General features: G+C 73.3%; 50 protein-coding genes (2 of these 50 only partly in view). 32 read left to right on the forward strand and 18 right to left on the reverse strand.

Features of this window, described 5'->3' with window-relative positions; translation table 11 throughout:
- Positions 1 to 12, forward strand: the 3' portion of a protein-coding gene (locus ABTZ17_RS02110) for a saccharopine dehydrogenase family protein (protein WP_352193576.1). It extends 1,188 nt beyond the left edge of the window; the window shows 12 of its 1,200 coding nt (coding positions 1,189-1,200); its start codon lies beyond the left edge, outside the window; it ends in the stop codon at positions 10 to 12.
- Between the two features lie 147 nt (positions 13 to 159).
- On the opposite strand, the gene ABTZ17_RS02105 is transcribed toward ABTZ17_RS02110, so the two are convergent.
- On the reverse strand, positions 160 to 840 hold the full coding sequence (locus ABTZ17_RS02105) for an endonuclease V (RefSeq protein WP_352193577.1): 681 nt from the start codon (positions 838 to 840) through the stop codon (positions 160 to 162).
- A 26-nt stretch (positions 841 to 866) separates the two neighbouring features.
- Here ABTZ17_RS02105 and ABTZ17_RS02100 point away from each other — a divergent pair, with 26 nt between their 5' ends.
- Entirely contained in the window at positions 867 to 1,166 is a 300-nt protein-coding gene (locus tag ABTZ17_RS02100; protein WP_352193578.1) for a YciI family protein, read from the forward strand.
- A 218-nt stretch (positions 1,167 to 1,384) separates the two neighbouring features.
- Here ABTZ17_RS02100 and ABTZ17_RS02095 read toward each other — a convergent pair whose 3' ends face one another.
- Positions 1,385 to 2,578 (reverse strand): WD40/YVTN/BNR-like repeat-containing protein, encoded by a 1,194-nt coding sequence (locus tag ABTZ17_RS02095; RefSeq protein ID WP_352193579.1) that lies wholly within the window; start codon positions 2,576 to 2,578, stop codon positions 1,385 to 1,387.
- Positions 2,579 to 3,204: 626 nt separating this feature from the next.
- On the opposite strand from ABTZ17_RS02095, the gene ssgD (ABTZ17_RS02090) reads away from it, so the two are divergent.
- On the forward strand, positions 3,205 to 3,621 hold the full coding sequence (gene ssgD / locus ABTZ17_RS02090; RefSeq protein WP_352193580.1) for a spore wall synthesis regulator SsgD: 417 nt from the start codon (positions 3,205 to 3,207) through the stop codon (positions 3,619 to 3,621).
- 251 nt (positions 3,622 to 3,872) lie between these two features.
- A complete protein-coding gene (locus ABTZ17_RS02085; protein WP_352193581.1) occupies positions 3,873 to 5,525 on the forward strand; it encodes an ABC-F family ATP-binding cassette domain-containing protein in 1,653 nt (550 codons plus the stop codon).
- A gap of 86 nt (positions 5,526 to 5,611) precedes the next feature.
- Here ABTZ17_RS02085 and ABTZ17_RS02080 read toward each other — a convergent pair whose 3' ends face one another.
- Both ABTZ17_RS02080 and ssgD (ABTZ17_RS02075) read right to left on the reverse strand, forming a co-directional pair.
- On the reverse strand, positions 5,612 to 7,264 hold the full coding sequence (locus ABTZ17_RS02080) for an ABC-F family ATP-binding cassette domain-containing protein (RefSeq protein ID WP_352193581.1): 1,653 nt from the start codon (positions 7,262 to 7,264) through the stop codon (positions 5,612 to 5,614).
- 251 nt (positions 7,265 to 7,515) lie between these two features.
- Entirely contained in the window at positions 7,516 to 7,932 is a 417-nt protein-coding gene (gene ssgD, locus ABTZ17_RS02075; RefSeq protein ID WP_352193580.1) for a spore wall synthesis regulator SsgD, read from the reverse strand.
- Between the two features lie 626 nt (positions 7,933 to 8,558).
- Here ssgD (ABTZ17_RS02075) and ABTZ17_RS02070 point away from each other — a divergent pair.
- Positions 8,559 to 9,752 carry a WD40/YVTN/BNR-like repeat-containing protein gene (locus tag ABTZ17_RS02070; RefSeq protein ID WP_352193579.1) on the forward strand — a complete coding sequence of 398 codons (1,194 nt, stop codon included), beginning with the start codon at positions 8,559 to 8,561 and terminating at the stop codon, positions 9,750 to 9,752.
- Between the two features lie 218 nt (positions 9,753 to 9,970).
- Here ABTZ17_RS02070 and ABTZ17_RS02065 read toward each other — a convergent pair whose 3' ends face one another.
- Positions 9,971 to 10,270, reverse strand: a complete 300-nt coding sequence (locus ABTZ17_RS02065; protein WP_352193578.1) for a YciI family protein — start codon at positions 10,268 to 10,270, stop codon at positions 9,971 to 9,973.
- Between the two features lie 26 nt (positions 10,271 to 10,296).
- On the opposite strand from ABTZ17_RS02065, the gene ABTZ17_RS02060 reads away from it, so the two are divergent.
- Positions 10,297 to 10,977: an endonuclease V gene (locus ABTZ17_RS02060; protein ID WP_352193577.1), complete on the forward strand. Its 681-nt coding sequence runs from the start codon at positions 10,297 to 10,299 to the stop codon at positions 10,975 to 10,977.
- A gap of 147 nt (positions 10,978 to 11,124) precedes the next feature.
- Here the strand turns inward: ABTZ17_RS02060 and ABTZ17_RS02055 are convergent, their stop codons facing one another.
- Positions 11,125 to 12,324: a saccharopine dehydrogenase family protein gene (locus tag ABTZ17_RS02055; protein ID WP_352193576.1), complete on the reverse strand. Its 1,200-nt coding sequence runs from the start codon at positions 12,322 to 12,324 to the stop codon at positions 11,125 to 11,127.
- Positions 12,325 to 12,413: 89 nt separating this feature from the next.
- Here ABTZ17_RS02055 and ABTZ17_RS02050 point away from each other — a divergent pair, with 89 nt between their 5' ends.
- From ABTZ17_RS02050 to ABTZ17_RS02030, 5 genes are all read left to right on the forward strand, one after another.
- A complete protein-coding gene (locus ABTZ17_RS02050) occupies positions 12,414 to 12,797 on the forward strand; it encodes an MmcQ/YjbR family DNA-binding protein (RefSeq protein WP_352193575.1) in 384 nt (127 codons plus the stop codon).
- A gap of 187 nt (positions 12,798 to 12,984) precedes the next feature.
- Entirely contained in the window at positions 12,985 to 14,250 is a 1,266-nt protein-coding gene (locus tag ABTZ17_RS02045) for a CaiB/BaiF CoA transferase family protein (RefSeq protein WP_352193574.1), read from the forward strand.
- On the forward strand, positions 14,247 to 15,389 hold the full coding sequence (locus tag ABTZ17_RS02040) for an acyl-CoA dehydrogenase family protein (RefSeq protein WP_352193573.1): 1,143 nt from the start codon (positions 14,247 to 14,249) through the stop codon (positions 15,387 to 15,389). Before ABTZ17_RS02045 ends, ABTZ17_RS02040 begins: the two co-directional genes overlap by 4 nt.
- A gap of 98 nt (positions 15,390 to 15,487) precedes the next feature.
- Positions 15,488 to 16,702 carry an acetyl-CoA C-acetyltransferase gene (locus tag ABTZ17_RS02035; protein WP_352193572.1) on the forward strand — a complete coding sequence of 405 codons (1,215 nt, stop codon included), beginning with the start codon at positions 15,488 to 15,490 and terminating at the stop codon, positions 16,700 to 16,702.
- Positions 16,703 to 16,750: 48 nt separating this feature from the next.
- Positions 16,751 to 18,919 carry a 3-hydroxyacyl-CoA dehydrogenase NAD-binding domain-containing protein gene (locus tag ABTZ17_RS02030; protein ID WP_352193571.1) on the forward strand — a complete coding sequence of 723 codons (2,169 nt, stop codon included), beginning with the start codon at positions 16,751 to 16,753 and terminating at the stop codon, positions 18,917 to 18,919.
- A 119-nt stretch (positions 18,920 to 19,038) separates the two neighbouring features.
- On the opposite strand, the gene ABTZ17_RS02025 is transcribed toward ABTZ17_RS02030, so the two are convergent.
- Entirely contained in the window at positions 19,039 to 19,779 is a 741-nt protein-coding gene (locus ABTZ17_RS02025) for a MerR family transcriptional regulator (RefSeq protein WP_352193570.1), read from the reverse strand.
- An 87-nt stretch (positions 19,780 to 19,866) separates the two neighbouring features.
- Between ABTZ17_RS02025 and ABTZ17_RS02020 the strand changes: the two genes are divergently transcribed.
- The 4 genes from ABTZ17_RS02020 to ABTZ17_RS02005 all read left to right on the forward strand — a co-directional run bounded on the left by ABTZ17_RS02020 (position 19,867) and on the right by ABTZ17_RS02005 (position 26,911).
- Positions 19,867 to 21,684 carry an AMP-dependent synthetase/ligase gene (locus ABTZ17_RS02020; RefSeq protein ID WP_352193569.1) on the forward strand — a complete coding sequence of 606 codons (1,818 nt, stop codon included), beginning with the start codon at positions 19,867 to 19,869 and terminating at the stop codon, positions 21,682 to 21,684.
- 112 nt (positions 21,685 to 21,796) lie between these two features.
- The gene (gene aspT / locus ABTZ17_RS02015; RefSeq protein WP_352193568.1) at positions 21,797 to 23,476 is read left to right on the forward strand and encodes an aspartate-alanine antiporter; all 1,680 of its coding nucleotides are present in this window, start codon (positions 21,797 to 21,799) and stop codon (positions 23,474 to 23,476) included.
- Positions 23,477 to 23,493: 17 nt separating this feature from the next.
- On the forward strand, positions 23,494 to 25,197 hold the full coding sequence (gene aspT / locus ABTZ17_RS02010) for an aspartate-alanine antiporter (RefSeq protein WP_352193567.1): 1,704 nt from the start codon (positions 23,494 to 23,496) through the stop codon (positions 25,195 to 25,197).
- A 55-nt stretch (positions 25,198 to 25,252) separates the two neighbouring features.
- The gene (locus ABTZ17_RS02005; RefSeq protein WP_352193566.1) at positions 25,253 to 26,911 is read left to right on the forward strand and encodes a bifunctional aspartate transaminase/aspartate 4-decarboxylase; all 1,659 of its coding nucleotides are present in this window, start codon (positions 25,253 to 25,255) and stop codon (positions 26,909 to 26,911) included.
- Between the two features lie 60 nt (positions 26,912 to 26,971).
- Here the strand turns inward: ABTZ17_RS02005 and ABTZ17_RS02000 are convergent, their stop codons facing one another.
- Positions 26,972 to 27,214, reverse strand: a complete 243-nt coding sequence (locus tag ABTZ17_RS02000) for a hypothetical protein (protein WP_352193565.1) — start codon at positions 27,212 to 27,214, stop codon at positions 26,972 to 26,974.
- Positions 27,215 to 27,341: 127 nt separating this feature from the next.
- A complete protein-coding gene (gene sph, locus ABTZ17_RS01995; protein ID WP_352193564.1) occupies positions 27,342 to 28,334 on the reverse strand; it encodes a sphingomyelin phosphodiesterase in 993 nt (330 codons plus the stop codon).
- Between the two features lie 197 nt (positions 28,335 to 28,531).
- On the opposite strand from sph, the gene ABTZ17_RS01990 reads away from it, so the two are divergent.
- Complete coding sequence (locus tag ABTZ17_RS01990; protein WP_352193563.1) at positions 28,532 to 29,368, forward strand: oxygenase MpaB family protein; 837 nt, start codon at positions 28,532 to 28,534, stop codon at positions 29,366 to 29,368.
- Between the two features lie 56 nt (positions 29,369 to 29,424).
- On the opposite strand, the gene ABTZ17_RS01985 is transcribed toward ABTZ17_RS01990, so the two are convergent.
- Positions 29,425 to 30,945, reverse strand: a complete 1,521-nt coding sequence (locus ABTZ17_RS01985; protein WP_352193562.1) for a M1 family metallopeptidase — start codon at positions 30,943 to 30,945, stop codon at positions 29,425 to 29,427.
- A gap of 233 nt (positions 30,946 to 31,178) precedes the next feature.
- Between ABTZ17_RS01985 and ABTZ17_RS01980 the strand changes: the two genes are divergently transcribed.
- Positions 31,179 to 32,816, forward strand: coding sequence for an ABC-F family ATP-binding cassette domain-containing protein (locus ABTZ17_RS01980; protein ID WP_352193561.1), 1,638 nt, complete (start codon positions 31,179 to 31,181; stop codon positions 32,814 to 32,816).
- 70 nt (positions 32,817 to 32,886) lie between these two features.
- On the opposite strand, the gene ABTZ17_RS01975 is transcribed toward ABTZ17_RS01980, so the two are convergent.
- The 5 genes from ABTZ17_RS01975 to ABTZ17_RS01955 form a co-directional block, all read right to left on the reverse strand.
- Positions 32,887 to 33,651 (reverse strand): SDR family NAD(P)-dependent oxidoreductase, encoded by a 765-nt coding sequence (locus ABTZ17_RS01975; protein ID WP_352193588.1) that lies wholly within the window; start codon positions 33,649 to 33,651, stop codon positions 32,887 to 32,889.
- Between the two features lie 114 nt (positions 33,652 to 33,765).
- On the reverse strand, positions 33,766 to 34,929 hold the full coding sequence (locus ABTZ17_RS01970; RefSeq protein WP_352193560.1) for an MAB_1171c family putative transporter: 1,164 nt from the start codon (positions 34,927 to 34,929) through the stop codon (positions 33,766 to 33,768).
- The gene (locus ABTZ17_RS01965) at positions 34,919 to 35,410 is read right to left on the reverse strand and encodes a hypothetical protein (RefSeq protein ID WP_352193559.1); all 492 of its coding nucleotides are present in this window, start codon (positions 35,408 to 35,410) and stop codon (positions 34,919 to 34,921) included. The genes ABTZ17_RS01970 and ABTZ17_RS01965 overlap by 11 nt, the downstream gene beginning before the upstream one ends.
- A 223-nt stretch (positions 35,411 to 35,633) precedes the next feature.
- Positions 35,634 to 38,051, reverse strand: a complete 2,418-nt coding sequence (locus ABTZ17_RS01960) for a Tex family protein (RefSeq protein WP_352193558.1) — start codon at positions 38,049 to 38,051, stop codon at positions 35,634 to 35,636.
- Positions 38,052 to 38,156: 105 nt separating this feature from the next.
- Positions 38,157 to 39,026, reverse strand: a complete 870-nt coding sequence (locus tag ABTZ17_RS01955; protein ID WP_352193557.1) for an SCO6745 family protein — start codon at positions 39,024 to 39,026, stop codon at positions 38,157 to 38,159.
- A gap of 157 nt (positions 39,027 to 39,183) precedes the next feature.
- On the opposite strand from ABTZ17_RS01955, the gene ABTZ17_RS01950 reads away from it, so the two are divergent.
- Positions 39,184 to 40,149, forward strand: coding sequence for a GlxA family transcriptional regulator (locus ABTZ17_RS01950; RefSeq protein ID WP_352193556.1), 966 nt, complete (start codon positions 39,184 to 39,186; stop codon positions 40,147 to 40,149).
- An 84-nt stretch (positions 40,150 to 40,233) separates the two neighbouring features.
- On the forward strand, positions 40,234 to 40,866 hold the full coding sequence (locus tag ABTZ17_RS01945) for a DJ-1/PfpI family protein (protein WP_352193555.1): 633 nt from the start codon (positions 40,234 to 40,236) through the stop codon (positions 40,864 to 40,866).
- A gap of 44 nt (positions 40,867 to 40,910) precedes the next feature.
- On the opposite strand, the gene ABTZ17_RS01940 is transcribed toward ABTZ17_RS01945, so the two are convergent.
- Complete coding sequence (locus ABTZ17_RS01940) at positions 40,911 to 41,684, reverse strand: enoyl-CoA hydratase/isomerase family protein (protein WP_352193554.1); 774 nt, start codon at positions 41,682 to 41,684, stop codon at positions 40,911 to 40,913.
- A gap of 77 nt (positions 41,685 to 41,761) precedes the next feature.
- On the opposite strand from ABTZ17_RS01940, the gene ABTZ17_RS01935 reads away from it, so the two are divergent.
- A complete protein-coding gene (locus ABTZ17_RS01935) occupies positions 41,762 to 42,514 on the forward strand; it encodes an HdeD family acid-resistance protein (RefSeq protein WP_352193553.1) in 753 nt (250 codons plus the stop codon).
- 130 nt (positions 42,515 to 42,644) lie between these two features.
- Positions 42,645 to 43,097, forward strand: a complete 453-nt coding sequence (locus tag ABTZ17_RS01930) for an ATP-binding protein (RefSeq protein ID WP_352193587.1) — start codon at positions 42,645 to 42,647, stop codon at positions 43,095 to 43,097.
- Between the two features lie 30 nt (positions 43,098 to 43,127).
- On the opposite strand, the gene idi is transcribed toward ABTZ17_RS01930, so the two are convergent.
- Both idi and ABTZ17_RS01920 read right to left on the reverse strand, forming a co-directional pair.
- Complete coding sequence (idi, locus tag ABTZ17_RS01925; RefSeq protein ID WP_352193552.1) at positions 43,128 to 43,730, reverse strand: isopentenyl-diphosphate Delta-isomerase; 603 nt, start codon at positions 43,728 to 43,730, stop codon at positions 43,128 to 43,130.
- 177 nt (positions 43,731 to 43,907) lie between these two features.
- Positions 43,908 to 45,158: a bifunctional class I SAM-dependent methyltransferase/N-acetyltransferase gene (locus ABTZ17_RS01920; RefSeq protein ID WP_352193551.1), complete on the reverse strand. Its 1,251-nt coding sequence runs from the start codon at positions 45,156 to 45,158 to the stop codon at positions 43,908 to 43,910.
- 509 nt (positions 45,159 to 45,667) lie between these two features.
- Between ABTZ17_RS01920 and ABTZ17_RS01915 the strand changes: the two genes are divergently transcribed.
- The 11 genes from ABTZ17_RS01915 to ABTZ17_RS01865 all read left to right on the forward strand — a co-directional run.
- Entirely contained in the window at positions 45,668 to 47,446 is a 1,779-nt protein-coding gene (locus ABTZ17_RS01915) for a DUF5941 domain-containing protein (protein WP_352193586.1), read from the forward strand.
- On the forward strand, positions 47,443 to 48,195 hold the full coding sequence (locus ABTZ17_RS01910; protein WP_352193550.1) for a phosphocholine cytidylyltransferase family protein: 753 nt from the start codon (positions 47,443 to 47,445) through the stop codon (positions 48,193 to 48,195). The genes ABTZ17_RS01915 and ABTZ17_RS01910 overlap by 4 nt, the downstream gene beginning before the upstream one ends.
- The gene (locus ABTZ17_RS01905; protein WP_352193549.1) at positions 48,183 to 49,244 is read left to right on the forward strand and encodes an iron-containing alcohol dehydrogenase family protein; all 1,062 of its coding nucleotides are present in this window, start codon (positions 48,183 to 48,185) and stop codon (positions 49,242 to 49,244) included. Before ABTZ17_RS01910 ends, ABTZ17_RS01905 begins: the two co-directional genes overlap by 13 nt.
- Positions 49,222 to 50,001 carry a CDP-alcohol phosphatidyltransferase family protein gene (locus ABTZ17_RS01900; protein WP_352193548.1) on the forward strand — a complete coding sequence of 260 codons (780 nt, stop codon included), beginning with the start codon at positions 49,222 to 49,224 and terminating at the stop codon, positions 49,999 to 50,001. Before ABTZ17_RS01905 ends, ABTZ17_RS01900 begins: the two co-directional genes overlap by 23 nt.
- A gap of 8 nt (positions 50,002 to 50,009) precedes the next feature.
- Positions 50,010 to 50,882, forward strand: a complete 873-nt coding sequence (locus ABTZ17_RS01895; protein ID WP_352193585.1) for a glycosyltransferase family 2 protein — start codon at positions 50,010 to 50,012, stop codon at positions 50,880 to 50,882.
- 112 nt (positions 50,883 to 50,994) lie between these two features.
- Positions 50,995 to 51,924: an ABC transporter permease gene (locus ABTZ17_RS01890; protein WP_352193547.1), complete on the forward strand. Its 930-nt coding sequence runs from the start codon at positions 50,995 to 50,997 to the stop codon at positions 51,922 to 51,924.
- A gap of 1 nt (position 51,925) precedes the next feature.
- Complete coding sequence (locus ABTZ17_RS01885) at positions 51,926 to 52,738, forward strand: ABC transporter ATP-binding protein (RefSeq protein WP_352193584.1); 813 nt, start codon at positions 51,926 to 51,928, stop codon at positions 52,736 to 52,738.
- 317 nt (positions 52,739 to 53,055) lie between these two features.
- Entirely contained in the window at positions 53,056 to 53,970 is a 915-nt protein-coding gene (gene hpnC / locus ABTZ17_RS01880; protein WP_352193546.1) for a squalene synthase HpnC, read from the forward strand.
- Positions 53,967 to 54,932 (forward strand): presqualene diphosphate synthase HpnD, encoded by a 966-nt coding sequence (gene hpnD / locus ABTZ17_RS01875; RefSeq protein ID WP_352193545.1) that lies wholly within the window; start codon positions 53,967 to 53,969, stop codon positions 54,930 to 54,932. The genes hpnC and hpnD overlap by 4 nt, the downstream gene beginning before the upstream one ends.
- A 127-nt stretch (positions 54,933 to 55,059) precedes the next feature.
- Positions 55,060 to 56,466 carry a hydroxysqualene dehydroxylase HpnE gene (hpnE, locus tag ABTZ17_RS01870; protein ID WP_352193544.1) on the forward strand — a complete coding sequence of 469 codons (1,407 nt, stop codon included), beginning with the start codon at positions 55,060 to 55,062 and terminating at the stop codon, positions 56,464 to 56,466.
- On the forward strand, positions 56,463 to 56,793 hold the 5' end (the start) of the coding sequence (locus ABTZ17_RS01865; RefSeq protein ID WP_502994575.1) for a polyprenyl synthetase family protein. The gene runs 839 nt beyond the window's last position; only the first 331 of its 1,170 coding nucleotides appear in the window; its start codon is at positions 56,463 to 56,465; the stop codon falls past the right edge of the window. The genes hpnE and ABTZ17_RS01865 overlap by 4 nt, the downstream gene beginning before the upstream one ends.

Genomic DNA, 56,793 nt, shown 5'->3' on the forward strand with positions numbered 1-56,793 from the left:
GAAACGGGCTGAGGGGGGCGACCGAAGCGGGCGGGCGGGGCATGTGAGGTTGCGGGTTCACATGTCAGGTTGCGGGTTCACATGTGAAGTTGCACGGTCACACCGTCACCTCTCCCCCGTGACGGCACACCGTCCCGCGCCACGGCTCGCCGCGCCCGGTCAGCCCCGGGCTTCGCGCAGGGCCCGACGGCACAGGGCGTCGGCGAGCCGGGTGCTCTCGGGGATCCGGTAGCGGGGGCTGAGGGCGAGGGTGTGGGCGCAGGCGTTGTCCAGGGAGACCCGGTGCCCGACGGAGACGTAGACCGGCTTGATCCCGGCCTGGGTGCGCAGGGCCCGGCCCACTTCGGCCCCGTCGACGGCGCGGAGGGCGGAGGTGCGGCCGCGGTCCGTGCCGAGGGGTTCGACGGTGAAGGTGAACGGATTCTTCGCGACCCCGATCGTGGGCAGTCCGGTGATCACGCCGAGGTGGCTGGCGAGTCCGAAGCCGCGGGGGTGGGCGATGCCGTAGCCGTCGCAGACGACGAGGGCGGGGACGGCGGTGAGGGCGTCCAGGGCGGCGAGCACGGTGGGCAGTTCGCGGAAGGCCAGCAGCCCGGGTATGTAGGGGAAGGCCACCCGGCCGACGGCGGTGGCCTCCTCGACGGTGTCGAGGGTGGCCGCGTCCAGGACCACGGCCGCGGCCGCCACCACGTCCTGCTCGTCGTCGTAGGCCACGTCCACCCCGGCGACCAGTCCGCGACCGGGCGGCGGCCCGACCTCGTCCCGGACGACCCGGATCCGCAGTTCGTCCTGTATCGCCCGGGCCTCGGCCTCGTCGGCGGGGGTCTTCACGCTCGTCATGGTGGTCCGAGAGTAGCCTGACGATCATGTTCGTCATGGAGCTCACGTACACCGCGCCCGTCGAAGAGGTCGAGGCGCACATGGACGCCCACATCGCCTGGCTGGACGGCCACTACGCGGAGGGGGTCTTCCTGGCCTCCGGTCGGAAGGTGCCTCGGGACGGCGGGATGATCCTCGCGGGCGGGATCTCGCGGGACGAGGCGGAGCGGATCGCCGCCGAGGACCCCTTCACCACGGCGGGGGTGTGCTCGTACCGGATCACGGAGTTCATCGCGACGAAGACCTCCTCCGACCTGGCCACGGTCCGCGAGTCCCCCGCTCTCTGAGCCTCCCGCCGCCTCATCCGGGCCCCCGGCACACCCCGGCCCGGGATGACGGCGGCCCTGTGTCGCGCGCACCGGTCCCGGGCCGGTGGGGACCGGTCCCGCGCGATGGCGGGGCCGGTCCCTCTCGGGTCGGCGCGGACCGGAGCGGACCCGGTGGGCGCACTCGGGACGCGTACGGTCACACGCCAAACTGCAATGTCACCTGTCAGCCCGCAATGTCACCTTGCAACAGGTTCCAGTCGCGCCAGCCGCCCCTGCTCCCCCGCGGCCCAGCAGCCCCCGTCCGGGGTGCAGTCCACGGTGTCGAAGGATCCGGTGTCCACGGTGCGCCAGGTGCGGCCCCCGTCGAGGGTGAGGTCGGTGCCGGTGGGGCCGACCGCCAGGGCGGCGGCGCGCAGGTACGGCAGCCAGGTGACGCCCGACCGGTAGGCGGCGGGCGGCCGGGTCGAGGCGGTCCAGCGGCGCCCGCCGTCGCCGGTGACCGCTGCGGCCCGCGGCGAGGGCTGGTCGGCGCGGTAGTCCCCGCCGACGGCGATGCCGTGGCGCCGGTCCCGGAAGGCCAGTCCGAAGACGCCCTTGGCGCCCTCGCCCGCCGGCACGGTGGTCTCGGTGACCGTCCAGTTCAGCCCGCGGTCCCCGGAGTGCAGCACCCGCCCGGTGGTCCCGCCGCCGGTGGCCAGCCACACGTCCCGCGATCCGGCGGTCACCAGGCACTGCCCGCTCGCCGCGAACCCGGCCTCTCCCGGCTGCGCCGCGGGCATCCCGCGGTCCGGCAGCACCCGCCAGGAGCGCCCGCCGTCGGCGGTGGACAGGATCCGGAAGCGCCCGTCCACCGGATCGCTCATGGCGAGCCCGTGGCGGGAGTCGAAGAAGGCCAGGCAGTCGTAGAAGGCCCGCGGGTCGGGATTGCGGAAGGTCTCGGTCCAGGTGGCTCCGGCGTCCTCGGTGCGGAAGACCCGGGAGTCCTCGCCCTCGCCGATGGACAGGGCCACCGCGCGGCGGGAGTCGAAGGCCTCGATGTCGCGCAGTTCCAGTCCGGCCGCGGCCGGCGGGGAGACGTCCGTCCAGCGGCGCCCCCCGTCGGTGGTGCGCAGGACGGTGCCCCGGGAGCCGGCGGCCCAGGCGGTGTGCCGGTCCACGGCGGCCAGTCCTCGGAACCGGGCCGTGCTGCCGGTCCGCTTCAGCGCCCAGCCGAGCGGGGCCTTCGCCCCCGCCGTCCCGAGTGCGCCGGCGCCGACGGCGGGGACCCCGCCCGTCCGGAGTTCCGTCCCGAGACCCGCGCCGACACCCGCGCCGTCACGGGCGCCCGGTGTCGCCGGTCCGGAGGGCGGGCCGGTGCCCGCGTGGGCGGCCGGGACCGCCAGGACCGCCGCTAAGACTGTCGCGCACACGCCAAGGGGGAGAAGTCTCATGGCGCCGGAAGCTAACGCACCTCCGTGATCTCCGTCCAGGGTGCGCGGGAGACGGGCCCGCACCTCCGCGCTAGGCCGTGTCTTCCGGATCTTGCCTGGCCCGCGACGCCTGGCACCGCGCCTCGCGGCACTGCGCGCGTTCCGCGCTTCGTCTCGGCTCCTCTTCGAGGACCTTGGAGGCCGAGCTGCCGGAAAGCCCGCTTACGTCCAGTAGGCGGGCTTCCCGGCGCCTTGCGATGCGCTCGGCCTCCGAAGGAGAGATCAAAGAGCCGAGACGGAGCGAGCGCAGCGAGTGCAGTGGCACCAGACGCCGCGGGCCTGACCGGCAAGATCCGAAAGACACGACCTAGCCGGTACGGACGGGTTCCGGCCGTTCTTCCGCGCGGGCCCCCCGGCGCCCCCGCCGGCCGCGCCCCGACCGACCCCTCCGCCCGCCTCCTCCGTCCCACAGCCCCACCTCGTGGGGCCGCAACTCCTCCGAAGCCCGCCGGATGATCACTCTGTGCGATCGCACGGCCGGTTTCCGGCCGGGGGGTGACACAGGTCACCCCCTGCCCGCGTGCACGGATCCGGCGGTTCCTGCGTCTACCTCTGTGCCCAAGAGATCCGCCGCAAGGGAGCTGGCTTTGATCACCGTCATCGAGCAAGCCGTACAGGCCCGCCTGGTCGCCACCGCCCCCAAGGTCGAGTCGGTGCCCGTCACGCTCGGCTACGACCGGGCCGATCCCTTCGCCCTGCGCATGTCCTTCCCCGCCCCCGCCACCCTGGAGGGCGTCGAGGTCTCCTGGACCTTCGCGCGGGAGCTGCTGACCGTGGGCCTGAAGCGGCCCACCGGCCTCGGCGACGTCCGGGTGCGCCCGTACGACGGGGACCGGATCGTGGTGGAGTTCCACGCCCCCGAGGGCATCGCCATCGTGCTCATGGAAACCGAGGAGGTCCGCGGTTTCCTCGACCGCACCGACGCCCTGGTCCCCTCCGGGCTGGAGCACCTGTACCTGGACATGGACCAGGACCTCGCCGAGCTCCTCCGCGATTCCCTCTGACCCTCCCCGGAACCCCGGAACCCCGGAACCCCTGATCCCTCCCCGCGGCGGGCCCCGGACGCATTCCGGGAGCCACCCGCGGCCTAATCCGGTTGCGTGCGCACCCGGCCGGCGCCTACGGTCACGGACGGAACTGCCCCCGTCGGATCGGAGAAGGACGTTGCTCCAGCGGCTCTGAGACACCCGCCCCTCACCAGTGGCCTGGTGTCTCCACGCGTTGCCCTTCATCACGCACGCAACCGGAGCCTCTTATGTCACGATCCCTCTCTTCCCACGCCTCCCTGACCTGCGCCGAGCTCACCTTCGAATGGCCGGACGGGACCCCCGTCCTCGACGGGCTGGACCTGACCGTCGGCACCGGCCGGACCGGCCTCGTCGGACTCAACGGCAGCGGGAAGTCCACCCTGTTGAAACTGGCCGCGGGCGAACTGACGCCCACCGGAGGCCGGATCACCGTCCACGGCACCACCGGTCACCTCCCGCAGACCCTCACCCTGGACACCTCGCTCCGGGTGGACGAGGTCCTGGGGATCGCCGCCACCCGCCGCGCCCTGCACGCCGTCGAGGCGGGCGCGGCCACCGAGGAGAACTTCGCCGCCATCGGCGAGGACTGGGACGTCGAGGAACGCGCCCACGCCACCCTCGACCAGCTCGGCCTCGGCTCCATCGGTCTCGACCGCACCGTCGGCGACGTCTCCGGCGGCGAGTCGGTACTGCTGCGCCTGGCCGCCCTCCTCCTCGCGCGCCCGGCGGTCCTGCTGCTGGACGAGCCCACCAACAACCTCGACCTGCGGGCCCGGCGCCGCCTGTACGAGGCGGTGGACTCCTGGTCCGGGGTCATGCTGGTGGTCAGCCACGACCGCGAACTCCTCGACCGCGTCGACCAGATCGCGGAGCTCCGGGAGGGCGGGGTCCGCTGGTTCGGCGGCAACTACACCGCCTACGAACGGATCCTGGAAGCCGAACAGGACACCGCGGAGCGGCTCGTCCGGGTCGCCGAGGCCGACGTACAGCGACAGAAGCGCGAACTGACCGAGGCACAGAGCCGGTTGGCCCGCAGGAAGCGGTACGGGCAGAAGATGCAGGACCAGCGCCGCGTGCCGCGGATCGTCGCGGGCAACCTCAAGCGCGCGGCCCAGGTCTCCGCGGGCAAGCACCGCGCCGTGCAGTCCGAGCGGCTCACCGAGGCCCGTGACCGCCTGGACCAGGCCGCCGAGGCGGTGCGGGAGGACCGCGAGATCCGGGTGGAACTGCCCGCCACGGAGGTCCCGCCGGGCCGCGAGGTGCTCACCGCCCGCGAGCTCCGCCTCGCCCACGGCACCCTGCTGCCGGGGGCCTGGGAGGTGCGCGGACCGGAACGGATCGCGCTGGTGGGCCGGAACGGCGCCGGGAAGACCACCCTGCTGCGGACCCTCGCGGGGCTGGCCGCTCCGGCGGACGGCGAGGTCACCGTCCGGGTGCCGCTGCGCTACCTGCCGCAGCGCCTGGACGTCCTCGACGACTCCCTGTCGGTGGCGGACAACGTGGCCCGGGTCGCCCCCCGGGCCACCGACAACCAGGTCCGGGCCAGGCTGGCGCACTTCCTGTTCCGGGGTGCCCGGGCCGACCGGCTCGCGGGCACCCTGTCGGGCGGGGAACGCTTCCGGGCCGCGTTGGCCGCCCTCCTGCTGGCCGATCCGGCCCCGCAGCTCCTGCTGTTGGACGAGCCGACCAACAGTCTGGACCTGGCCTCCGCCGCACAGTTGACCTCCGCACTGGAGTCGTACGCCGGGGCGCTGATGGTGGCCAGCCACGACGTGCCCTTCCTGGAGTCCCTCGGCATCACCCGGTGGCTGTTCCTCGACGAGGACGGGCTGCGGCCCAGCAGCCGGGAGGAGGTCCGGGGCGCCCTCTGGGAGGACTGACCCCCGGCCCGGACGGCGACCGGGAGCGGCCCGGCACCACCGCGCGGTGGTGCCGGGCCGCTCCCGGTCGCCGTCCGGGCCGGGGGTCAGTCCTCCCAGAGGGCGCCCCGGACCTCCTCCCGGCTGCTGGGCCGCAGCCCGTCCTCGTCGAGGAACAGCCACCGGGTGATGCCGAGGGACTCCAGGAAGGGCACGTCGTGGCTGGCCACCATCAGCGCCCCGGCGTACGACTCCAGTGCGGAGGTCAACTGTGCGGCGGAGGCCAGGTCCAGACTGTTGGTCGGCTCGTCCAACAGCAGGAGCTGCGGGGCCGGATCGGCCAGCAGGAGGGCGGCCAACGCGGCCCGGAAGCGTTCCCCGCCCGACAGGGTGCCCGCGAGCCGGTCGGCCCGGGCACCCCGGAACAGGAAGTGCGCCAGCCTGGCCCGGACCTGGTTGTCGGTGGCCCGGGGGGCGACCCGGGCCACGTTGTCCGCCACCGACAGGGAGTCGTCGAGGACGTCCAGGCGCTGCGGCAGGTAGCGCAGCGGCACCCGGACGGTGACCTCGCCGTCCGCCGGAGCGGCCAGCCCCGCGAGGGTCCGCAGCAGGGTGGTCTTCCCGGCGCCGTTCCGGCCCACCAGCGCGATCCGTTCCGGTCCGCGCACCTCCCAGGCCCCCGGCAGCAGGGTGCCGTGGGCGAGGCGGAGCTCGCGGGCGGTGAGCACCTCGCGGCCCGGCGGGACCTCCGTGGCGGGCAGTTCCACCCGGATCTCGCGGTCCTCCCGCACCGCCTCGGCGGCCTGGTCCAGGCGGTCACGGGCCTCGGTGAGCCGCTCGGACTGCACGGCGCGGTGCTTGCCCGCGGAGACCTGGGCCGCGCGCTTGAGGTTGCCCGCGACGATCCGCGGCACGCGGCGCTGGTCCTGCATCTTCTGCCCGTACCGCTTCCTGCGGGCCAACCGGCTCTGTGCCTCGGTCAGTTCGCGCTTCTGTCGCTGTACGTCGGCCTCGGCGACCCGGACGAGCCGCTCCGCGGTGTCCTGTTCGGCTTCCAGGATCCGTTCGTAGGCGGTGTAGTTGCCGCCGAACCAGCGGACCCCGCCCTCCCGGAGCTCCGCGATCTGGTCGACGCGGTCGAGGAGTTCGCGGTCGTGGCTGACCACCAGCATGACCCCGGACCAGGAGTCCACCGCCTCGTACAGGCGGCGCCGGGCCCGCAGGTCGAGGTTGTTGGTGGGCTCGTCCAGCAGCAGGACCGCCGGGCGCGCGAGGAGGAGGGCGGCCAGGCGCAGCAGTACCGACTCGCCGCCGGAGACGTCGCCGACGGTGCGGTCGAGACCGATGGAGCCGAGGCCGAGCTGGTCGAGGGTGGCGTGGGCGCGTTCCTCGACGTCCCAGTCCTCGCCGATGGCGGCGAAGTTCTCCTCGGTGGCCGCGCCCGCCTCGACGGCGTGCAGGGCGCGGCGGGTGGCGGCGATCCCCAGGACCTCGTCCACCCGGAGCGAGGTGTCCAGGGTGAGGGTCTGCGGGAGGTGACCGGTGGTGCCGTGGACGGTGATCCGGCCTCCGGTGGGCGTCAGTTCGCCCGCGGCCAGTTTCAACAGGGTGGACTTCCCGCTGCCGTTGAGTCCGACGAGGCCGGTCCGGCCGGTGCCGACGGTCAGGTCCAGCCCGTCGAGGACGGGGGTCCCGTCCGGCCATTCGAAGGTGAGCTCGGCGCAGGTCAGGGAGGCGTGGGAAGAGAGGGATCGTGACATAAGAGGCTCCGGTTGCGTGCGTGATGAAGGGCAACGCGTGGAGACACCAGGCCACTGGTGAGGGGCGGGTGTCTCAGAGCCGCTGGAGCAACGTCCTTCTCCGATCCGACGGGGGCAGTTCCGTCCGTGACCGTAGGCGCCGGCCGGGTGCGCACGCAACCGGATTAGGCCGCGGGTGGCTCCCGGAATGCGTCCGGGGCCCGCCGCGGGGAGGGATCAGGGGTTCCGGGGTTCCGGGGTTCCGGGGAGGGTCAGAGGGAATCGCGGAGGAGCTCGGCGAGGTCCTGGTCCATGTCCAGGTACAGGTGCTCCAGCCCGGAGGGGACCAGGGCGTCGGTGCGGTCGAGGAAACCGCGGACCTCCTCGGTTTCCATGAGCACGATGGCGATGCCCTCGGGGGCGTGGAACTCCACCACGATCCGGTCCCCGTCGTACGGGCGCACCCGGACGTCGCCGAGGCCGGTGGGCCGCTTCAGGCCCACGGTCAGCAGCTCCCGCGCGAAGGTCCAGGAGACCTCGACGCCCTCCAGGGTGGCGGGGGCGGGGAAGGACATGCGCAGGGCGAAGGGATCGGCCCGGTCGTAGCCGAGCGTGACGGGCACCGACTCGACCTTGGGGGCGGTGGCGACCAGGCGGGCCTGTACGGCTTGCTCGATGACGGTGATCAAAGCCAGCTCCCTTGCGGCGGATCTCTTGGGCACAGAGGTAGACGCAGGAACCGCCGGATCCGTGCACGCGGGCAGGGGGTGACCTGTGTCACCCCCCGGCCGGAAACCGGCCGTGCGATCGCACAGAGTGATCATCCGGCGGGCTTCGGAGGAGTTGCGGCCCCACGAGGTGGGGCTGTGGGACGGAGGAGGCGGGCGGAGGGGTCGGTCGGGGCGCGGCCGGCGGGGGCGCCGGGGGGCCCGCGCGGAAGAACGGCCGGAACCCGTCCGTACCGGCTAGGTCGTGTCTTTCGGATCTTGCCGGTCAGGCCCGCGGCGTCTGGTGCCACTGCACTCGCTGCGCTCGCTCCGTCTCGGCTCTTTGATCTCTCCTTCGGAGGCCGAGCGCATCGCAAGGCGCCGGGAAGCCCGCCTACTGGACGTAAGCGGGCTTTCCGGCAGCTCGGCCTCCAAGGTCCTCGAAGAGGAGCCGAGACGAAGCGCGGAACGCGCGCAGTGCCGCGAGGCGCGGTGCCAGGCGTCGCGGGCCAGGCAAGATCCGGAAGACACGGCCTAGCGCGGAGGTGCGGGCCCGTCTCCCGCGCACCCTGGACGGAGATCACGGAGGTGCGTTAGCTTCCGGCGCCATGAGACTTCTCCCCCTTGGCGTGTGCGCGACAGTCTTAGCGGCGGTCCTGGCGGTCCCGGCCGCCCACGCGGGCACCGGCCCGCCCTCCGGACCGGCGACACCGGGCGCCCGTGACGGCGCGGGTGTCGGCGCGGGTCTCGGGACGGAACTCCGGACGGGCGGGGTCCCCGCCGTCGGCGCCGGCGCACTCGGGACGGCGGGGGCGAAGGCCCCGCTCGGCTGGGCGCTGAAGCGGACCGGCAGCACGGCCCGGTTCCGAGGACTGGCCGCCGTGGACCGGCACACCGCCTGGGCCGCCGGCTCCCGGGGCACCGTCCTGCGCACCACCGACGGGGGGCGCCGCTGGACGGACGTCTCCCCGCCGGCCGCGGCCGGACTGGAACTGCGCGACATCGAGGCCTTCGACTCCCGCCGCGCGGTGGCCCTGTCCATCGGCGAGGGCGAGGACTCCCGGGTCTTCCGCACCGAGGACGCCGGAGCCACCTGGACCGAGACCTTCCGCAATCCCGACCCGCGGGCCTTCTACGACTGCCTGGCCTTCTTCGACTCCCGCCACGGGCTCGCCATGAGCGATCCGGTGGACGGGCGCTTCCGGATCCTGTCCACCGCCGACGGCGGGCGCTCCTGGCGGGTGCTGCCGGACCGCGGGATGCCCGCGGCGCAGCCGGGAGAGGCCGGGTTCGCGGCGAGCGGGCAGTGCCTGGTGACCGCCGGATCGCGGGACGTGTGGCTGGCCACCGGCGGCGGGACCACCGGGCGGGTGCTGCACTCCGGGGACCGCGGGCTGAACTGGACGGTCACCGAGACCACCGTGCCGGCGGGCGAGGGCGCCAAGGGCGTCTTCGGACTGGCCTTCCGGGACCGGCGCCACGGCATCGCCGTCGGCGGGGACTACCGCGCCGACCAGCCCTCGCCGCGGGCCGCAGCGGTCACCGGCGACGGCGGGCGCCGCTGGACCGCCTCGACCCGGCCGCCCGCCGCCTACCGGTCGGGCGTCACCTGGCTGCCGTACCTGCGCGCCGCCGCCCTGGCGGTCGGCCCCACCGGCACCGACCTCACCCTCGACGGGGGCCGCACCTGGCGCACCGTGGACACCGGATCCTTCGACACCGTGGACTGCACCCCGGACGGGGGCTGCTGGGCCGCGGGGGAGCAGGGGCGGCTGGCGCGACTGGAACCTGTTGCAAGGTGACATTGCGGGCTGACAGGTGACATTGCAGTTTGGCGTGTGACCGTACGCGTCCCGAGTGCGCCCACCGGGTCCGCTCCGGTCCGCGCCGACCCGAGAGGGACCGGCCCCGCCATCGCGCGGGACCGGTCCCCACCGGCCCGGGACCGGTGCGCGCGACACAGGGCCGCCGTCATCCCGGGCCGGGGTGTGCCGGGGGCCCGGATGAGGCGGCGGGAGGCTCAGAGAGCGGGGGACTCGCGGACCGTGGCCAGGTCGGAGGAGGTCTTCGTCGCGATGAACTCCGTGATCCGGTACGAGCACACCCCCGCCGTGGTGAAGGGGTCCTCGGCGGCGATCCGCTCCGCCTCGTCCCGCGAGATCCCGCCCGCGAGGATCATCCCGCCGTCCCGAGGCACCTTCCGACCGGAGGCCAGGAAGACCCCCTCCGCGTAGTGGCCGTCCAGCCAGGCGATGTGGGCGTCCATGTGCGCCTCGACCTCTTCGACGGGCGCGGTGTACGTGAGCTCCATGACGAACATGATCGTCAGGCTACTCTCGGACCACCATGACGAGCGTGAAGACCCCCGCCGACGAGGCCGAGGCCCGGGCGATACAGGACGAACTGCGGATCCGGGTCGTCCGGGACGAGGTCGGGCCGCCGCCCGGTCGCGGACTGGTCGCCGGGGTGGACGTGGCCTACGACGACGAGCAGGACGTGGTGGCGGCCGCGGCCGTGGTCCTGGACGCGGCCACCCTCGACACCGTCGAGGAGGCCACCGCCGTCGGCCGGGTGGCCTTCCCCTACATACCCGGGCTGCTGGCCTTCCGCGAACTGCCCACCGTGCTCGCCGCCCTGGACGCCCTCACCGCCGTCCCCGCCCTCGTCGTCTGCGACGGCTACGGCATCGCCCACCCCCGCGGCTTCGGACTCGCCAGCCACCTCGGCGTGATCACCGGACTGCCCACGATCGGGGTCGCGAAGAATCCGTTCACCTTCACCGTCGAACCCCTCGGCACGGACCGCGGCCGCACCTCCGCCCTCCGCGCCGTCGACGGGGCCGAAGTGGGCCGGGCCCTGCGCACCCAGGCCGGGATCAAGCCGGTCTACGTCTCCGTCGGGCACCGGGTCTCCCTGGACAACGCCTGCGCCCACACCCTCGCCCTCAGCCCCCGCTACCGGATCCCCGAGAGCACCCGGCTCGCCGACGCCCTGTGCCGTCGGGCCCTGCGCGAAGCCCGGGGCTGACCGGGCGCGGCGAGCCGTGGCGCGGGACGGTGTGCCGTCACGGGGGAGAGGTGACGGTGTGACCGTGCAACTTCACATGTGAACCCGCAACCTGACATGTGAACCCGCAACCTCACATGCCCCGCCCGCCCGCTTCGGTCGCCCCCCTCAGCCCGTTTCCCGCACGTCCGCCACCCGGAAGACGATGCCCGCCGCCCGCAGTCGCTCGGTGAGGGCATCACCCATCGCCACCGCCGTGGTCACCTGCCCCGCCGTGACGGGCAGTTCGTCGTGGGCCAGGCACAGCGCGGCCTCGGCCAGCATCTTGGCCGTCTCCCCGTACCCCGGGTCCCCGCCCGAGACCTCCGTGAACACCCGCCGGCCCCCGCCCTCCCCGACGAACCGCACGGTGAACCAGCTGCGGGCCCGACGCTCCGCGTCCGGACCGGTGCCCGGCTCCATCAGTCCCATCAGCCGCCGCCGCGCCGGCGGGAGCTGGGCCAGGGCCGCCGCCGCACCCACGGCGACCGTCCCGCCCAGCAGCACCGGCAGGGTCTTCACCGAGGCGTAGTGCCGGTAGCGGAAGTCGGGCCCGTACCGGTCCAGGGCGGCGGCCGACCGGGCCACGATCCGCGGGTCGAGCGTGGGCAGCGGGACCGCCCAGGTGCCCGTCTCGCGGCTGAACCGCGGCGCGCCCAGCGGGGCCCGGGCCCGACGGCCGAACAGCCGGGGCTCGTGCAGCCGCCGCTCCCGGGCCGCGCGCAGGGTCTGCGGGCCGCGGGCCAGGACGGTGAGGGCGGAGGAGAGGGTGCCTCCGGAGACGAAGGCGTCGGAGCGGACGAACGCGTCCACGCGCAGGGGTACGCCCTCGGGGAGCTGCCGCACCGTGAAGTAGGCGCCCAGGTCGTGCGGGACGGAGTCGAAGCCGCAGGCGTGAACGATCCGGGCGCCGGTCTCGCGGGCCCGGGCGTCCTGCTCCACGTAGGTCCGGTCCACGAACTCCGGCTCCCCGGTGAGGTCCAGGTAGTCGGTGCCCTCGGCGGCGCAGGCCGCGACCAGCCCGGAGCCGTACCAGACGTACGGCCCCACGGTGGTGGCCAGGACCCGGGTGGAGGCGGCGAGTTCGCGGAGGGAGCCCGGGTCCTCGGCGTCGGCGCGCAAGAGCGGGAGGTCGGCCAGGGCCGGGTTCAGTTCCGTGAGGGACTCCCGCAGCCGTTCCAGCCGGCCGGTGCTGCGTCCGGCGACGGCCCAGCGGCAGCCGGCGGGCGCGTGCTCGGCGAGGTAGCGGGCCGTCAGCTCCCCGACGAATCCGGTGGCCCCGAAGAGCACGAGGTCGTACGCCCGCTCGGGCGCCTCCTGTGGGTTCATGACGGCTTCATCCCCGCTCCTGACGGCTGTTGGTGGTGGCCGAGGCTAGCGTGAGCGGGAAACGGGCGTGCGAGCAGGGAGGGCCGGCGGTGGCGAAGGACGTGCGGACGTGGGAGCGGGTGAGGGCCTTCGCCCTGGGGCTGCCAGGGGCGGTGCAGGAGTTCCCGTGGGGTCCGGAGGACCGCGTGGTCAAGGTCAACAAGAAGATCTTCGTCTTCCTGGGTGACGTGGCGGGGGAGCGCCCGCTGTCGGTGACCGTCAAGCTCAAGGACGAGGACGTGCACGGGCACGCGATGACCATGCCGGGCGCGGAGCCGGCCGGTTACGGGCTGGGCCGTTCGGGCTGGGTGTCGGTGCCGCTGGCGCCGGCGGGGGCGCCTTCCGCGGCGGTGCTGTGCGAGTGGGTGGAGGAGAGCTACCGGACGGTCGCGCCGAAGAGCCTGGTCAAGGAGTGGGACGCGGGGCGGGGCTGAGAGGGGCCCGCGGCCCCGCCGGCCCGCGGGCCCCGGTCCGCTCGGCGGCGGGCGGTGACGGTCCGGCGGTCGCGGCGGGAAATCGCCTGAGCGCTTGCTCGTCCGGGGGTTGTGCTCACTGGAACGCGTTCCTAGCATCACTGGTGTTACATCAGTTGTGTCACATACCTGGGTACCTGGGGGCTCGATGGCAGTGACAGAGGACCGCGGCGCCGCCGGGACCGGTCCGCTCGCCGGGGTGCGGGTGGTCGAGCTCGCGGGCATCGGGCCGGGCCCCTTCGCGGCCATGCTCCTGGCCGACCTGGGGGCCGACGTGGTGCGGGTGGACCGGCCGGGCGGCGGCGCCCTGGCGGTGAACCCGGCGTACGACGTCACCAACCGGAACAAGCGCTCGGTGCTGGTGGACCTCAAGGCCCCCGACGGGCCGGAGCGGGTGCTCGCCCTCGTCGAACGGGCCGACGTGCTCATCGAGGGCTTCCGTCCCGGGGTCGCCGAACGCCTCGGGGTGGGCCCGGAGCAGTGCCGGTCCCGCAATCCCCGCCTGGTGTACGGGCGGATGACCGGCTGGGGCCAGGAGGGCCCCCTCGCCCCGCGCGCGGGCCACGACATCGGCTACATCGCGGTGACCGGGGCCCTGGGCATGATCGGCCCGCCGGACGGCCCCCCGGCGGTCCCCGCGAACCTGGTCGGGGACTACGCGGGCGGCTCCCTGTACCTGGTGGTGGGGGTGCTCGCGGCCCTCCAGCACGCCCGGACCACCGGCGAGGGCCAGACCGTGGACGCCGCCATCGTGGACGGCACCGCCCACCTCACCTCGATGATCCACGGCATGCTCGCGGCCGGCGGCTGGCAGGACCGGCGCGGGGCCAACCTCCTCGACGGCGGCTGTCCCTTCTACGGCACGTACGGCACGGCCGACGGCGGGTTCATGGCGGTGGGGGCGCTGGAGCCGCAGTTCTACGAGGAGTTCGTGCGGCTCCTCGGTCTGGGAGAGCTCGCCCCGGCCCGGAAGGACCTGGCCCGCTGGGGCGAGCTGCGGGAGGCCGTCACGGCCGCCTTCCTGACCCGGACCCGCGCCGCGTGGACGGCCGTGTTCGAGGACTCGGACGCCTGCGTGGCACCCGTCCTCTCGCTGCGGGAGGCCCCCGGGCACCCGCACCTGGCGGCCCGCGGCACCTTCACGGAGTCCGCCGGCATCGTCCAGCCCGCCCCCGCCCCGCGCTTCTCGGCCACCCCCACGACGGTGCGCCGCGGCCCGGCCCTGCCCGGGGCCGACACCGCCGAGGTGGCCCGGGACTGGGGGCTGCCCGCGCTCACCGACGCTCCCGCGGCGGCGGAGCCGTCCGTCGCACCCGCCCCGCCCGGCGGGGCCGCCCCGCACCCGGGCCCCGTACCCACCGAAGAGCCCGCGCCGGACGGCGGGCCGCGGCACCGAACTCTGGAGGACCGATGAAGCGGCAGATCTTCGACGCGGGACACGAGGCGTTCCGGGGGACCGTCCGCACCTTCCTGTCCAAGGAGGTGCTGCCGCACTACGAGGAGTGGGAGCGGGAGGGCATCGTCAGCCGCGAGGCGTGGCTCGCCGCCGGACGGCAGGGGCTGCTGGGCATGGCGGTCCCGGAGGAGTACGGCGGCGGAGGGAACCCGGACTTCCGGTACGCGGTCGTGCTGGCCGAGGAGTTCGTCCGGGCCGGCACCCCCGGATTCGCGGTCGGCCTGCACAACGACATCATCGGCCCCTACCTGACCTCCCTCGGCACCGAGGAGCAGAAGCGCCGCTGGCTGCCCGGATTCTGCAGCGGCGAGCTGATCTCGGCGATCGCGATGACGGAGCCGGGCGCCGGCTCCGACCTCCAGGGGATCCGGACCACGGCGGAGGACCGCGGGGACCACTGGCTCCTCAACGGTTCCAAGACCTTCATCTCCAACGGGATCCTCGCCGACCTGGTCGTGGTGGTGGCCCGGACCACCCCGGAGGGCGGGGCGCACGGGCTGTCCCTGCTGGTGGTGGAGCGGGGGGCGGAGGGCTTCGAGCGGGGCCGCAACCTCGACAAGATCGGCCAGAAGTCCCAGGACACCGCGGAGTTGTTCTTCCGGGACGTCCGGGTGCCGAAGGAGAACCTCCTCGGCGAGGAGAACGGCGCCTTCGTCCACCTGATGACGAACCTCGCCCAGGAGCGGCTGGCGATCGCGGTCTCCGCGATCGCCGCGGCCGAGCACCTGGTGGAGATCACCACCGGGTACGTGAAGGACCGCGAGGCGTTCGGGCGGCCGCTGGCCAAGCTCCAGCACGTGCGGTTCGAGATCGCGGAGATGGCCACCGAGTGCGCCGTCACCCGTACCTTCCTGGACCGTTGCGTCACCGAGCACGGGGAGGGCGGGCTGGACGCGGTGCACGCCTCGATGGCCAAGTGGTGGGCCACCGAACTCCAGAAGCGGGTCACCGACCGCTGCCTCCAGCTGCACGGCGGCTACGGCTACATGAACGAGTACCGGGTCGCGCGGGCCTTCACCGACGGCCGCATCCAGACCATCTACGGCGGCACGACCGAGATCATGAAGGAGATCATCGGCCGGTCCCTCCTCGGCTGACCGCCGGCGCCGCCCCCGCGCGGCGCCCTCCATCCCGGCGGTCGCGCCCGCCCGACCCCCGGTTCCCCTCCCCGGCTCCCTCCCCGAAAGGCTTACCAGTGAGCACCGAAGCGTACGTGTACGACGCGATCCGCACCCCGCGCGGACGCGGCAAGGCCAACGGGTCCCTGCACGGCACCAAGCCCATCGACCTGGTGACCGGTCTGATCACGGCCCTGCGTGACCGGAACCCGGAGCTGGACCCGGGGACGATCGACGACATCGTGCTCGGCGTGGTCGGCCCGGTGGGCGACCAGGGTTCGGACATCGCCCGGATCGCGGCCCTCGCCGCGGGTCTGCCGGACACCGTGGCAGGGGTGCAGGAGAACCGCTTCTGTGCTTCGGGTCTGGAGGCCGTCAACATGGCCGCCGCGAAGATCCGTTCCGGCTGGGAGGACCTGGTCCTGGCGGGCGGGGTGGAGTCCATGTCGCGGGTGCCGATGGCCTCCGACGGCGGGGCGTGGTTCGCGGACCCGATGACCAACCACACGGTGAACTTCGTGCCGCAGGGCATCGGCGCCGACCTGATCGCGACCCTGGGCGGCTTCACCCGCCGGGACGTGGACGAGTACGCGGCCCTGTCGCAGGAGCGGGCGGCGACGGCCTGGAAGGAGGGCCGGTTCGGCCGCTCCGTGGTGCCCGTCACCGACCGCTCCGGGCTGGTGGTCCTCGACCACGACGAGCACATGAGGCCCGGCACCACGGCGGACTCCCTGGCCCGGCTGAAGCCCTCCTTCGCCGACATCGGCGACCTGGGCGGCTTCGACGCGGTGGCCCTGCAGAAGTACCACTGGGTGGAGAAGATCGACCACGTGCACCACGCGGGCAACTCCTCCGGGATCGTGGACGGCGCGGCGCTGGTGGCCATCGGCTCCCGCGAGGCGGGGGAGCGCAACGGGCTGCGCCCGCGCGCCCGGATCGTCTCCGCGGCCGTCTCCGGCTCGGAGCCCACCATCATGCTGACCGGCCCCGCCCCCGCCACCCGCAAGGCCCTCGCCAAGGCCGGGTTGGAGATCGGCGACATCGACCTCATCGAGATCAACGAGGCCTTCGCCGGGGTGGTGCTCCGCTTCGCCGCGGACATGGGCATCGGCCTGGACCGGATCAACGTCAACGGCGGGGCCATCGCCCTGGGGCACCCGCTGGGCGCCACCGGCGCGATGATCCTCGGCACCCTGGTGGACGAGCTGGAGCGGCAGGACAAGCGCTACGGCCTCGCGACCCTGTGCGTGGGCGGCGGCATGGGCATCGCCACCGTCGTCGAACGCGTCTGACCCCTCCTGTCCCCAGTCACCCCTCCAGGAATCCGAGGAAGCAGTCACATGAGCGAGACCGGCACGATCCGCTGGGAACAGGACGAGACCGGCGTCGTCACCCTCGTGCTCGACGACCCCGCCCAGTCCGCCAACACCATGAACCAGGCGTTCAAGGCGTCCATCGCCGCCGTCGCCGAACGGGCCGAGGCGGAGAAGGAATCCATCCGCGGCATCGTCTTCACCTCCGCCAAGAAGACCTTCTTCGCGGGCGGTGACCTCAAGGAGATGATCCGGCTGCGGCCGGAGGACGCGCAGATCGCCTTCGACACCGGCACCGCCATCAAGGCATCCCTGCGCCGCATCGAGACCCTGGGCGTGCCCGTGGTCGCCGCCATCAACGGGGCCGCGCTGGGCGGCGGTTACGAGATCGCCCTGGCCTGTCACCACCGGGTGGCCCTCGACGCCCCCGGCTCCAAGATCGGCCTGCCCGAGGTCACCCTCGGGCTGCTGCCGGCGGGCGGCGGGGTCACCCGTACGGTCCGGCTGATGGGCATCGCGGACGCCCTGCTGAAGGTGCTGCTCCAGGGCACCCAGTACAGCCCGCGGCGGGCCCTGGAGAACGGCCTCGTGCACGAACTGGCCGCCACCCCGGAGGAGATGCTCGCCAAGGCGCGGGCCTTCATCGACGCCCACCCCGAGTCCCGGCAGCCCTGGGACGTGCCCGGCTACCGGATCCCCGGCGGCACCCCGGCCAACCCGCGGTTCGCCGCGAACCTGCCCGCCTTCCCCGCCAACCTGAAGAAGCAGCTGGCGGGCGCCCCGTACCCGGCCCCGCGCAACATCCTCGCGGCGGCGGTCGAGGGCTCCCAGGTGGACTTCGAGACCGCGCTGGTCATCGAGGCCCGGTACTTCACCGAGCTGGTCACCGGGCAGACCGCCAAGAACATGATCCAGGCGTTCTTCTTCGACCTGCAGGCGGTCAACTCGGGCCAGTCCCGGCCGAAGGGCGTGCCCCCGCGGCCGGTCCGCAAGGTGGCCGTGCTCGGCGCCGGGATGATGGGCGCGGGCATCGCCTACTCCTGCGCGAAGGCCGGCATCGAGGTGGTCCTGAAGGACGTCACCGCGGAGGCCGCCGCCAAGGGCAAGGGGTACGCGGAGAAGCTGTTGGCGAAGGCCCTGTCGCGGGGTCGGACCACCGAGGCGGCCCGGGACGCGCTCCTCGCCCTGATCACCCCGACCGCGGAGGTCGCCGACCTCGCCGGCTGCGACGCGGTGATCGAGGCGGTGTTCGAGGACACCGCCCTCAAGCACAAGGTGTTCCAGGAGATCCAGGACGTGGTGGCGCCGGACGCGCTGCTGTGCTCGAACACCTCCACCCTGCCCATCACCGGGCTCGCCGAAGGGGTGTCCCGCCCGGCCGACTTCATCGGACTGCACTTCTTCTCCCCGGTGGACAAGATGCCGCTGGTCGAGATCATCAAGGGCCGGGACACCGGGGACGAGGCCCTGGCCCGCGCCTTCGACCTGGTCCGGCAGATCCGCAAGACCCCCATCGTGGTCGGTGACTCCCGCGGCTTCTTCACCTCCCGGGTGATCGGCCAGTTCATCAACGAGGGCGTGGCGATGATCGGCGAGGGCGTGGAGCCCGCTTCGGTGGAACAGGCCGCCGCCCAGGCCGGGTACCCCGCCAAGGTGCTCTCCCTGATGGACGAGCTGACCCTCACCCTGCCCCGCAAGATCCGGGACGAGACCCGCCGGGCCTTCGAGGCCGAGGGCCGCACCTGGGCCGAGCACCCCGCGGACCGGGTCATCGACCGCATGGTCGACGAGTTCGGGCGTCCCGGCCGCAGCGGCGGGGCCGGCTTCTACGAGTACGAGGACGGCAAGCGCACCCGGCTGTGGCCGGGACTGCGCGAGCACTTCACCGCGCCGGGCACCGACATCCCCTTCGAGGACATGAAGGAGCGGATGCTCTTCGCGGAGGCCCTGGACACCGTCCGCCTCTTCGAGGAGGGCGTGCTCACCTCGGTGGCCGACGCCAACATCGGCTCCATCATGGGCATCGGCTTCCCCGCCTGGACCGGCGGTGTCATCCAGTACGTCAACGGCTACGAGGGCGGCCCGGCCGGCTTCGTGGCCCGGGCCCGTGAGCTCGCCGCCGCCTACGGGGAGCGCTTCGAGCCGCCGGCGCTGCTGGTGGAGAAGGCCGAGCGCGGGGAGCGCTTCACCGACTGACCCCGGCGCCGCCCGCGCCGCGTCCGGCGCGGGCGGGCCCGACCGGGTGCGGCCCGCACCGGCCCGGTCGGGCCGGCCCCGTCGCGTGGGCCGGGAACGGAAGGGCCGCGCGGGACCCGTCAGGTCCCGCCGGGGGAGTCCTCCGAGGCGAAGGCCGCCCGCAGTTCCTCGCGCAGGGACCGCTGGAAGGCCGTCACCAGTGCCTGCACCACCAACGGCTGCATGTGCGCCGACAACGCCTTCATCGACTCCACCCGCTCCGGATCGTCCTCGCCCTCACGGAACGGCCCCCACACCTCGTCCCGGAACAGCGCCGTCAACTCGTGCGCCGTGCCCCGCGCGTGCTCCAGCAGCACCCGGCGGGCCGCCAGCACGGTCCCGTACGCGATCGGCACGTCCAGCAGGGCCACGCCCAGCCGCAGCAGCGCCGGGTCCACCCGGTACCCCGCACCCGCCGGGCGGACCACGTCCATCGCCGCCAGCCGCTCCAGGTCCCCGTCCGGCAGCTCCCGGCCCGCCCGCTTCTCCAACTCCTCCCGCGTGATCTCCCGCGCCGGATCCGGGGACCAACTGGCCACCAGGGCGCGGTGGATCGCCAGGTCGTGGGCGCTCAGGTCCTCGGGCAGGGCGTCCAGGTACCGCTCGATCGCGGACAGGGTCATGCCCTGCGTCTGGAGCTCCTCGATCAGCGCCAGCCGTGACAGGTGCTCGGGCCCGTACCGCCCCACCCGGCGGGGGCCGATCACGGGAGGGGGCAAAAGCCCGCGGGTGCTGTAGAACCGTACGGTACGGACGGTGACACCGGCCCGCGCGGCGAGCTCGTCGACGGTGAGCGCGGGCTCCTGCGCCTCGGGGGTCATCGGCTGTGCCTCGCTCTCTGATCACTCCGCTTCAGGTTCAACAGTATTGCTGTCGCACCAACGATGTGAAACGGCCAGGAGCTGCCCATGCCCACGAAACTGCGACTGCCCGGAACCGCCGAGACCCTCACCCTGCCCGACCTGCTCGCCCGCAACGCCGCCGAGTACGGCGGGCTCCCCGCCCTGTCCTGGCGCGAGGGATCCGACTGGACCACGTTGGACTGGGACGAGGTCCGCCACCGCACCGCCGTCCTCGCCGCCGGGTACGCCGCCCTCGGCGTGACCCGCGGGGAACACGTCCTCATCATGATGGGGAACCGGGCCGAGCACTGGCTCAGCGACCTCGCCCTCGTCCACCTCGGCGCCGTCCCCGTCACCGTGTACGGCACCTCCGCGCCCGAGCAGATCGCCCACATCGCCCGCCACAGCCGGGCCCGCTTCGCCCTCCTCGAAGGGGCCCGCGAACTCTCCCGCTGGGAACCCCTCCTTGACGACCCGGACACCCCCCTCGAACGCCTCGTCGTCGCCGAACCCGCCGAAGCGGGCCGTCACACCACGTACTCCTCCCTCTACAGCAGCGGCCTGCGCCTCTACCGCCCCGAGGAGTTCGAACGGATCCGCTCCCAGGCCCGCCCCGAGGACCCGCTGACCGTCGTCTACACCTCCGGCACCACCGGCGAGCCCAAGGGCGTGCCCCTCACCCACCGCAACATCTGGCTCCAGGCCGTCCGCCTCGACCGCCACGTCGACCTCCCCGAACACGCCGAGCACCTCTGCTACCTGCCCTTCGCCCACATCGCCGAACGCATCCTCGGGATCTACCTGCCGCTGCTGCGGGCCGCGCACGTCCGGCTCTGCGCCGACCCCACCACCGTCGCCGCCGCCGTCCGTGAACTGCGCCCGGTGCAGTTCTTCGGCGTCCCCCGGGTCTGGGAGAAGCTGGCCGCCTCCGTACGGGCCGTCCTCGGCCGCCTCCCGCAGGAGCAACAGGACGCCATCGCCGCCGCCAACACCGTGGCCCGGGAGAGGGCCGCGCACCGCGAGCGCGGCCGGGAACTCCCCGCCGACCTCGACCGCGCCTACACCCGCGCCAAGGAACAGGTCCTCGACCCGCTGCTCTCCCTCGCCGGACTGGACCGGCTGGTGTGGACGGCCAGCGCCACCGCGCCGATGCCCGTGGACGTCACCCGCTTCTGGGCCGGCTGGGGGATCACGATCATGGACGCCTGGGGGCTGACCGAGACCTCCGGGGTCTGCACCGTCAACAGCCCGGACTCCTTCCGCCTCGGCTCCGTCGGCCGCCCCATCGACGGCCTCGACCTGCGCATCGCCGAGGACGGCGAGATCCTGGCCCGCGGCGCCACCGTCTTCGCCGGCTACCTGCGCCCCGACGGGAGCCTGGACCCCGCCTGCGACCCGGAGGGCTGGTTCGCCACCGGCGACGTGGGCCGCGTCGACGAGGACGGGTTCCTCTGGATCACCGACCGCAAGAAGGAACTGATCGTCACCTCCACCGGCAAGAACGTCTCGCCCGCCCTGGTGGAGAACACCGTCAAGGAGCACCCCCTCATCGGCCAGGCCCTGGTGCACGGAGACGGCCGCTCCTACCTGGTGGGGCTGCTCGTCCTCGACCCGGAGCTGGCCCCCGCCTGGGCCGCCGCCCGCGGCATCGAGGCCGAGGGCACCGCCGCGCTGGCCGCGCACCCGCGGATCCACGAGGAGGTGGCCCGCGCCGTCGAGGCCGCCAACGCCCGGCTCAACCGCACCGAGCAGATCAAGAAGTACCGCATCCTCGCCTCCGAATGGGGCCCGGAGACCGGGGAGCTGACCCCCTCGCTGAAGCTGCGCCGCCGGGTGGTCCGGGACCGGTACGCGCGGATCATCGACGAGATGTACGCCGAGTAGGCGCACCGCCGCACCGCCGCCCCCATGTCGGCCCGCCCGCCCCGCCCGTCCCCGCTCACCCGTTCGGCCGTCCCGGGCGGCGCCGGGGCGGCGGGCCGATCAGGGTGGCCCTGTGGGAGTCCTCCGTGATCATCCAGAACTGGCCCTGTTCCTGTGCCTCGCCGCCGGCTACCTGGTCGGGAAGCTGCGCGTGGGCCCCATCACGCTGGGGGGCATCTGCGGCACGCTGATCGTCTCCCTGCTGCTGGGCGCCTGGGCGGAGATCGAGGTCTCAGGCGACGTCAAGACGATCTTCTTCGCGCTGTTCATCTTCGCCCTCGGCTACATGGCGGGACCGCAGTTCTTCGCCAACCTCAACCGCAAGAGCCTGCGCTTCTTCACGCTCTGCCTGATCGAGCTGGTCAGCGTCCTCGCCATCGCCTACGGCCTGGCCAAGGCCTTCGACCTGGACGTGGGCACCGCCTCCGGCATCCTGGCGGGCGCCGCCACCGAATCCGCCGTGGTCGGCACCGCCTCCGAGTCCATCGCCAAGCTCCCCGGGCTCAGCGCCGACCAGATCAGCACCTACCAGGGCCACGTGGCCACCGCCTACACGGTCTGCTACCTCTTCGGCCTGATCACCATCGTGATCTACACCAGCCAGATCATGCCGATGCTGATGCGGATCAACCTCCGCGACGCCTCCCGCGAACTGTGGGAGAAGATGCGCGGCGGCGGCTCCGGGCTGGAGAGCGACGAACGCGAGGCGCTGCCCGCCCTGGTGGGCCGCACCTACCTGGTCACCCTCGCGGACGGCCGTACCGTCGGCGCGCTGGAGGCGGACCACGGCGGCCGGATCACCGTCGAGGCCGTCAAACGCGGCTCCCGACTGCTGACGCCGGAGCCCGACCTCGAACTCACCCTGTCCGACCTGGTCCTGATCGTGGGCCGGCGGTCCAACACCATCGAGGCCGGCCGCACCATCGGCCCGGAGACCTCCGGCATCCCCGGCCTGGACACCCCGCTGGCCACCAGCCAGATCGCGCTCACCGACAAGACCGCGGCGGGCAAGACCCTGGACACCCTGACCCGCGAACACCCCGAGTTCACCCTCAACGGCGTGTACGTCACCGACGTGCTCCGCAACGACCAGCACCTGCCCGCCAACCCCGACACCGTGGTGCAGCGCGGCGACGTGGTCACCCTGGTCGGCGCCCGCGCCGGACTCAACCGGCTGGTCGCGAAGATCGGCACGGTGGCCCGCAACGACGCCACCGACTTCATCTACCTGGGCCTGGGCATCGCGGTCGGCTCCCTGATCGGACAGATCGTGATCCGGCTCGGGGACATCCCGCTCTCCCTCGGCACCGGCGGCGGCTGCCTCATCTCCGGCCTGCTCTTCGGCTGGTTCCGCTCCCGCAAGCAGACCTTCGGCGCCTTCCCGCCCCAGGCCGCCACCACCATCAAGGACATGGGCCTCGCGGTGTTCATCGCCTGCACCGGGCTCACCTCCGGCCCGCAGGCCTGGCCCCTCCTCAAGGAGTACGGGGCCCTGCTGCCCTTCGCGGGCATCGCCATGGTCCTCGTACCGGCCACCCTCTCCCTGGTGGTCGGCCGCAAGCTCCTCAAGATCGAGAAACCGCTGCTGATCGGCGCCATCGCCGGACAACAGTGCTCCACCCCCGCGATCACCTCCGTGACCCAGGTCGCGCAGAGCTCCGTGCCGATGCTCGGCTACACGATCACCTACACCCTGTCGAACTTCCTGCTGCCGCTGACCGGCCCCATCCTCGTCGGCGTGCTCGGCGCCTGAACGGAAAAGGCTCCCAGATGATCGACTTCCTCAACCGGAACATCTTCCAGCCCCACCCGGAGCTGCTGGTCTTCCTGACCGTGGCCATCGGCTTCCTCTTCGGCAAGCTCCGCTGGAAGGCCATCGGCCTCGGCGCCGTCACCGGCTGCCTGATCGCCGGACTGCTGATGGGCGCGCAGTTCAAGGTGACCATCGACGCCACCCTGAAGAACCTCTTCTTCACGCTGTTCCTCTTCGCCCTCGGCTACAAGGTCGGCCCGCAGTTCTTCCGCGGACTGAAGAAGGACGGCCTGCCGCAGGTGGTCAACGCCGTCATCGTCTGCGTCACCGGCCTGCTGGTCTCCTGGGGCTTCGCCGTCCTCCTCGGCTACGGGCCCGGACTCAGCGCGGGCCTGCTCGGCGGCGCCCTCACCCAGTCCGCCGTCATCGGTGTCGCCCAGGACGCCATCGGCAACCTCCCCGGCCTGAGCGCCGACCAGATCAAGGAACAGGAGAACCTGGTCGCCGTCGGCTACGCCGTCACCTACCCGCTCGGCACCATCCTCTGCGCCCTGCTGCTGGCGAGCTTCCTGCCCCGCCTCTACCGCCGCGACATCGCCGCCGAGAGCGCCGCCCTCGCCCGCGAGCTCGACGCCCCCGAGGACGACCCCGACCTGCACGAGGGCTACTACGAGGTGGTCCTGCGGGCCTACACCCTCCAGCGCCCCGACCTCGCCGGACGCACCATCGAGGACTTCGAGCAGCAACAGAAGTCCCTCGGCCGCCGGATCTACCTCACCCGGGTCCGCCGCGACGGCGCCGTGCTCGAACACACCCAGCAGACCGTGCTCCGCGAGGGCGACGTCGTCGCCGTCAGCGCCCTGCGCGGCTCCCTGGTCGAGTTCGACGCCCGGACCCACATCGGGGCCGAGACCGACGACGTGGAACTCCTCGGCTACCAGACCGAGACCCTCCACGTGGTCGCCTCCGAGAAGGCGCACCTCGGGCAGACCATCGCGGAGCTCCGCCAGCAGGACTTCATGGTGGGCGTGTACGTGGACAAGCTGTACCGGGCGGGCAGCGAGTTCCCCTACCGGCTGTCCACGCAGCTGGAACGCGGGGACACCGTGGTCCTCAGCGGCCCCAAGCGGCTGGTGGACCCGGCCGGCCGGGCCATCGGCAAGCCCGTCCCCACCAGCTTCGCCACCGACATGATCTGGGTCGGACTCGGCGTGTTCCTCGGCGGCTGCCTGGGCATCCCGGCGCTCACCGCGGGCGGCGTGCCCATCTCCCTGTCCACCTCGGGCGGCGCCCTCATCATGGGCCTGATCTTCGGCTGGATCCGCGGCAAGTACCCGACCTACGGCAACGTCCCCCCGGGCGCCCAGTGGTTCATGGACACCTTCGGGCTCTGCCTCTTCGTCGCCGTCGTCGGCATCAACGCCGGCCCCAGCTTCACCAGCGGCCTGTCCACGGCCGGGTGGGGACTCCTGGTCTTCGGCGCGATCGCCACCGTGATCCCGCTGCTCGTCGGCTTCCTGGTCGGCCACCACATCCAGAAGATCCGCTTCCCGATCCTGCTGGGCGTCCTCGCGGGCGGCCAGACCACCACGGCCGCCATCGGCGCCATCAACGAACAGTCCCGCTCCCAGGTGCCGACCCTCGGCTACACGATCCCGTACGCCATCTCCAACGTGCTCCTGACCATCTGGGGCGCCGTGATCGTCCTGCTCAACCACTGACCGCGGCCCCGTGGCCCCCGCACCGCAAGCGCCCTCCGAACGAAGGACCCCCACCGTGCCCGAGACCAGCTTCAGCCGCGAGGAGATCCAGTCCTTCGCCCAGCTCAGCCCCTTCGAGCTGAAGGACAAGTTCATCCAGATCGCCAAGGCCGCCCAGGAGGACAAGCCCGGCCAGAAGGGCAAGACCACCCGGGCCATGCTCAACGCCGGCCGCGGCAACCCGAACTGGATCGCCACCGGCCCCCGCGAGGCCTTCTACGCCCTGGGCTACTTCGCCCTGGACGAGTCCCGCCGGGTCTGGACCGCCGACAACCTGGGCGGCATGCCCGAGAAGCAGGGCATCGGGGACCGCTTCGACGCCTTCCTGCGCCGCCACCCCGAGCTGCCCGGCGCCGAACTCCTCGGCCGCTGCGTTTCCTACGCCCTGGACCGGTTCGCCTTCGACCGGGACTCCTTCATCCACGAGCTCGCGGACTCCATCACCGGCGACAACTACCCGGTCCCCGACCGCATGCTGACCCACGCCGAGCACGTGGTCCGCGGCTACCTCGCCGACGAGCTGATGGACAAGCGGCCGGTGCCCGACGACCGGCTCAGCCTGTTCGCCACCGAGGGCGGCACCGCGGCGATGTGCTACATCTTCGACTCGCTGATGAAGAACGGCATCCTGCACAAGGGCGACAAGATCGCCCTGATGGTGCCGGTGTTCACCCCGTACATCGAGATCCCCGAGCTCGACACCTTCGAGTTCGAGGTGGTCAACGTGGAGGCGAGCCTCTTCTCCGAGACCGGGGTGCGGCAGTGGCGCTACCCGGAGGAGGAGGTCGCCAAGCTCGCCGACCCGTCCGTGAAGCTGGTCTGCATCGTCAACCCGAGCAACCCGCCCTCGCTGGCGATGAGCGAGCGGGTGGCGAACCAGATCAAGGAGATCGTCGCCACCAGCAACCCGAACCTGCTCGTCGTCACCGACGACGTGTACGGCACCTTCGTCGAGGGCTTCCGCACCCTCGCCGCCGAGATCCCCCGCAACACGCTGCTGGTGTACTCGTACTCCAAGCACTACGGCTGCACCGGCTGGCGGCTGGGCGTCATCGGCCTCCACGACGACAACGTCATCGACGAGATGGTCGCGGCGCTCCCGCAGGCGGAGAAGGACCGGCTGGCCAAGCGGTACGGCACCCTCACCCTGGAACCGGAGAAGATCCGCTTCATCGACCGGCTGGTCGCCGACTCCCGCGAGGTCGCCCTCAACCACACCGCCGGTCTGTCGCTGCCGCAGCAGACCATGATGGTGCTGTTCTCCCTCTTCGACCTCCTCGACGAGGGCCAGGCGTACAAGCACCGCATCCGGGAGATCTGCCACCGCCGTCTGGACCTCCTCCTGGAGGGCGCCCAGATGAAGATCTCCGACGACGACAAGCGGGCCGCGTACTACATCGAACTGGACCTCCTGGCCGAGGCCGAGCGGGTGTACGGCAAGCCCTTCGCGGAGTACCTGGAGAAGAACTACGAGCCGGTGGACCCGCTGTTCCGGCTGGCCGAACAGACCTCGGTGGTGCTCCTCAACGGCGGCGGCTTCGACGGCCCCGAGTGGTCCGTCCGGGTCTCCCTGGCCAACCTCGACGACCTCGACTACCTCAAGATCGGCCACCACCTGCGGAGCATCTTCCAGGACTACGCGGCCGAGTGGGAGCGCTCGAAGGCCGGGGACTGACCGACCCGCCGCCGCCCGCCCGCCCGCCGCCCGCCGTCTGTCAGCGGGGTCCGCGCTCCGTCACCGGCTGTCCTCCATGTGGCCGCAGGCCGAGCACACCAGCAGGTCGCGCTGCTGCCACATGGTGCGCAGGCAGCGCGGGCACCCGGTGGTCCGGATCCCGTGCGGGCCGTACGGCGGCGGGTCCGGGGTGCTGGCGGCGTACTCCACGATGCGGGCGCGGGTCCGGTCGTCGGCGGTCGCCGCCATCCGCAACAGGCGGGCGACGCGGGAGCGGGCTTCTTCGGCGAAATAGCTGGTCATCTCGGGCGCACAGTAGCGGGCCGGGGCGGTCCGGGGGCGCGCGCGGCGCCCCGGATGACGCGAAGGTGTGACCCGCCCGCTCCCGTTCCGTCCCCCGCGCGGGGGACGGAACGGGAGCGGGGCCGGCTCAGGAACCGATCACGGGGTAGTGGTCGCTCAGGTTGGAGTAGGTGTACGAGGTGCCCCAGCTGCTGACGGTCCAGGGCGCGCTCTGCTCCTTGATCACGTCGTTGGTCCAGCCCGCCGGCTTGGCGTGGCCCGCCCGGTGCAGGACGTAGTCAAGGTCCTCGCGCGGGTCGGAGGGGTAGCGGTACCGCGCGATGGAGTTGTCGCGGGTGTCGAAGGAGTAGGTGTGCCCGGTGCGGGCGTCGGCGCCGGTCAGGCCCGCGTCGGCGAGCATGCTCGCGTACTCCGGGGTCCGCGAGTCCACGTTGAAGTCGCCCGCCACGATCACCTGCTCGGACGCCGGGATGTTCTTGGCGTCGAGGAAGGCGTCGATGTTCCTGAACTGGCGGCTGCGCATCTGCGCCGCCTCGCCCGCCGAGCAGCCCGGGTCGGTGGACTGGGCGTGGGTGCCGACCACGTGCACCTTCGTGCCGTTCACGTCGAGGACCGTGTACACGAAGCCCTTGTTCGACCACCAGTCGGCGCCGCAGGCGTCCTTGTAGACGTACTGCTCCTTGCGGACGATCGGCCACTTGCTGAGGATCGCGACCCCGCCGTCCTCGGGGGTGGTGGCCGAGTAGGCGCCGCCCGTGGCGTCCCAGCCGTCCTTGCTGCGGCCCATCACGGGGGTCTGGTACGGGTACCCGGCGGCCGAGTTCGCCTTGAGGGCGTCACCGGAGGAGTTGTCGAAGGCCTCCTGGAGGACGACCACGTCGCGGCCCTTGTAGAAGGACGCCTTCGGTATCTCGCGGGCGCGGTGGTCCTGGCCCCAGTTCGGGTAGAGGTTCTTGCTCATCAGGAAGACGTTGTACGACAGGACGCTGAGCCGGGGGACCGCGGTCGCCTCGGCCGGGGCGGCGGAGGCGGCGGGCGCCGCGGTGAGGGCCAGCGCGGCGGCGACGGCGGCGGCGAGGACCGGAGCGGCGACGCGGCCGCGACGGTGGGGGAGCGCCATGGAGACTCCTGTGGTCGGCTGGGGGGTGTGGGGCGTGGGGCCCCGCCATCACAGCAGAAGCAGTTACCTCTGGGTAACACCCGTGCGACCGGAATCTTTACGCGCCGGTACGAATCCCGGCGGACGGACGCGCACACGCGGGGCGAACCCGCCCTTACCCGACCGGACCCCCGCCCCGACCGCCCGCGGAGGACACCATGGACCCGCTCCCCCCGCCCCGGGACGGCATCCTCTGGAACGTCACCGGCGACCTCCGGATGCTCCTGCTGCTGCCCGCCTCCTTCCTCCTCCAGGTCGCCGACCCCGCCATCGCCGCCGGAGTGGACCGGCACTCGGTCTTCCGCACCGACCCCTGGGGCCGCGGGGTCCGGTCCGTGGAATCCGTCCAGCGCTGGGTGTACGGAGGCGCGGACGCCGCCGCCGAGGGCCGCAGGCTCCGCCGCCTCCACCGCGACATCCACGGCACCGCCCCCGACGGCACCCCGTACCGCGCCCTCGACCCCGACACCTGGGCCTGGGTGCACGCCTCCGGCTTCGCCGTGCAGCTGCACGCCTTCGGGCTGCTCTGGCCCCGCCCCCTGGACCCCGCCGAAACCGAGGCCCTCTACGCCGAATGGCTCCGGCTCGGCCGGGTCCTCGGCATCCACGACCGCGACATGCCCCCCGACGCGACGGCCTACCGCGAGCACTTCCACCACGTGGTCACCACCCGGCTCCGCCTGACCGGCGTCGCCCGGGAACTCCTCGACACCGACGCCGCCCTCCCCGCCCCCGACCGCGGTCCCCGCCCGCTCCGCATCGCGCTGCGGCTGCTGTGGCCCCTGCTGCGCCGGCCCTTCCTGCGGCTGCGGGCCTTCCTCACCGTCGGCTACCTGCCCCCCGAGGCCCGCACCGCCCTCGGCCTGCCCTGGACCCCCGGCCGGCAGCGCCGACTGCGCCTGTTCAGCCGCGCCGTCGGCGTGCTCGTCGCCCTGCTCCCGGACCGGCTGCGGTACCTGCCCCTCGCGCGCCGGGCCCGGGCGGCTGCCCCCTGAGGGACGGCCGCCCGGGCCCGGGAGTCCGACGGCGCGGGGCCCGAGGGCCGCCGCGGTCAGCGGTGCGCGTCGTGGTCGTGCACAGAGTCCGTCGCGGCGATCTTCTTCCAGGACTTCGGCTGCACCGGCTTCGGGGCCGCCCCGCGCAGGTTGCCGCGCTTCGGCTTCGACGCCGGCTTCGACGGGCCCGCCGCCGGCTTCCCGGACCGGTACAGCCAGGTGTCCAGCAGCCCCGCCAGCCGCTTGCCGGAGATCCGCTCGGCGTACCGGGTGAACTCGGCCACGGAGGCGTTGCCGTGCGCGAACTCCGTCGGCCAGCCCTTCAGGACCGCGAAGAACTTCTCGTCGCCGATCTCGTTCCGCAGCGCCTGCAGGGCCAGCGCGCCCCGGTCGTACACGGCCCCGTGGAACTGGTTCTCCGGGCCCGGGTCACCCGGCTTGACCTGCCAGAACGGGTCCTCCGCGGGACGGGTCGCGTACACCCAGTCCGCCAGCTCCTGCGCGGTGCCCTCGCCCTCCTTCTCCGACCACAGCCACTGGCTGTAGCGGGCGAAGCCCTCGTTGATCCAGATGTCCTTCCAGCCGCGGACCGACACGCTGTTCCCGTACCACTGGTGGGCCAGCTCGTGCACGACCACCTGCACGTTCGCGCCGTTGGCGAACTGCCGCGGGCTGTAGAAGGGCCGCGTCTGCGTCTCCAGGGCGTAGCCGCTGGTCACGTTCGGGACGTAGCCGCCGAGCGCGTTGTACGGGTACGGGCCGAAGTACCCGGTCAGCCAGTCGGCCACCTCGCCGGTCCGCTCCAGGCTGGCCCGCGCCGCGCCGGCGTTGTCGCCCAGGTCCTTGCTGTAGGCGTTCAGGATCGGCAGACCGTTGGCCGTGGTGTCGGTGGTGATGTCGAACTTGCCGACCGCGAGCGTGGCCAGGTAGGTGGCCTGCGGCTTGTTCGACCGCCAGTTGTACCGGGTCCAGCCCAGCTTCGAGCTCGACGACTGGAGCACGCCGTTGCTGATGGCCTGGGTGCCGTCCGGCACGTTCACCGACACGTCGAAGGTGGCCTTGTCCAGCGGGTGGTCGTTGCTCGGGAACCACCAGATGGCCGAGTCCGGCTCCTGCGCCGCCACACCGCCGTCCGGGGTGCGGTGCCAGGCGGTCCAGCCGTCCACCTTCAGCTCGGAGGGCTTGCCCGCGTACTTCACGACGACGGTGACCGACTTGCCCTTCGCCAGCGGGCTCGCCGGGGTCACCTCCAGCTCCTGGGTGCCCGAGGTGGCGAACCCGGCCCTGATTCCGTTGACCCGCACCTCGCTGACCTTCAGGCCGAAGTCCAGGTTGAACCGGGACAGGTCCTGGGTGGTGGTGGCGAGGATGGTCGCCGTGCCCTCCAGCAGGTCCGTCTTCGGCTGGTACTGGAGCCTCAGGTCGTAATGGGAAACGTCGTATCCGCCGTTGCCGCTGGCCGGGTAATAGGGATCACCGATACCCGGGGCGCCCGGAGCGAAACTTGCGGCCGACGCCGGGATCACCAGCAGAAGGGAGGCGGCAAGCACGCTCGGGGCGATGACTTTGCGGTGCACGAGAGCTCCAAGTGGTAGGTGCCGTGGTTGCGTTCGACCGTATTCATCCCCGGCGTCCCCCGTCATGTCCACGACCCCTGCTGTCACATGATCGCCATTCGGCCGAAACCCTCGGGTCCCCGGAGCCCCGGAAGCCGCCCTTCCCCCCGGTGGAGGGCCACGTCCGCCCCCTCTCGCCCGAGGCCCGCCGCCCCGGCGGGACCCACCCCCGCCCCGGCTAGGATCGTGGGCAAATGACTGCAACCCTCGTCGCCAAGGAACTCGCCGCAGGCCACGGCGAGCGCACCCTCTTCGCCGGACTCGACCTGGTCGTCGCCCCCGGGGACGTCATCGGCCTCGTCGGCGTGAACGGGGCCGGAAAGTCCACCCTGCTCCGCCTCCTCGCCGGCCTCGACCGCCCCGAGGACGGCGAGGTGCGCCTCTCCCCGCCCACGGCCGCCGTCGGCCACCTCCCCCAGGAACCCGAACGCCGCGCCGGCGAGTCCGTGCGCGCGTTCCTGGCCCGCCGCACCGGCGTCGCCGCCGCCCAGACCGAGCTCGACACCGCCACCCAGGGACTCGTCGACGGCACCCCCGGCGCCGACGACGACTACAACCTCGCCCTGGAACGCTGGCTCGCCCTCGGCGGCGCCGACCTCGACGAACGCGCCGAGGAGGTCGCCGCCTCCCTCGGCCTCGCCGTCGGCCTCGACCAGCCCATGACCGCCCTCTCCGGAGGCCAGGCCGCCCGCGCCGGACTCGCCTCCCTGCTGCTCTCCCGCTACGACGTCTTCCTCCTCGACGAGCCCACCAACGACCTCGACCTCGACGGCCTGCGCCGCCTGGAGGAGTTCGTCACCGGCCTGCGCGCGGGCACCGTCGTCATCAGCCACGACCGCGAGTTCCTGACCCGCACCGTCACCAAGGTCCTCGAACTCGACCTCGCCCAGCAGCAGATCAACCTCTACGGCGGCGGCTACGAGTCCTACCTGGAGGAGCGGGCCACCGCCCGCCGGCACGCCCGCGAGGACTACGAGGAGTACGCCGACAAGCGCACCGCGCTGGAGGGCCGCGCCCTCATGCAGCGCAACTGGATGGACAAGGGCGTCCGCAACGCCCGCCGCAAGGCCGGCGACAACGACAAGATCGGCCGGAACCTCCGCGGCGAGTCCAGCGAGAAGCAGGCCGCCAAGGCCCGGCAGACCCAGCGCGCCATCGAACGGCTGGAGGTGGTCGAGGAACCCCGCAAGGAGTGGGAGCTCCGCATGGAGATCGCCGCGGCCCCCCGCTCCGGCTCCGTGGTCTCCACCCTCAACGGGGCCGAGGTCCGTCGCGGGGACTACACCTTCGGACCCGTCAGCCTCCAGATCGACTGGGCCGACCGGATCGCGATCACCGGAGCCAACGGCGCCGGCAAGTCCACCCTCCTCGGCGTCCTCCTCGGCCGGGTCCCCCTCGACTCCGGCAGCGCCCACCTGGGCTCCGGGGTCCTCGTCGGCGAGGTGGACCAGGCCCGCGGACTGTTCCTCGGCGAGGAACCCCTCCTGGACGCCTTCTGCGCCGCCGTGCCCGACACCGAGCCCGCCGAGGTCCGCACCCTGCTCGCCAAGTTCGGCCTGAAGGCGGCGCACGTGCTGCGCCCCGCCGGGAGCCTGTCGCCGGGGGAGCGCACCCGCGCGGCCCTGGCCCTGCTCCAGGGCCGAGGCGTGAACCTCCTCGTCCTCGACGAGCCCACCAACCACCTCGACCTGCCGGCCATCGAGCAGCTGGAAGCGGCCCTGGAGTCCTACACGGGCACCCTGCTGCTGGTCACGCACGACCGGCGGATGCTGGACGCCGTGCGCACCACCCGCCGGCTCCGCGTCGAGGACGGCAAGGTCACCGAGGACTGACCGGCGGGCCCGCCGGGCCCGCCGTGCCGATCGACCCGGGGACCCGGCGCGGCGGCGCCCCGGCCGGCCCTCAGGGGCCGGCCGGGGGGCGTCGGGTCCGCGCCATCCGGCTCGCGACCAGGTGCCGCGGCAGGTGCCGGACGGCCTGCGCGTACGCCTTGTACCGCCACCCGGCCACGCTCACCGGCCGGGACCGCGCCAGGTCCTTGAACGCCTGCGCGACCACCTGGTCGGGCTCCAGCCACGGCACGTCCTTGAGGGCGTCCGGGTCCATGCCCGCCCGCTCCTGGAACTCGGTGCGGGTGAACCCGGGCACCACGGCCAGCACCCGCACCCCGTACGGGGCCAGGTCCACCCGCAGGGACTCGCTGAAGGAGGTCAGCCACGCCTTCGCCGCCCCGTAGGTGCCGGTGGGCAGCAGCCCCGCCACCGAGGACACGTTGAGCACCGCGCCGCGCCGACGCTCCCGCAGGCCCGGCACCACCGCGTGGGTCAGCCGCAGCGGCACCCGCACGAGCAGCTCCAGCATCCGCTCCTCGTCCTCGACGGGGTTGTACGGGAACGGCGCGGGCAGCCCGAAGCCGGCGTTGTTCACCAGGACGTCCACGGGACGGTCCGGATCCCGCAGCCGGTCGGCGACCGCCGCGCAGGCCGCGGGGTCGAGCAGGTCGGCGGGCAGCACCTCGCAGGCCACGCCGAAGGTGTCGGTGAGCCGGGCCGCGGTCCGCTCCAGCCGGCCCTCGTCCCGGGCGACGAGCACCAGATCGCAGCCGCGGGCCGCGAACTGCCGGGCGAAGGCGGCGCCGAGCCCGGAGCCGGCGCCGGTGATGAGCACAGTGGTCAAGAGAGCTTCCACCTCGATGTGTGACACGTGACGTTGGTGCGTGATGCGTGACATGGCAATGTGATGCGGCGCCGCTGCGTGCGGCCCGGCCCGGCGCGCCCCGACCTAATCCGGCTCCGGGCGGAAGGCGTCCGTGCTCGGGGCCCCGTACGCCTCCGCCACGTCCACCAGGAAACGGCGCTCGCCCGCCAGGTCCCCGCACTCGATGGGCCCCGCCCCGTAGCCGCCCGGTACGGCCGGCCGGCCGAGGTCCTTGGCCCGCCGCGCCTCGTTGATCACACAGGCCAGCACGGCCGCCTCCACGCGCGGTCCGACCGTCCCGGTCTCCGCCACGTACCGGCGGGCCTGTTCGGGGACGCCGGGGGCCACGTACTCGTTCAGGGTCAGGATGGCGTCCCGGGTCTCGATCACCTTGCGGTACACCAGCAGGTCCCGCGGGACCGGCGGCCACAGGAGCTCCAACAGCCGGGAGGCGCGCGGCGCGTGCAGGGCCACGTGCGGCACGGCCTGCACCAGGTCCCGCCAGAGCGGCCACAGCCGCCAGGCCGCCGTCACGTCGCCGAGGGTGCGGCGCGCCAGGAACAGCGTCGGCAACAGGATCGCGGCCGCCCGCAGCACCCCGTGCAGGTTCATCAGCAGCGGCAGGTACGGCAGCGGCCACTCGACGCCCGCCAGCGCCTTCAGCAGGTACGCCAGCCAGAACAGCCCCGCCAGCGCCGTGCCCAGCCCGAACAGGCGCAGCCCCAGCGCGAGCGCCCGGTTCCCCGCCCGCCCGCCGTACCGCCAGCAGACCGCCACGCAGACCGTGTTGGCCACCAGGTGGGCCGAGATCAGCACCAGCCAGTACGCCAGGGAGGGCACCGGCTCGCCGCCCGGCGGCATCCCGTGCAGCCGGTGCGCGGGGGCGGTGGCGTCCAGGACCAGCAGCGCCGCGGACAGCACGACCGTGGCCGCCGCCGAGGCGGGCCGCAGCCGTCGCCCGCCGGTGCTCGCGGAGACGAAGTAGAGCACCGCGCCCGCGGACAGCACCCCGGTGAGGTTGCGGACCAGCCCCACGAGGTGGGCGGTGCCGGGGGCGCGCTGGGCCGCCTCCACCACCTCGGGCAGGTTGAGGGTCATGGCCCCGGCGGCGGTGGCCACGGCCAGCAGCAGTCCGCGTTGCTCCGGGGAGCGCACCGCGGCGGGGGCCCGCAACAGCACCGCCGCCCACAGCAGCAGCACCGAGGGCAGGGCCAGCCACGTGCCGAACGCGGCGAGGTCAGCCCGCATCGGCGCTCCCCATGCCGAGGGCGGAACCGAGCCGTTCGAGGGTGCCGCGCGGGGCGCGACCGGGCCGCGGACCGGCCTCGGTGCGGATCATGCTGGCGAGGAGTTCGGCCTCCCGCTCCTGCCGGGTGGTGTAGTTCGTCCGGCCGAGAACGACCGGAACACCACCCTCCGCGGGGTCCTCGCCCTCCAGGGAATGGTGACCGAAGAGGATGTGGCCCAGCTCGTGGAGGACGATGTGCTCGCGGTGCAGGCGGGTGGTGCGGTCCTCGTAGAACACGTAGTCCACGGTGGCGGTCCCCACCCACAGTCCGCAGACCCCCGAAGCGGCGGCCTCCGGGGGCAGCGGGTGCAGCCGGATGGGCCGGCCCCGCCGGGCGGCGATCCGCGCGCACAGGGCTTCCAGGGAGAACGGGTGCGGCAGGTCGAGGCCGGCGAGGACGGCCTCGCAGCGTTTGCGCAGTCCGTGGTGGCCGTAGGGCACCGTGTGCTCCCTCCTGGGACCCGTCCGGGCGCAGCGTCGGTAGGCAGGTGCGGAAGCGGTCATGGGGTCCTGAGCCTTCGGGACGGCCGGGCGCGGGAACGGGTCCGCAGGATGGACGGAGGGCGGCGCGCGCCGTCGTGGCGCACCCGCCCTCCGTCATCCCTACCGATCTTGTCCCCGCCTTGGCAAGGCCGGGCCCGAACGGGGCTTCGAATTCAAGCCATCAGCCGCGGCGGCGTCCCTCGGGGTCGGTGAGGCCCGCCCGGCGCAGGGCGTCGGCCATGGCGCTGTTGGCGGGCGGCGGGGTGCCCTCGCGCCGTCCGCCGCGCCGGTCGCCGCCGCCCTGACGGGTTCCGCCGGTGCCGCCCGCGCCGCCGCCTCGCTGCTGCGGGGCCCGTCCGCCGCGGGGCCGCTCGCCGCGTTCGCCCCGCTGCCGGCCCCCGCCGGCCGCGGCCTCCGCCTCGTCCTCCAGGCGCAGCGTGAGGGAGATCCGCTTCCGGGGGATGTCCACGTCGAGGACCTTCACGCGGACGATGTCCCCGGGCTTGGCCACCTCCCGCGGGTCCTTGACGAAGTTCTTCGACATGGCCGAGACGTGCACCAGGCCGTCCTGGTGGACGCCCACGTCCACGAAGGCGCCGAAGGCGGCCACGTTCGTGACCACGCCCTCCAGCACCATGCCCGGCTCCAGGTCGCCGATCTTCTCGACGCCCTCCTTGAAGCCCGCGGTGCGGAACGCCGGGCGGGGGTCGCGGCCGGGCTTCTCCAGCTCGCGCAGGATGTCCGTCACGGTGGGCAGGCCGAAGGAGTCCGTCACGAAGGACTCCGGCCGCAGCGAGCGCAGCACCGAGGTGTTGCCGATCAGCGCGGCGACCTCGCCGCCCGCCTGCTTGCCCATGGCCCGCACCACCGGGTACGCCTCGGGGTGCACGCTGGAGGCGTCCAGGGGGTCCTCGCCGTCGCGGATCCGCAGGAAGCCCGCGCACTGTTCGTACGCCTTGGGGCCGAGGCGGGCCACGTCCTTGAGCCCGCGGCGGCTGCGGAAGGGGCCGTTGGCGTCGCGGTGCGCCACGATGTTCTCGGCGAGGCCGGCGCTGATGCCGGAGACCCGGGAGAGCAGCGGGGCCGAGGCGGTGTTGACGTCCACGCCGACGCCGTTGACGCAGTCCTCGACGACGGCGTCCAGGGACCGGGAGAGCTTCACCTCGGACAGGTCGTGCTGGTACTGGCCGACCCCGATGGACTTCGGGTCGATCTTGACGAGTTCCGCGAGGGGGTCCTGGAGGCGGCGGGCGATGGACACCGCACCGCGCAGGGACACGTCCAGCTCGGGGAGTTCCTGGGAGGCGAAGGCGGAGGCCGAGTACACGGAGGCGCCCGCCTCGGACACCATCACCTTGGTGAGCCCCAGCTCCGGGTGCTTGGAGCAGAGCTCGGCGGCCAGCCGGTCGGTCTCGCGGGAGGCGGTGCCGTTGCCGATGGCGACGAGCTCCACCTCGTGCCGGCGGGCCAGTCGGGCCAGTTTGTCCAGGGCCTCGTCCCAGCGGTTCGCCGGCACGTGCGGGTGGATCACGTCGGTGGCGACGACCTTGCCGGTGGCGTCCACCACGGCCACCTTGACGCCGGTGCGGAACCCGGGGTCCAGGCCGAGGGTGGCGCGGGTGCCCGCGGGGGCGGCGAGGAGCAGGTCGCGGAGGTTCGCGGCGAACACCCGGACCGCCTCGTCCTCGGCGGACTGCCGCAGCCGGGTCCGCAGGTCGATGCCCAGGTGCACCTGGATCTTGGTGCGCCAGGCCCAGCGGACGGTGTCCGCGAGCCACTTGTCGCCGGGACGGCCGCGGTCGGTGATCCCGAAGCGGTGCGCCACCGCGTCCTCGAAGGAGGACCGGACGCGGGGCGCGCCGTCCGCGGCGGGCTCCTCCGGCTCCAGGGCCAGGTCGAGGACGTCCTCCTTCTCGCCGCGCAGCAGGGCCAGGACCCGGTGCGAGGGGAGCGCGGTGAAGGGTTCGGCGAACTCGAAGTAGTCGGAGAACTTCGCCCCCGCCTCCTCCTTGCCCTCGCGGACCTTCGCGGTGAGGCTGCCGCGGTTCCACATGCGTTCGCGGAGCTCGCCGATCAGGTCGGCGTCCTCGGCGAACCGCTCGGTGAGGACGGCCCGGGCGCCTTCGAGGGCGGCCGCGGCGTCCGCCACGCCCCGCTCGGCGTCCACGTAGGCCGCGGCGGCCTCCGCCGGGTCCCGGGAGGGGTCGGTCAGCAGGGCGGAGGCCAGCGGCTCCAGTCCGGCCTCGCGGGCGATCTGCGCCTTGGTCCGCCGCTTCGGCTTGAACGGGAGGTAGATGTCCTCCAGCCGGGCCTTGGTGTCGGCGGCGAGGATGCTCGCCTCCAGGGCGGCGTCCAGCTTGCCCTGCTCGCGTACGGACTCCAGCACCGCCGTCCGGCGGTCCTCCAGCTCCCGCAGGTAGCGCAGCCGCTCCTCCAACGTGCGCAGCTGCGCGTCGTCGAGCATCTCGGTCGCTTCCTTGCGGTAGCGCGCGATGAAGGGCACGGTCGAGCCGCCGTCGAGCAGCTCGACGGCGGCTTTCACCTGGCGTTCCCGTACGCCGAGCTCCTCGGCGATCCTGCCTTCGATGGACGTGGTCACTCGTCGTTCCCGCCTTCGTATCAGCCTGAAGGCTGCAATTGTGGCAGGTGGGCGGCGGACCGCCGGTCCGGCCGGGCCGGACCGGCACGGGAGCGGGGGGCGGGCTCAGCCCTTGCCGAGGAGGTCCCGGGGGAAGGCGCCGTTGCCGAGGGCCTTCATGAACCAGCCCTGGCCCAGCTCGGTCAGGCGGGCGGTGCCGGCCGCGCCGAGGTGTTCGTACGGGGCCCGGTCCAGGCGGTCGGTCTCCCGCTCCACTTCCTCGCGCAGGTCCAGTCCGGCCGGGGTGAGTTCGCCCTCGGCGTCGAGGACCCCGCGGGCGCGCAGTCGGTCCTTGGCGGCGTCCAGCTGTTCCTGGGTCCAACCGCGGGTCAGCTTGGTCCACTTGGGGGTCATGCCGAGGCCGGAGGCGGTGTGCGAGACCAGCGACTCGATCGGGTCCAGCTCCGCCGCGACCAGCGCGATGATGTGGCCGTCGCCGCGGTGCTCGCGGAGCAGGGTGGCCGCGTGCCAGTAGGCCAGGTGCGGCTCTTCGGGCACCGGCAGGTCGGCGTGGGCGGAGTACAGGATCCGGCCGTGCCGGGTGCACGCCTCGGTGGCCCGCAGGGCCAGCTCGGCGGCCTCGGCCATCTCCGCGGAGGCTATGACCTCCTCGCCGAGGAGGCGCCGCAGGGTGGTGTCGGCGGCCCGGGTGCGGGCCTCCAGCACCACCTCCGGGGAGGCCTCCCGCCACACCGCGGGGAAGTGCCGGGCCAGCAGCCCGTGGTCGTAGTTGAAGAAGGCGGCGGCGACCGCGCCGGGGCCGACGGCACCGAGGGCGGCGGCCCGCGCGGCGAGGGCGGCGCCCTGCGGGTCCTTGATGCCGGCGGCGGTGATCTCGGAGGTGTGCTCGGGGGCGAAGTACAGGATCGCGTGCATCGGGTTGAGCGTGCCCTGGGCGCAGTTGCGGACCGCGAGGGCGGGCAGAGTGGTCGTCATGCGCGCACGCTAACCGCCCTTCCGGGCCCCGGAGAGGTGATTTCCGGCCACCTGGCGGGCGGACTTGGCGAGGTGGGGTCGGGTGGTCCGGGGCATGGCAGCAAAGGTGGGAAGCACGTCATTGCGGTCGCCCGCCGGCACGCACGAGCATGGGGACATGGCGCAGCGAACCGTGGTGGTCGTCCTCTTCGACGGGGTGCAGAGCCTCGACGTCACCGGCCCCGTCGAGGTGTTCAGCGGGGCCGACCGGACCGGGCGCGGGCCGGGGTACCGGATCCGCACCGCCTCCCTGGACGGCGGCCCGGTCCGCACGTGCAGCGGGCTGCGGCTGGTGCCGGACGGCTCGCTGGCGGAGGCGCCGGCCGCGCACACCCTGCTGGTGCCGGGCGGGGAGGGCACCCGGGAACCGGATCCGCGGCTGGTGGACTGGCTGCGGGAGCACGGGCCGCGGGCGCCCCGGCTGGTGTCGGTGTGCACGGGTTCGCTGCTGTTGGCCGAGGCCGGGCTGCTGGACGGGCGGCGGGCGACCTCGCACTGGCTGGTGTGCGAGGCGATGGCCCGGAAGTACCCGCGCGTGACGGTCGAGGCCGATCCCGTGTACGTCCGCGACGGCCACGTGGCCACCTCCGCGGGGGTGACCGCGGGGATCGACCTGGCGCTGGCCCTGGTCGAGGAGGACCTGGGGCGGGACGTCGCGCTGGAGGTGGCCCGGCACCTCGTGGTCTTCCTCCACCGGCCCGGCAACCAGGCCCAGTTCAGTGCCCAGTTGGCGGCGCAGACCGCCCGGCGGGAGCCGCTGCGGGAGGTGCAGCGGTACGTCAGCGAGCACCCGGAGCGGGACCTGACGGTGGCGGCGTTGGCGGACCGGGCCCGGCTCTCCCCGCGGCAGTTCGCGCGGGCCTTCCACGCCGAGACCGGCGTGAGCCCGGGGCGGTACGTGGAGCGGGTCCGCGTGGAGCACGCCCGGCGGCTGCTGGAGGACAGCTCCGAGGGGGTCGCGCAGATCTCGCGGGCCTGTGGCTACGGCACCCCGGAGGCGTTGCGACGGGCCTTCCTCAAGGCCCTCGGGCAGTCCCCGGCCGAGTACCGCCGCCGGTTCGGGCCGCGCGGCCCGCGCGGCTGAGCGTTGTGTGACCGGTCATGCCGCAGTGTGACCCATGACCGTGCAACTTCACATGTGACACTACAAACTATCTCGGAGGACCCCGTGCAGATCGCCGTCCTGCTCTACGAAGGCTTCACGGCCCTCGACGCCATCGGCCCCTACGACACCCTGGGCCGCCTCCCCGAGGCGGAGACCGTGTTCGTGGCCGAGACCCCCGGTCCGGTCCGCAACGACTCCGGCTCACTCGCCTTCGTCGCCGACAAGGCCCTCTCCGAGGTCACCGCCCCGGACATCGTGATCGTCCCCGGCGCGCCCGACCCGTCCGCGCAGATGACGAACCCGGCCGTACTGGACTGGTTGCGGACCGTCGACGCCGGTACCACCTGGACCACCTCGGTGTGCACCGGGTCCCTGCTGCTCGCGGCGGCCGGGCTGCTCGAAGGCCGCCGCGCCACCTCCCACTGGCTGGCCCTGGACCAGCTGGCCGGCATGGGCGTCGAGCCCACCGGGGAGCGGGTGGTCACGGACGGCAAGTACGTCACCGCGGCCGGGGTCTCCTCCGGCATCGACATGGGCCTGACCCTGCTGGGCCGGATCGCCGGGGACCGGGTGGCCCAGTCCGTCCAGCTGCTGACGGAGTACGACCCGCAGCCGCCCTACGACGCCGGGTCCCCGGAGAAGGCCCCCGCGGACCTGGTCGCGGAGTGGCGGGCGGCGTCCGTCGCCGGTTCCTGAGCCCCGCCGAGGCACCCGCGGCCCCGCCCGGGCCCCGCGCGGGGTCAGCGGTTCGGGCCGCCCCGGCCGGGCCCCGGCCAGGTGAACACCGGGGCCCGGCGCTCCAGGAAGGCGGCGACCCCCTCGGCGGTGTCGCCGCCCCGCCGGGCCTGCTCCGCCCAGTGGGCCTCGCGCCCCTCCCGGCCGTCCGCGAACTCCTTCGCGGCGGCCTGGGTCAGCAGCGACCGGGAGGCGAGCACCGCGGTGAACTCGGCCACCCGCTTGTCCAACTGCCCCACGGGCAGCACCTCGTCCACCAGTCCGGTCCGCAGCGCCCGCTCGGACCCGATCAATTCGGCCGAGAACAGCAGGTACTTGGCGGTGGAGGGCCCCACCAAGGAGACCAACCGCCGGGTGGAGGAGGCCGGGTAGACGATGCCCAGCCGCGCCGGGGTGATCCCGAAGGAGGCGCCCTCCTCGGCGAACCGCAGGTCGCAGGCGGCCGCCAGCTGGCAGCCACCGCCCACGCAGAACCCGCGCACGGCCGCCAGGGTGGGCCGGGGGAACGCCGCCAGCGCCTCCTCGGCGGCGACGGCCAGGGCCTGGGGCTCCGCCCCCGGCTCCGGCGCGCGCAGGTCCGCGATGTCGGCGCCCGCGCAGAAGGTGTCGCCCGCGCCGGTCAGCACCAGGGCCCGCACCGCCGGATCCGCGGCCAGCTCCGCCAGCAGCGGGGGCAGCGCCCGCCACATCCCGGCGGTCATGGCGTTGCGCTTGGCGGGGTGCGAGACGACCACGGTGGCCACCCCGTCCGCGAGGGTGTGGTGCAGCTGGGCGTCCATGCGCCGGATGCTATCCCGCCCGCCCGCTCCTATGATCGGGAGAGTCCGCCAGGGGGGCGCCGGGAGAAGGAGCGCTCATGGCAGCCGACCGTACCGAGGCGGAGCGGGCCCGCGAGGAGGCCCTGAAGGGGCGCAGGAAGCTGGGCCGGGGTTTCGCCCTGCTGGCGGCGCTCGGCGTGGTGCTGGTGCTGGCCGGGCTGGTGGGCCTCTTCTACACCGGCTTCGCCACCCTCACCTCGATGTTCCTCTTCGGCTGGCTGCTGCTCATCGGCGGGGTGGTCGGCCTCGTCCAGGCCGTGCAGTCCCGCAAGACGAACTACTTCTGGCTCTCGGTGATCGTGGCGGCCGTCAACCTGGCCGCGGGCTTCGTGATCCTGCGGCGCCCCGAGGCCAGTGCCGAGGCGCTGACCATGTTCGCCGCGCTGCTGTTCCTCACCGGCGGGGTGTTCCGGTTGGCCGGGGCCCTGGTCGTGCGCGGCCCCAACCTCGGCCTGGCCCTCGTCCAGGGCGCCTTCGGAGTGCTGCTGGGCGTGCTGGTCCTGGCGGGCTGGCCGGGCAGCAGCCAGTACGTGATCGGCACCTTCTTCTCGCTGGCCCTGCTCTTCGACGGGCTCAGCCTGATCGGGGTGGGCTGGGGAGCCCGCCGCCTCCTCGGGCTGGTGGGGGAGACCGAGGAGCAGGCGGCCGAGGCGGCGCTGGCCGCGCGTGCGGGGGCGGCCGGGACGGCCGGGGCGGGCGGGGTTCCGGATGCCGCCGGGGGCGCCGTGCGCGGCGGGACCGGTCAGGCCACGAAGCGCTCTCCGGAAGATCAGGACCAGTCCCACAACTGACCCTGTCATAAACCACCGGTCAAAAAGCGTCCGATAAGCGCTGACTTCTGGTCAGGGCGCAGGTGAGGGGCCCGCGGGTCCCCACCCTTGCCCTGTGGAGACGATCGAGCGCGAAGACGGGGGCCGGGACATGGACGGGCCACCCCCCGGAGACAGTGAGCCCGTCTATCAAGGCGTGTGGAGATTCACCGCACCGGCGGTTGAAGAATCCGTTCCGCAGGCCCGCCGGGCCGTCCGGGACCTGCTGCACCGGCAGGGCGTCCCGGCCGACCCGGACACCCTGTACTCCCTGCTGCTGATCGTGTCGGAGCTGGTGACCAACTCCGTCCGGCACGCCGCTCTGCTGTCGCCGGAGGTGGCCGTCGAGGTGGCCGTCGGACCGCGCTGGGTACGGGTGGCCGTCGAGGACGACCACCCGTACCGCCCCAAGGCGCTGGAGGCCGACTTCGGCCAGACCGGCGGCCGGGGCCTACTGCTGGTGCGCGAGATCACCGCCGAGGCGGGCGGCACCTGCGACGTGGAGCACACGGCCGGGGGCGGCAAGGTGATCTGGGCGGCGCTGCCGCTCGCCCCGGGCCGCTGACCGGCACCGACACCCGCCGCCCCGCCGGGGCTACCAGCCCGCGGCCTCGCCGGTGAGCTCGCGGATCGCGGGCCGGGCCGCGTCGAGCACGGTCATGAACCAGGCCGAGAACGGATCGGCCGCGTGCCGCTTGGCCAGCTCCTCCGCCGTCACGAACACCGTGTCGTTGACCTCCGAGGGGTCCGGGTCCACCGGAGCCTGCGCGAGTCCCACGAACAGGTGGTTGAACTCCTGCTCCACCAGTCCCGAGGCCGGGTCCGGGTGGTTGTAGCGGACCGTGCCCGCCTCCGCCATCAGCGCGGGGGACAGGCCCAGCTCCTCGTGGGTGCGGCGGGCGGCCGCCGCGAAGGGGGACTCGCCGGGGTAGGGGTGCCCGCAGCAGGTGTTCGACCAGACGCCCGGGGAGTGGTACTTGCCCAGCGCCCGCTGCTGGAGCAGCATCCGCCCCGCGCCGTCGAAGAGGAACACCGAGAAGGCGCGGTGCAGCTGCCCCGGGGCCTGGTGCGCGGAGAGCTTCTCCGCCGTGCCGATGGTCCGACCCGACTCGTCGACCAGTTCGAGCATGATCGGCTCGTCGCTGGCATCGGCACGGGAAGACGCGCTGGTGGCGGCGGTGGCTGGTGTGATCGGCATGACCATCCTTCGGCTTCGGACTTCGGCTTTCAGTCTGCCGCACAAAAAGTGGAGGCCCGCACTTCGCCCGTTTCCGCATGTCCACTGTCGGCCAAGGACGGGGGTGGCCCCGCCGATCGTGCCTGATCGGCGGGGCCACCCCCCTAGGGCCCTGGCGGACACCTCGGTTTGCGCCGGTCAGACCCCGAACGGCGGCGCGTAGGCCACGGCCCCCGAGGGGACCGGAGCGGCCGGGTCGAGCAACGACACCATGTGCGCCTCGGCCGGGACCTCGAACGGAAGATCGATTCCGAACGGGCCGGCCGGGACGAACCCGAACCGCGGGTAGTAGCCGGGGTGCCCCAGCACCAGCACCTGCGGTTCGCCCAGCGCCCGGGCCGCGTCCAGGGCGGCCCGGATCACGGCCGCGCCGGCCCCGGTGCCCTGGAACTCCGGCAGCGTGCCCACCGGGGCCAGCACCAGGGCCGGGGCCCCGCCGATCCGGCAGCGCGTGATCAGGCAGTGGGCGGCGATCCGCCCGTCGGGGGCCTCGGCCACCCAGGACAGCTCCGGCAGCCAGGCGTCGTCGGCCCGCAGCCGGTCCACCAGCTCGGCCTCGGCCGGGGTCTCGAAGGCCGCCGCGTGCACCGCGAACACCGCCTCCGCCTCCCCGGCCCGCTCCCGCCGGACCGACCAACGGCCGTCCTCGGCCACCGGACGCAGCACGTACCCGCTGTAGCCGTACGCGCCGCCGTGATCGCGCCGCAGGGCGATCTCCCGCCGGGCCCCGGCCACGGCCTCGGTCATGCCCGGGAGGGAAGTGTCGGCCCGCTCGGCCCGCTCGCCGAGCGGGCCGTAGTACGCGTCCCAGTCGGATTCCGGCTGCGCGTACGCGCCCAGCACGCCGTACCCGGCGGCCGCGGCCGCCCCCAGGTTCGCCGCGTCGGTGCGCAGCGGGTAGTGCTCGGCCCAGAAGGCGCGGGCCTGCTCGGACGGCTCGCGGTCGGTCCACACGCATTCGGTCAGCACCAGGGTGCCGCCGGGGGCGAGGAGCCGCCGCCAGGCGCGGAGCGCGGTGTCGAAGCCGATGGAGTAGACGGAGCTCTCCGCCCAGATCAGGTCGAAGGAGCCGTCGGGGAAGGGCAGGTCGCCCATGTCGGCGCGCACCGGGTGGACGCGGTCGTCGAGCCCGCGGGCCCGGGCGGCCCCGGCCAGTTCGTCCAGGAAGCCCTGGTGCAGGTCGACGGCGGTCACCTCGGCCCCCGCCTCGGCGGCGAGGAGCAGCGCGCTGCGGCCCGGACCGCAGCCCAGGTCGAGCACCCGGGGCCGCTCGGGGAGCGGTCCGGCGAGGGAGAGGAGGTGACGAGTGGTGGCATCGGAGCCGGGCCCCTGTCGGGGCAGGCCGCGGTGCAGGGTGAGGAACGCCTCGAAGAAGGTGTCGTCGGTCAACGTGAACCCTAAGAAAGGAGGGCTACGGCCGGGAGCGCTGTCCGCGCGGAGGAAAGGTGCGCGGTCAGGCCGGGCCGGCAGCCCGGAAGGTGGGGATGGACGCGTCCACGCCGCATGCGGCGGCGCACTTCACGACGGTCATCAACCCACCTCCTCGGGGCTCTCCGGTGGCGACCCGCGGGTCGCCGATCCTGCTGCGCTGTCTTCGTGAGGGCGTCCGGCCGGGCCCACCGCGGGAGCGGCGCCCCGGCGCTTCCCCCGTGTTCTCGCACGGATGAACGCCTCTGCACCCACCGTACCATCCGGCGGTTTGTCCCCCGCGGGGCCCATCGACCATGATGATCACGGCCTCGCCCACGCCCCCCGGATCACCGCCTTATCGGGGCGTAAACGGGTGATGAACGGGCCCTTCCATTCATCCGATAGCCTCTGCCGACGTGCCGCGGCCCCCACCCGGGCGCCCGGCCGCAGAGTTCCGCAGGGTTCCGCAAGTCAAGGAGTGGGTTCGTCTGCCGACCGCCATCCTCACCGGTCCGCCGGTCCCCGGATCGCCGCTCGAAGGCGAACTGCGCACCCTCGGCTTCGAGGTGCGGCACGCACCCGCGCCCTGGGACGCCGGACACGTGCTCGCCGCCGTGCCCGAGGGGGACCGCGTGGCCCTGGTGGACACCCGCTTCATCGGCCACACCCACGCCCTGCGGCTGGCCCTGACCGATCCGCGGTTCGACGCCGCCGCCGTTCGCGGCGCCCTCGCCGTGCGGGGTCCGCTGCGCGACCGCCTGGCGCGGGCCGCCGCCGAGCCCGACCCCCTCGCCGACAACCTCCCCGACCGGCTCGCCGCCGTCCTGGAGGCCGACGGCGCCCCGCTGCACCGCCCCGACCTGGGCACCCTGGTCGCCGAGGTGCCCGAAGGGGTCGAGGACCGGATCGCGGCCTCCACGGCCGTGGCCGCCGTGGACGAGGAAGCGGTGCGGCTGCGCACCGCCGTGAAGTCCCGGGACGGGTTCTTCACCACCTTCTTCATCAGCCCGTACTCCCGCTACATCGCCCGCTGGTGCGCCCGCCGCGGCCTGACCCCCAACCAGGTCACCACGGCCTCCCTGATCACCGCGCTGATCGCGGCGGCCTGCGCGGCCACCGGCGACCGCGCCGGGTACGTGGCCGCGGGCGTCCTGCTGATCGTCTCCTTCGTGCTGGACTGCACCGACGGGCAGCTGGCCCGGTACGCGCTGAAGTACTCGACGATGGGCGCCTGGCTCGACGCCACCTTCGACCGCGCCAAGGAGTACTCCTTCTACGCGGGCCTCGCGCTCGGCGCGGCGCGCAACGGGGACGACGTGTGGGCCCTGGCCCTCGGCGCGATGATCCTCATGACCTGCCGGCACGTCGTGGACTTCTCCTTCAACGAGGCCAACCACGACGCCACCGGGAACAGCAGCCCCACCGCCGCGCTCTCCGACAAGCTGGACAGCGTCGGCTGGACGGTCTGGGTCCGCCGCATGATCATCCTGCCGATCGGCGAGCGCTGGGCGATGATTGCCGTCCTGACGGCCGTCACCACCCCCCGGGTGGTCTTCTGGGCCTTGATCATCGGCTGCGCCTTCGGCGCCCTCTACACCACCGCCGGCCGCGTGCTGCGCTCCCTGACCCGCAAGGCCGAGCGCACCGACCGGGCCGCCCGCGCGCTGGCCGACCTCACGGACTCCGGGCCGATCGCGGAGCTCGCGGCCCGCCCCGGCTCCGGCAAGGTCGCCGGCCGCGCCTACGGCCCCCTGTTCACCGCGCTGATCGCCTGCGTCGTGCTCGGCGGCGGCCTGGTCCAGGGCGACCCCTGGGTGGTCGTGGCCGCCGCCGCGCTGTACGCCCTGCTGTCGGGCCGGGCCGTGGCCCGCCCGCTGAAGGGCTCGCTGGACTGGCTGCTCCCCCCGCTGTTCCGGGCCGCCGAGTACGGCACCGTGCTCGTGCTCGCCGCCCGCAGCGAGGCCGACGGGGCCCTCCCGGCGGCATTCGGCCTGGTGGCGGCGGTCGCCTACCATCACTACGACACGGTGTACCGCATCCGCGGCGGCACCGGCGCGCCCCCGCACTGGCTGGTGCGGACCATCGGCGGCCACGAGGGCCGGGTCCTGGTGACCGTGGTCCTGTCCGCCGTCCTCGCGCACGAAGACTTCCCGTTCGCGCTCACGGCCCTGGCCGTGTTCGTGGCACTGGTGGTGCTCGTCGAGAGCATCCGCTTCTGGGTCTCCTCCGGAGCACCCGCCGTACACGACGAAGGAGAACCAGCATGATCGGCCTTGTACTCGCTGCCGGTGCCGGACGCCGCCTGCGTCCCTACACCGACACCCTCCCCAAGGCCCTCGTGCCCGTCGGCCCCGAGGGCCAGGAGGAGAGCCTGACGGTCCTCGACCTGACCCTGGGCAACTTCGCCGAGGTCGGTCTCACCGAGGTCGCGATCGTCGTGGGCTACCGCAAGGAGGCCGTGTACGAGCGCCAGGCCGCGCTGGAGGCCAAGTACGGCCTGAAGATCACGCTGATCGACAACGACAAGGCCGAGGAGTGGAACAACGCCTACTCCCTCTGGTGCGCCCGTGAGGTCCTGAAGCGGGGCGTCATCCTCGCCAACGGCGACACCGTGCACCCGGTCTCCGTGGAGAAGACCCTCCTCGCGGCCCGCGGCGGGGACCGGAAGATCATCCTCGCGCTGGACACGGTCAAGAACCTGGCCGACGAGGAGATGAAGGTCATCACCGCCGAGGGCGAGGGCGTCCGTCGGATCACCAAGCTGATGGACCCCGCCACCGCCACCGGCGAGTACATCGGCGTCACCCTGATCGAGCCGGAGGCCGCCGAGGCCCTGGCCGACGCCCTCAAGGCCACCTTCGAGCGCGACCCGGACCTCTACTACGAGGACGGCTACCAGAAGCTCGTCGACGACGGCTTCACCATCGACGTGGCCCCGATCGGCGACGTCCGGTGGGTGGAGATCGACAACCACGACGACCTGGCCAAGGGTCGGACGATCGCATGCCAGTACTGACGCGGCTGATCCCGTCGCCGGTCGTCGTCGACATCTCCCGCGGCGCCATGGACGACCTGGCCGGCCTCCTGGCCGACCAGCGGATCTCGGCGTCCGGGAAGCTGGCGATCGCGATCAGCGGCGGGTCCGGCCGGGCGCTGCGCTGCAAGCTGGAGCCCGTGCTCCCGCACGCCGACTGGTACCCGGTCGTCGACGGCACCATCGACTCGGCGGTCAAGCTCGCCGACGACATAAAGGGCCGTCGCTACGACGCGGTGGTCGGCCTCGGCGGCGGGAAGATCATCGACGTGGCCAAGTACGCCGCGGCGCGGGTCGGGCTGCCGATGGTGGCCGTCGCCACCAACCTCTCCCACGACGGGATCTGCTCGCCGGTCTCCATCCTGGACAACGACAACGGCCGCGGCTCCTACGGGGTGCCGACGCCGATCGCCATGGTGATCGACCTCGACGTGATCAAGGAGGCCCCGGTGCGGTTCATCCGTGCCGGGATCGGCGACGCGATCTCCAACATCTCGGCGATCGCCGACTGGGAGCTGTCCCACCGGGTGACCGGCGAGGCTGTGGACGGCCTGGCTGCCGCCATGGCGCGGACCGCGGGCGAGTCCGTGCTGCGCCACCCCGGGGGCTGCGGGGACGACGAGTTCCTCACCGTGCTCTCCGAGGCCCTGGTGCTGTCCGGCATCGCCATGTCGATCAGCGGTGACAGCCGCCCGTCCTCCGGCGCCTGCCACGAGATCAGCCACGCCTTCGACCTGCTGTACCCGGGCCGCTCCGCGCTCCACGGCGAGCAGGTCGGCATCGGCGCGGCCTTCGCCATGCACCTGCGCGGGGCCGGCGACCAGGCCGGCCTCTTCGTCGAGGTACTGCGCCGCCACGGACTGCCCGTGCTGCCCGAGGAGATCGGGTTCAGCGTGGACGAGTTCGTCCGGGCCGTGGAGTACGCCCCGCAGACCCGTCCGGGACGGTTCACCGTCCTGGAGCACCTCAACCTGTCCGCCGCCGAGATCAGGGACGCCTACTCCGACTATGCCCAGACCATCCGTAGCTGAGCTCCGCCCGGTCGTGCACCCCGCGGGGGTCAAGGACCGCCGCAGCGGGGAGCACTGGGGCGGACGCCTCTACATGCGCGAGATCTCCCTGCGCATCACCCGCGTCCTCGTCGGCACCCGGGTCACCCCCAACCAGCTGACGTACCTGATGACCCTGTGCGGGGTCCTCGCCGCCCCGGCCCTGCTGGTGCCGGGCGTGTGGGGCGCGGTGCTCGGCGTGGTGGCGGTGCAGTTGTACCTCCTCCTCGACTGCGTGGACGGCGAGGTGGCCCGCTGGAAGCAGCAGTACTCGCTGTCCGGCGTGTACCTGGACCGGGTCGGCGCCTACCTGTGCGACGCGGCGGTCCTGGTGGGCTTCGGCCTGCGCGCCGCCGACCTGTGGGGGACCGGCCGGATCGATTGGCTGTGGGCCTTCCTGGGCACCCTGGCCGCGCTGGGCGCGATCCTGATCAAGGCGGAGACGGACCTGGTCGGGGTGGCCCGGCACCAGGGCGGTCTGCCGCCGGTGAAGGAGGCGGCCGCCGAGCCGCGTTCCTCCGGGATGGCGCTGGCCCGGCGGGCCGCGTCGGCGCTGAAGTTCCACCGCCTGATCCTCGGCATCGAGGCGTCCTTCCTGATCCTGGTGCTGGCGGTCCTCGACCAGATGCGCGGGGACCTGTACTGGTCCCGCGTCGGCGTCGCGGTGCTCGCGGGCATCGCGCTGCTCCAGACCGTCCTGCACCTGGTGTCGGTGCTGGCCTCCAGCAGGCTGAAGTGAGCACGGCGATGCGGCTGGGCGCCGTCATCATCACCATGGGCAACCGTCCCGAGGAGCTCGCGGCCCTGTTGGACTCGGTGGCCCGGCAGGACGGGGAGCCGGTCGAGGTCGTCGTGGTGGGCCAGGGCGTGAAGGTGACCGGGCTGCCCGCCGGCATCCGTACGGTGGACCTCCCGGAGAACCTGGGCATCCCCGGCGGTCGCAACGCGGGCATCGCGGCCTTCGGGCCGGGCGGCCGCGAGGTGGACGCCCTGCTCTTCCTCGACGACGACGGGCTGCTGGCCCGGACGGACACGGCCGAGCTGTGTCGCCGGGCCTTCGCGGAGGACCCGGAGCTGGGCATCGTCAGCTTCCGGATCGCCGATCCGGACACCGGGGTCACCCAGCGGCGGCACGTGCCGCGGCTGCGGGCCTCGGACCCGATGCGGTCCAGCCGGGTCACCACCTTCCTCGGCGGGGCGAACGCCGTCCGCACCAAGGTGTTCGAGGAGGTCGGCGGGCTTCCCGACGAGTTCTTCTACGCCCACGAGGAGACCGACCTGGCCTGGCGCGCGCTGGACGCGGGCTGGCTGATCGACTACCGGGCCGACATGGTGCTGCACCACCCGACGACGGCTCCGTCCCGGCACGCGGTCTACCACCGCATGGTGGCCAGGAACCGGGTCTGGCTGGCCCGGCGCAACCTGCCCGCCCCGCTGGTCCCGGTCTACCTGGGCGTGTGGATGCTGCTGACCCTGCTGCGCAAGCCCTCGGGGCCCGCGCTGAAGGCGTGGTTCGGCGGTTTCCGGGAGGGCTGGGCCACCCCGTGCGGGCCCCGCAGGCCGATGCGCTGGCGCACGGTGTGGCGGCTGACCCGGCTGGGCCGACCTCCCGTCATCTGACAAGCTCCCTTCTGGGAGCATGTCCCTCGGACCCGGGGACTCCACCCGGGCCGGGGGCACCGCGCCCGATGTCCGCCCTTGCTGCGCATCTTGAAGACGAAAGTTTCAACTTGTGAGTGACACAACCCACGACGGCGCCCTCGCCACGAGCACGCCGCCGTCTCCCGACGCGGGGCTGACCCCGGCGGAGCTCGCCGCGAAGTACGGCCTGTCGGTGAGCGGTGCCCGACCCGGGCTCACCGCCTACGTCAAGGAGCTGTGGGGCCGCCGCCACTTCATCGTGGCCTTCTCCTCCGCGAAGCTGGTGGCCCAGTACAGCCAGGCCAAGCTGGGGCAGATCTGGCAGGTGGCGACCCCGCTGCTGAACGCCCTGGTGTACTTCCTGATCTTCGGGTTGATCCTGAAGGCCGGCCGCGGCATGGACCAGGACACCTACATCCCGTTCCTGGTGATGGGCATCTTCGTCTTCACCTTCACGCAGAGCTCGGTGATGGCGGGCGTGCGCGCCATCTCCGGCAACCTCGGCCTGGTGCGCGCCCTGCACTTCCCGCGGGCCTCGCTGCCGATCGCGTTCTCGCTCCAGCAGCTCCAGCAGCTGCTGTACTCGATGATCGTGGTCTTCGCGGTGGCCGTGGGCTTCGGCAACTACCCGAAGCTGTCCTGGCTGCTGGTGATCCCGGCGCTGTGCCTGCAGTTCGTCTTCAACATCGGTCTGGCCATGATCATGGCGCGGATGGGTGCGAAGACCCCGGACCTCGCCCAGCTGATGCCCTTCATCATGCGGACCTGGATGTACGCCTCCGGCGTGATGTTCTCCATCGGGGTCTACCTGAAGGACGCCCCGGTCTGGGTGGCGGACGTGCTCCAGTGGAACCCGGCCGCGATCTACATGGACCTCATCCGGTTCGCCCTGATCGACAAGTACGACTCGTCGTTCCTGCCCCCGCACGTCTGGGCCTTCGCGCTCGGCTGGGCCGTGGTCGTCGGCATCGGCGGCTTCGTGTACTTCTGGAAGGCTGAGGAGCGTTACGGCCGTGGCTGACATGCACATCCAGGCGGGCCCCGGGGGCACCGCGCCGAACGGGGCCCCGATCCCCACCGTGATCGCGGACGACGTCCACATCGTCTACCGGGTCAACGCCGGTGGCGGCGGGCGGGGCAGTGCCACCGCGGCCCTGAGCAAGATACTCCGCGGCAAGAAGAAGACCGACGAGGCGCGCGGGGTCCGCAAGGTCCACGCGGTGCGCGGGGTCTCCTTCACCGCCTACCGCGGCGAGGCCATCGGGCTGATCGGTTCCAACGGCTCCGGCAAGTCCACCCTGCTGCGCGCCATCGCCGGGCTGCTGCCCTGCGAGTCGGGCAAGGTGTACACCGACGGGCAGCCCTCGCTGCTCGGCGTGAACGCCGCCCTCATGAACGACCTCACGGGCGAGCGCAACGTGATGCTCGGCGGTCTGGCGATGGGCATGTCCCGGGAGCAGATCAAGGAGCGCTACCAGGGGATCGTGGACTTCTCGGGCATCAACGAGAAGGGCGACTTCATCTCCCTGCCGATGCGCACCTACTCCTCCGGCATGGCGGCCCGGCTGCGGTTCTCGATCGCGGCGGCCAAGGACCACGACGTTCTGATGATCGACGAGGCGCTGGCGACCGGTGACCGCCGCTTCCAGATCCGTTCCGAGGAGCGGATCCGCGAGCTGCGCAAGGAGGCCGGCACGGTCTTCCTGGTGAGCCACAGCAACAAGTCGATCCGCGACACCTGCGACCGGGTCCTCTGGCTGGAGAAGGGCGAGCTCCTGATGGACGGCCCCACCGAGGAGGTCGTCAAGGCGTACGAGAAGGAGACGAGCCGCTAGCGGCTCCTCCGGACGGCCACGGGACCCCTTCCGCTCGTCGCGGTGGGGGTCCCGTGCTGTGCGCGACATCCGGTGACCGGACGAGCACCCGGTGCGGCCCGCGTGCCTTGTACAACGTAAGCTGTAGCGGTGCCCAATCACGGCAAGTAAGGACGATTCACCCCATCTGTGAAGGCCCCTTCCGGCTACGGACGGGCGGCGTGTCCGAAATGGGATGTATTGGGTCCACGGTGTAGAACGGGAGATGTGACGGCAATGGCTACGGGTACCCACCCGGCTCCGCGGAACCGGGCCGTCCCCGCCGAGGGCGGCGGCCGGTGACCCCGGCGGACGGCCTCCGCACCGAAGACCACGCGCGCGCCACCCTCGACAAGGCCGCCGGGGAGAACTTCCCCGTCGCCCCCTTCTTCGTCCCCCGCGCATGGCGCGAAGGACTCACCGCGGTCTACGGCTACGCCCGGCTCGTCGACGACATCGGCGACGGCGACCTCGCCCCCGGCGGCCGCGACGCCGCCGACCTGGGCGTCCCGCCCGAGCACGCAGAGGACCGCCTCGCCCTCCTCGACGCCCTCGAAGCCGACCTCGGTCGGGTCTTCGACGGCGGCACCCCCGGCCACCCGCTGCTCCGCGCCCTCCGGCCGGCCGTCCGGCGGTACTCCCTCACCCCGGACCCCTTCCTGGGCCTGCTGGAGGCCAACCGCCGGGACCAGCGGGTCCGCCGCTACGCCACGTACGAGGACCTGCTCGCCTACTGCCGGCTGTCCGCCGACCCCGTGGGCCGGCTGGTGCTCGCCATCACCGGCACCGCGACCCCCGAGCGCATCCGGCACTCCGACCGGATCTGCACCGCGCTCCAGATCGCCGAACACCTCCAGGACCTCACCGAGGACCTCGCCCGGGACCGGATCTACCTGCCCGCCGAGGACATGGACCGCTTCCGGGTCACCGAGGCCGACCTCGCGGCCCCCGTCGCGAACGCCTCGGTCCGGTCCCTGGTCGCCTACGAAGCCGAACGCGCCCGGCAGCTGCTGAATGAAGGCGCCCCGCTCGTGGGTAGCGTCCACGGCAGGCTCCGGCTGCTCCTCGCCGGCTTCACCGGCGGGGGACACGCCGCCCTGGACGCGATCGCGAAGGCCGGGTTCGACGTCGCACCCGGACCGCCCAAGCCCACCAAGGCCGGCCTGCTCCGCGCAGTGGTCGCCGTCCTGCGCACCGCGCCGAGAGAGGGGTGAGCCCCACAGTGGAGGGCCAGCCGCACGCATCCGCCGCCGTACTCGCCGCCTACAGCTACTGCGAGGCCGTCACCGGCACCCAGGCGCGCAACTTCGCCTACGGCATCCGCCTGCTCCCCGCCGAGAAGCGACAGGCCATGTCGGCCCTGTACGCCTTCTCCCGGCGGGTCGACGACATCGGCGACGGGCCGCTGCCCCCCGAAGCCAAGCTCGCCCGCCTGGAGGACACCCGCGCCCTGCTCGCCCGGGTCCGCGCCGGAGACGTGGCCGAGGACGACACCGACCCGGTGGCCGTGGCCCTCGACCACGCCGCCTCCCGCTTCCCGATCCCGCTCGGCGGCCTCGACGAACTCATCGACGGCGTCCTCATGGACGTCCGCGGGGCCACCTACGAGACCTGGGAGGACCTGAAGGTCTACTGCCGGTGCGTGGCCGGCGCCATCGGCCGCCTCTCCCTCGGGGTGTTCGGCACCGTCGACACCACCGGACCCGGCGCACGCGAGGCCGCGCGCGCCTCCGAGTACGCCGACACGCTGGGACTGGCCCTCCAACTCACCAATATCCTCCGCGACGTCCGGGAAGATGCCGGGAACGGCCGCACCTACCTGCCCGCCGAGGACCTCGCCAAGTTCGGTTGCGAGCCCGCCCTGCTCGCGGCCGGACCCGCCCCCGCCGGGGCGGACTTCGCGGGGCTCGTCCACCACGAAGTACGGCGCGCCCGGAGCCTGTTCGCCGAGGGCTACCGGCTCCTCCCGATGCTCGACCGGCGCAGCGGCGCCTGCGTCGCCGCCATGGCCGGGATCTACCGCCGCCTCCTCGACCGCATCGAGCGGGAGCCCGAGGCGGTGCTGCGCGGCCGGGTCTCCCTGCCCGTCCGCGAGAAGGCGTACGTCGCCGTGCGCGGGCTCTCCGGGCTCGACGCCCGGACCGTCTCCCGCCGGACCGCCAGGAGGCGGGCCTGATGGCGCGGACCGGAACGCACCACCGCGCACGACCCCGCCGCGGAGGGGCAACCCCCCGCCCGGGGGACGCGTCTCCCACCGGGGCGGCCGCCCGGCCGCCCCGCAACCCCGCACCCCGGGAGGGCGCATGACGGCGCAGCACGCCGTGGTCGTCGGAGGCGGCCTCGCCGGCACCACCGCGGCCCTCGAACTCGCCGGGGCCGGACTGCGGGTGACCCTCCTGGAGGGCCGCCCGCGCCTCGGCGGCCTCGCCTTCTCCTTCACCCGCGGTGACCTCACCGTCGACAACGGCCAGCATGTGTACCTCCGCTGCTGCACCGCCTACCGCTGGTTCCTCGAACGGGTCGGCGGCACCGCCCTCGCCCCCCTCCAGGACCGCCTCGACGTCCCCGTCCTCGACGTCGCCCACCCCAAGGGCCCCCGCCTCGGCCGGCTGCGCCGCACCGCCCTGCCCGTCCCCCTGCACCTCGCCGGGGCCCTCGCCGGCTACCCCCACCTGTCCCTCACCGAACGGGCCGCCGTGGGCCGCGCCGCCCTCGCCCTGCGCGCCCTCGACCCCGAGGACCCCGCCCTCGACGGCATCGACTTCGCCACCTGGCTCGGCCGCCACGGCCAGTCCCCGCGCGCCGTCGCCGCCCTCTGGGACCTCGTCGGCATCGCCACCCTGAACGCCACCGCCGACCAGTGCTCCCTCGCCCTGGCCGCCATGGTCTTCAAGACCGGACTGCTCTCCGAGCCCGGCGCCGCCGACATCGGCTGGGCCCGCGTCCCCCTCGGCGACCTCCACGACACCCTCCCGCGCAAGGCCCTCGACGCCGCCCGCGTCCGCACCGAGACCCGCGCCCGCGTCACCGGCCTCACCCGCACGGCCGCCGGCGGCTGGCAGGTCGCCGCCGACACCCCCGCCGGCCCCGAACTCCTCGACGCCGACGCCGTCGTCCTCGCCGTACCCCAGCGCGAGGCCCACGGCCTGCTGCCGGCCGGCGCCCTCGACGACCCCGACGCCCTCCTCGACATCGGCACCGCGCCCATCCTCAACGTCCACGTGGTCTACGACCGCAAGGTCCTCAAGCGGCCCTTCTTCGCCGCCCTCGGCTCGCCCGTGCAGTGGGTCTTCGACCGCACCGACACCTCCGGACTCACCGACGGCCAGTACCTGGCCCTGTCCCAGTCCGCCGCGCAGACCGACATCGACGAACCCGTCGCCGTCCTGCGCGCCAAGTACCTGCCCGAACTCGAACGGCTGCTGCCCGCCGCCCGCGGAGCCAAGGTCCGCGACTTCTTCGTCACCCGGGAGCGCACGGCGACCTTCGCCCCCACCCCCGGCGTCGGCAGGCTCCGCCCCGCGGCACGCACCCGCACCCCCGGCCTCTACCTGGCCGGAGCATGGACCGCCACCGGCTGGCCCGCGACCATGGAGGGCGCCGTCCGCAGCGGCCGCACCGCCGCGCGCGCCGCCCTCACCGGCCTCGGCCGTCCCCGAGAAACCCGGCCCTCCGGCCCCACCGGAGGCACCCCCCAGGAGGCGGCATGACGATCAGCACGACCGGCACGACGGTACGTACAGGAACCAGAGGAGAGCCAGTGAACCCGGGCAACCCGGCTGTCGACAACGCGGACCGTACGGCGGGCACCGCCCCCGCCGCAGGGCCCGCGGGCGGCACCGCGCAGGCGGACACGCTCGCCCTGCTGGAGCGCGGCCGCGCCCTGTCCACCCCCGTGCTCCGCGCGGCCGTGGACCGGCTCGCCCCGCCCATGGACACCGTCGCCGCCTACCACTTCGGCTGGATCGACGCCCAGGGCAACCCCTCCGACGGCGACGGCGGCAAGGCCGTCCGCCCCGCGCTCGCCCTGCTCTCCG

This window comes from Streptomyces sp. NPDC097619, assembly GCF_040302735.1.
Classification (GTDB): Bacteria; Actinomycetota; Actinomycetes; order Streptomycetales; family Streptomycetaceae; genus Streptomyces.

Coding starts and splice junctions, on each gene's coding strand:
- ABTZ17_RS02105 (WP_352193577.1), bottom strand. CDS start 840: ATGACGAGCGTGAAGACCCCCGCCGACGAGGCCGAGGCCCGGGCGATA.
- ABTZ17_RS02100 (WP_352193578.1), top strand. CDS start 867: ATGTTCGTCATGGAGCTCACGTACACCGCGCCCGTCGAAGAGGTCGAG.
- ABTZ17_RS02095 (WP_352193579.1), bottom strand. CDS start 2,578: ATGAGACTTCTCCCCCTTGGCGTGTGCGCGACAGTCTTAGCGGCGGTC.
- ABTZ17_RS02085 (WP_352193581.1), top strand. CDS start 3,873: ATGTCACGATCCCTCTCTTCCCACGCCTCCCTGACCTGCGCCGAGCTC.
- ABTZ17_RS02080 (WP_352193581.1), bottom strand. CDS start 7,264: ATGTCACGATCCCTCTCTTCCCACGCCTCCCTGACCTGCGCCGAGCTC.
- ABTZ17_RS02070 (WP_352193579.1), top strand. CDS start 8,559: ATGAGACTTCTCCCCCTTGGCGTGTGCGCGACAGTCTTAGCGGCGGTC.
- ABTZ17_RS02065 (WP_352193578.1), bottom strand. CDS start 10,270: ATGTTCGTCATGGAGCTCACGTACACCGCGCCCGTCGAAGAGGTCGAG.
- ABTZ17_RS02060 (WP_352193577.1), top strand. CDS start 10,297: ATGACGAGCGTGAAGACCCCCGCCGACGAGGCCGAGGCCCGGGCGATA.
- ABTZ17_RS02055 (WP_352193576.1), bottom strand. CDS start 12,324: ATGAACCCACAGGAGGCGCCCGAGCGGGCGTACGACCTCGTGCTCTTC.
- ABTZ17_RS02045 (WP_352193574.1), top strand. CDS start 12,985: ATGGCAGTGACAGAGGACCGCGGCGCCGCCGGGACCGGTCCGCTCGCC.
- ABTZ17_RS02040 (WP_352193573.1), top strand. CDS start 14,247: ATGAAGCGGCAGATCTTCGACGCGGGACACGAGGCGTTCCGGGGGACC.
- ABTZ17_RS02030 (WP_352193571.1), top strand. CDS start 16,751: ATGAGCGAGACCGGCACGATCCGCTGGGAACAGGACGAGACCGGCGTC.
- ABTZ17_RS02025 (WP_352193570.1), bottom strand. CDS start 19,779: ATGACCCCCGAGGCGCAGGAGCCCGCGCTCACCGTCGACGAGCTCGCC.
- ABTZ17_RS02020 (WP_352193569.1), top strand. CDS start 19,867: ATGCCCACGAAACTGCGACTGCCCGGAACCGCCGAGACCCTCACCCTG.
- aspT (WP_352193567.1), top strand. CDS start 23,494: ATGATCGACTTCCTCAACCGGAACATCTTCCAGCCCCACCCGGAGCTG.
- ABTZ17_RS02000 (WP_352193565.1), bottom strand. CDS start 27,214: ATGACCAGCTATTTCGCCGAAGAAGCCCGCTCCCGCGTCGCCCGCCTG.
- sph (WP_352193564.1), bottom strand. CDS start 28,334: ATGGCGCTCCCCCACCGTCGCGGCCGCGTCGCCGCTCCGGTCCTCGCC.
- ABTZ17_RS01990 (WP_352193563.1), top strand. CDS start 28,532: ATGGACCCGCTCCCCCCGCCCCGGGACGGCATCCTCTGGAACGTCACC.
- ABTZ17_RS01980 (WP_352193561.1), top strand. CDS start 31,179: ATGACTGCAACCCTCGTCGCCAAGGAACTCGCCGCAGGCCACGGCGAG.
- ABTZ17_RS01970 (WP_352193560.1), bottom strand. CDS start 34,929: ATGCGGGCTGACCTCGCCGCGTTCGGCACGTGGCTGGCCCTGCCCTCG.
- ABTZ17_RS01955 (WP_352193557.1), bottom strand. CDS start 39,026: ATGACGACCACTCTGCCCGCCCTCGCGGTCCGCAACTGCGCCCAGGGC.
- ABTZ17_RS01950 (WP_352193556.1), top strand. CDS start 39,184: ATGGCGCAGCGAACCGTGGTGGTCGTCCTCTTCGACGGGGTGCAGAGC.
- ABTZ17_RS01940 (WP_352193554.1), bottom strand. CDS start 41,684: ATGGACGCCCAGCTGCACCACACCCTCGCGGACGGGGTGGCCACCGTG.
- ABTZ17_RS01935 (WP_352193553.1), top strand. CDS start 41,762: ATGGCAGCCGACCGTACCGAGGCGGAGCGGGCCCGCGAGGAGGCCCTG.
- ABTZ17_RS01930 (WP_352193587.1), top strand. CDS start 42,645: ATGGACGGGCCACCCCCCGGAGACAGTGAGCCCGTCTATCAAGGCGTG.
- idi (WP_352193552.1), bottom strand. CDS start 43,730: ATGCCGATCACACCAGCCACCGCCGCCACCAGCGCGTCTTCCCGTGCC.
- ABTZ17_RS01910 (WP_352193550.1), top strand. CDS start 47,443: ATGATCGGCCTTGTACTCGCTGCCGGTGCCGGACGCCGCCTGCGTCCC.
- ABTZ17_RS01905 (WP_352193549.1), top strand. CDS start 48,183: ATGCCAGTACTGACGCGGCTGATCCCGTCGCCGGTCGTCGTCGACATC.
- ABTZ17_RS01900 (WP_352193548.1), top strand. CDS start 49,222: ATGCCCAGACCATCCGTAGCTGAGCTCCGCCCGGTCGTGCACCCCGCG.
- ABTZ17_RS01895 (WP_352193585.1), top strand. CDS start 50,010: ATGCGGCTGGGCGCCGTCATCATCACCATGGGCAACCGTCCCGAGGAG.
- ABTZ17_RS01885 (WP_352193584.1), top strand. CDS start 51,926: ATGCACATCCAGGCGGGCCCCGGGGGCACCGCGCCGAACGGGGCCCCG.
- hpnE (WP_352193544.1), top strand. CDS start 55,060: ATGACGGCGCAGCACGCCGTGGTCGTCGGAGGCGGCCTCGCCGGCACC.